We start from the raw sequence: 56,801 nt of genomic DNA on the forward strand, positions 1-56,801 counted from the left end.
ACACTGACGGCTTATCTCGAAGCGCCGAAGAAAGTGGTGCCCGGCACCCGGATGATTTTCTGGGGCCTCAGCGATGCGGAGAAGATCGAAGATGTGCTGGCGTACTTGCAGACGTTTCAGCCGCAGTAGCCCATCAATCCGTCACGCACAAATCCCCGGTGGCGCGGATCAGTGCCTGACCATGCAGGCCATCCTTGAACAGCGCGGATCGCTGTTTGGCCAGCCAATGGGGGACTGATTGATTTGTCCACGAAAAAGCCCGGCGAGTCAGGCCGGGCTTTTTGTTGAGTACCGCGGTAAGGCTATTCATTCATGCGACGCGGTTTTCGATCAGGCGGTCGGAACCACCTTCAGCCACACGACTCTCGATCAAACGATCCGAACCACCCTCAGCCACACGACTTTCAATCAGACGATCCGAGCCGCCTTCAGCGACAACCGGGTGAGCAGAGGAAGCGGCAAAAGCGTTAACTGCAAAGACCGAGAAAGCGATGCTGAGGAAGATTTGGCGTTTCATGAGGGTGTGCTCCGGGGTGTAGTTGTTGGGTATGGAGGCGATGTTACGCCGCGGATTTTTTAAGAGAACTGCATTGAGTTGATGGTGACTATCGACGTTGGCAATGGTCCTAGGATTCCAACAGCGCCCACCTGTCGTCGGCTGTACCGCCCAGCCGGAACCGCCGGGGTATGCTGGATCCCTTGAGCGATCGACGGTCTCCAGGAAATCAGACTGTGGCAAGGCGTTTCCTGCGAGGTTCCAGGCTCTGATCGAGAGGGTAAACCGATGCACGACTATTACGATTTGGGCACCTACAGCCGCCCCGTAACGACCTGTTCGCCACAGGCTCAGCTTTGGTTCGACCGTGGATTGTTATGGTGCTACGGCTACAACCACGATGAATCCATCCGCTGTTTCCGCAAGGCGATCGAACACGATCACGATTGCGCGATGGCCTACTGGGGAATCGCCTATGCCTTGGGCCCCAACTACAACAAGCGCTGGGACGCGTTCATCGAGCAGGAGTTGAAAGACGCCGTCGCCCAGGCCCGACTGGCGACGCGCACCGCGCTGGCGCATAGCGACGGGGCAAAACCGGTGGAACAGGCGCTGATCCGGGCGCTGCAGCAACGCTATCAGGCCGACGAGGCCATCAGCGTTGAACAACTTTTCGACTGGAACGATGCCTACGCGGCGTCGATGCGCGATGTCTATAAAGCCTTTCCCGACGATCCGGATGTTGCGGCGCTGTTTGCCGAAGCCTTGATTGATCGCACACCCTGGCTGCTGTGGGATCTGAAAACCGGTGAACCCGCGCCGGGCGCCGACACCCTGGAAGCGCTGGCGGTGCTGGAGCAGGCGCTGCGCCGGGTGGGGCAGCACGGCGATGCGCCGCACCCCGGCGTGCTGCACATGTACGTCCACACCCTGGAAATGTCGCCCCATCCCGAGCGAGCGTTGCCCGCCGCTGATGTCCTGCGCGACCTGGTGCCGGACGCCGGACATTTGCGCCATATGCCGTCGCACATCGACGTGCTCTGCGGCGATTACCGTGGGGCCATGATCACCAATAGCCTGGCGATCCTGGCCGACAGCAAATTCCTGGAGCGGGAAGGGCCGCTCAACTTCTACACCCTGTATCGATGCCACAACTACCACTTCAAACTCTACTCGGCGATGTTCCTCGGGCAATACCAACCGGCGCTGGACGCTGCCGACGAACTGATGTCGACCATCAAGGAAGAACTGCTGCGCGTCGAGCAACCGCCCATGGCCGACTGGCTGGAAAGCTTCGTGTCAATGAAAGTCCACGTGCAGATCCGCTTCGGCAAATGGCAGGACATCCTCGCCACTGCGCTGCCGAATGATCAGGCGCTGTATTGCGTGACCACGGCGATGCTGCATTACGCCAGAGGCGTGGCGCACGCGGCCAGCGGGCATATCGCCGCCGCGGAGGCCGAACAACGGCTGTTCATCAATGCACTGACGTGCGTGCCGCAAACGCGTTACCTCTTCAACAATAAATGCACCGATATCCTGGCGGTGGCCGGCGCCATGCTGCGCGGAGAAATCGAGTACCGCAAAGGCAACTACGACAGCGCATTCGCTCACCTGCGCGAGGCGCTGTCACTGGACGACAACTTGCCCTACGACGAGCCTTGGGGCTGGATGCAGCCGGTGCGGCATGCGTTGGGGGCGCTGCTGCTGGAACAGGGCCGGGTGGAAGAAGCCTTGCAGGCCTATCGCGCCGATTTGGGGCTGGACAACACGTTGAGCCGTGCGTCCTGGCATCTGGACAATGTCTGGAGCCTGCATGGTTATGTGGAATGCCTGAAACGACTGGGCCGGGACGCCGAAGCCGCGGCTGCCGGGATCCGCCTCGACCTGGCCATGGCACGGGCCGATGTGGAAATCAGCGCCTCCTGTTTTTGCCGTGTCGGGGCGCGGTGCTGTCAGGGCTGAGCCCTCCGGAAACGGGCGCTACGACGCCCGTTTTCAGGCATCGAGAAACGCGCCGCTTCGTGTCTATCCGGCTCGAAGCATGATGGCGGGTGGATATCTGGGCAAAGGTGATTATGCTTCAGGAACCTTGCAGCGATGTAAGGCGGTCAGCCTGTTGCCAGGCTTTATGCATTCCGTAGTCCGATGACTTCAGCCCAGGGCCTGGGTGCGACAGTGGTAGTGAGGTGCTCTGGCCTACAACAAGAGCAAGACGGAGAAGACTCATGGCCGCAATCGACAACACCACCACGGGCAATGTGCCCAACCACGGGATCACCAGGGAGGAGCGCAAGGTCATCTTCGCCTCGTCCCTGGGCACCGTGTTCGAATGGTACGACTTCTACCTTTACGGCTCCCTCGCTGCGATCATCGCCAAGCACTTCTTCGCCGGCGTCAACGAGACCACGGCCTTTATCTTTGCGTTGCTCGCATTTGCCGCGGGGTTTGCCGTACGGCCCTTTGGCGCCATCGTGTTTGGGCGTTTGGGCGACATGATCGGGCGCAAGCACACCTTCCTCATCACCATTGTCATCATGGGTATCTCCACCGCCATCGTCGGTTTTTTACCCGGCTACGCGACCATCGGCGTGGCGGCACCGGTCATTCTTATCATCCTGCGCCTGCTGCAAGGCCTGGCCCTGGGCGGGGAGTACGGCGGGGCGGCGACCTACGTGGCGGAGCACGCGCCGAAAGGCAGACGCGGCTTTTTCACCTCGTGGATTCAAACCACCGCGACCCTCGGTCTGTTCCTGTCGCTGCTGGTGATCCTCGCCTGCCGCACGATCCTCGGCACTGAAGCCTTCGAGGCCTGGGGTTGGCGGATCCCGTTCCTGCTGTCGATCCTGTTGCTGATCGTCTCGGTGTACATCCGTCTGCAACTCAGCGAGTCGCCGGTGTTCTTGAAGATGAAGGCTGAGGGCAAATCTTCCAAGGCGCCGCTGACTGAATCCTTCGCCCGTTGGGACAATCTCAAAATCGTGATCATGGCCCTGCTCGGAGGCACTGCCGGCCAGGCCGTTGTTTGGTACACCGGGCAGTTCTACGCGCTGTTCTTCCTCCTGCAAATGCTCAAGATCGACCCGCAGACTGCCAACCTGTTGATTGCCGGTTCGCTGCTGATCGGTACGCCGTTTTTCGTGATATTCGGCAGCCTGTCCGATCGTATCGGCCGCAAGGGGATCATCATGGCCGGTTGCATCCTTGCGGCCGTGACTTACTTCCCGATCTTCAAAGCGCTGACTCAGTACGGTAACCCTGACGTATTCGCGGCGCAGGCGAAGAATCCGGTCACAGTGGTCGCCGACCCCGACCAGTGCTCGTTCCAGTTCGACCCGGTGGGCAAAGCCAAATTCATCAGTTCTTGCGACCTCGCCAAGACGGTGCTGGCGAAGAAGGCCATTCCCTATAAAAACGAGGAAGCCGCGCCTGGCACTGTCGCGCAGGTGCGTATCGGCGACAAAGTGATCGCGAGTTTCGAGGGCACCGGCATGCCGGCTGCCGACTTCAAGACTCGCAACGACGCCTTCACCGCCACCCTCGGCACCGCCCTCAAGGACGCCGGCTACCCCGAGAAGGCTGACCCCGCCAAGACCAATTACCCGATGGTATTGTTACTGCTGACCATCCTGGTGATCTACGTGACCATGGTCTACGGCCCGATCGCCGCCTGGCTGGTGGAACTGTTCCCGGCGCGCATCCGCTACACCTCGATGTCGCTGCCGTACCACATCGGCAATGGCTGGTTCGGCGGCTTCCTGCCGACGGTGGCATTTGCGATGGTCGCGGCCACGGGGGATATCTACTACGGGCTGTGGTATCCAATCGTTATCGCGGTGATGACGGCTATTCTCGGCACGTTCTTCCTGCCGGAAACCAAGGATCGGGAAATTCATCACACATAAAGTGGGCGTTGGCCCTCTCTGGTGGAGGAGAGGGCACGGTTTTTATCGCAGGCGTGGGCTGGCCCAGTACTGGCTGACCGCGCCTTCCTCACCTTGCACCGGATCGCGCTCGGGAAACGGCAGCGTGTCGATGCTCGCCTGTTGCGCAGCGCTCGGCGCCTCGCGGCAAATATCGGCGTGCTGCCCCGGCGGGTAGGCACCGACCACCAGAAAGTCGTTGCTGGAGTCCAGGTTGCAATGGCCGGTGCCCGCCGGCAGCAGCAACACATCACCCGCACTCACCTCCAGCACATGACCTTTCGGACCGCCCAGCAACAGACTTGCATGACCGCTGGCAACGCCAAGCACTTCATGGCCTTCGGTGTGATAGTGGTGAAAGTCGTAGATCCCGTAACGCCATTGTGGCGGCCAGCCATTGGCCTTGAACGTTTTTTCGAACAGCGCCGCCGGGTCGTTGCCCTCAACGGCAATCGCCTTGGCGTAAATGAGCACTGGCAGGCGCGGGTTGTTTGGGACCCAGGTGTTGGGTTCGAGCAGCAGTGGCTTTGCTGGAGCGGTGACGGTTTGCAAGTTGGCCATGGGTCGATTTCCGGAGTGAATGAACGCTGATTCCGGTTCGACCGAAGCCCGGGTGATGAATTCGAGTGGGCTGACGAACTGCTTGAAAGCCAGCGAAGCGCCTGCTCCCAGCCTGTCCGTGGCAGGGCACAATTTTTCTGAACGACGTGATCCCTGTGGGAGCGGGCTTGCTCGCGAAGGCGGTGTGTCAGGCAACATCTCTGTTAAATTTGCCGCCGCTCCCACAGGGATCGGCGGCGTATGGATGATTGGGGACGAATGAAACAGCCCCGCCACGGTGAGGGAACGAGGGCTTTTCTATGTGCGTTGTGCCTGCGCCTTTACTGGCAATTATTCTTTAGATTCGGTCTTTGTCGGAGCAGGTCGCTGTAGAACCTTCGCTGCGTCATCAACCACTGCCTTGCTCATCGCCGTCAGATAATGCGCGGCCCAGATGTGTCGGTCAGTATCACGGTTAAAGGCCGCCTCTCTGGTCAGCTCTTTGGCCAGGAACAGAAAATCAGAGGCCATGGCGAGCGGGTCACCGAGGGGAACGTCTCGGCTGACACGAAACAGCGCCTGGTTTGAGCAGTAGATGAAGGGGGTGAAGCCGATGGTTTTCAGTTCTGAGGGTTCGGACTGTTTGGTTTGTGTCATGGTTTTTCTCCTGGGTTTTAGGAGCTGCCACTTTCGTTACCACACGAATGGGAGGCAGCTATGCGCAGGGTGGTAAACCGGTAACCAAGCAAACCCGGCACGCCCGAGGGCGTCCCACGCACAGCCGCCATAACGCGAGACCGCAGACATAAAAAAGTCTGCGTTCGGGATGAAGGCGCTGTTGCGCTGGTTTTGCCGGGTTACCACACCCAGTCGCTGAATGGTCAGCGACATCCGGAGAGTATCCCGTCAAAGAAAAGCGCAACAAGGCATCAAAGTGCCCAAACGCGAGATTCAGAGTTTGCCTACAAGGCTTGTAAGAGTCATCCGAAATTCCGGTGTCTTGGCTAAACAAGCACTAAACGCGGCACGAAAAAGCCCGGCTGATGAGGCCGGACTTTTTGTTGAGGACAAAAACACTGTAGGAGAGAGCTTGCTCGCGATGGTCGTGAACGATAATGCGTAAAAACAGATGCCCCGTGGCGAAATTGGGTTTTTCGCGAGCAAGCTCGCTCCTACAAAATGAAATGCGGTGTAAACCAATTTCAGGACTAGAAAGACTGCGGTAGAGACATTCATTCATACAGCGCGGCTTTCGATCAGACGGTCGGAACCACCTTCAGCAACACGGTTTTCGATCAGGCGATCAGAGCCGTCAGCGGCGACGCGGTTTTCAATCAGGTGATCAGAGCCGTCAGCGGCGACGCGGTTTTCAATCAGGCGGTCAGAGCCGTCAGCGGCGACGCGGTTTTCGATCAGGCGGTCGGAACCGCCTTCGGCAATGCGGTTTTCGATCAGACGATCAGAACCACCTTCAGCCACACGATTCTCGATCAAACGATCCGAACCACCCTCAGCCACACGACTTTCAATCAGACGATCCGCGCCGCCTTCAGCGACAACCGGGTGAGCAGAGGAAGCGGCAAAAGCGTTACCTGCAAAAACCGAGAAAGCGATGCTGAGGAAGAGTTGGCGTTTCATGAGGGTGTGCTCCGGGGTGTCGTTGTTGGGTATGGAGGCGATGTTACGCCGCAGAATTTTTAAGAGAACTTCATTGAATTAATGGTGACTATTGACGGAACCAATGGATGGATGAAGTCCCATGTTGTCCGAGTGATGGCATCTGGCTACGCGTTGCTTGATTGGATCCACGGTGGCACCCTCAGCGCCCGTTGCACCAAGGAGCCAGGTGATCAAGGAATGAGTGGATACGTACCCAACCCCCCGAAAAACTTCCGATACGACGAAGCCAAACCCGTCGACATCCACGCCAAACGCTGGGCCGAGTATGAGAATTACGGCAAGGCACCGGCGGCTGCGAAGGAGAAAGTCAGCGTCGCGTTGCGCATTGGTGTGTTCTTTGACGGGACACTGAACAATGCGAGCAACTCGGCGTCAGGATTGCTGTGTGGCGCCCATCACCCGATTCGCCCGGAAGACGTCGATGCGAGCTGCAAGCCGTATATGGCGGATCCGGAGGGGAGTTACGGGAATGATGTGAGTAATGTCTCTAAGCTGTTTGATCTCTATCCATCAGCCAAAGATGTCGAGGGTGAAGGCTCCGTAAGACTCTCTCTTCGCAGCCTCTACATTGATGGGATTGGTACGACCGGAGGAGCAGAAGACAAGTTGCTTAATGCCGCCACCGGTCGTGGCGATACCGGTGTCGCGGCCAAAGTTCTGCAGGCGTTTACCGACCTGAACGATTCGATAAAAGAGCTTATTGATAAGAGTCCCGGTTGTGAAATCACTTCGCTAACCTTCGACACGTTCGGTTTCAGTCGAGGTGCCGCAGCGGCCCGGCATTTTGCGAATGAGATAGTGCGTTGCAGGCAGGGACCTCTAGGGGAAGTGCTTCGCAGCAACCCTAAAGGGTTTAGTTCCAGTTTCGGCAACCAGTTCAACAGCGATGTCATCATGGGCTTTGTCGGCTTGTTCGATACTGTACCTTCCGTGGCAGGCGTGACAAATTTCGGAAATATCCAAAGCCCGGTCGCTCCTGGGATCAAGCTCTATCTGGATCGTCGATTCTTTTCCGATGTTGTCCAACTTGTTGCACGTGACGAGCGCCGTGCGAATTTCGCATTGAGTACGGTTGTGCCTGCACACCGGGAAATATCGCTGCCCGGTGTGCACTCCGATCTCGGAGGTGGCTACCGCGAAGTCGTCGAGGAGTGCGTGCTGGTTAATCCAATGCAGGCACTGACGGTCCCGCAGGGTACCGATATCCAGGCCACTTCTATCTATCTGAATGCCCAGCAGCAGAAAGCACGAATGGTGGCAGATGGTTGGCCGGAATCGATGCTGGACATCGTCACTCCGACGCCTAGCGTGGCACCTGACTGGGAGCAGGAAAAGACAGGGCCGAAAAAACTTCGGGTGTATGCAGGTTTGCAACTAAAACGGTCGGTCAGTGGCAAATTGGCTGTGGTTTATCTGCGCTTGATGCATAAATCGGCCAAAGAGAAAGGCGTGCAGTTTAGAGATGTACCTGATACTCCAGAATACGCCGTACCTACAGAGTTACAGCCGTTTTGCGATAGAGTCCTCGCGGGAAACTACAAGCCAGAGCCATCGGAGGAAGAGCTGCTGAAACTCAAATATATCCATACATCTGCCAATTGGAATAACCCTATAGGCGGAAGTCGTGAGCAGGGCGCAACTCTTCGCTATACCAATGCGCCGACTGACGACGGTATTCGGGTGCGTCATCCTCATGTCGCTGACTCTTCGTGGAGAACATTTTGATGCGGGCACTCATTATTGTGCTGGGGCTGTTTTTAGTCGCGGGGTGTCAGGCAGTCGAACCACTAACCGGGAAAAACGACCCGAAGAATCCTTGGTGGAGCCTCAGCTTCGTTGAACCGTTCTACATGACGGTATGGGTTGAAGATACTGCGGTTGAAGACATCAATGGCAACGTATTCCACCGCACGGGCGGTGGTACGGCGGCAGGAGGCGAGCCAGAAAATGGGACTGAATCTGCCCGCGGTTGGAGCGACAAAATCAGCAGTAGCACTCGGGGTGTTGTAGGCGCAGATTTGCCGAAAAGGATTTATGTTCGCTGGCAGTCGATCGTCGAGCCACAAACCTACCGTGCATGGGTCGACATACCTGAAGAGGCTCGGCGAATTTTGCATGCCTCAGTAAATGAGCGTTGCCCTGCTAGACCTGAGGACACCGCCAACTACAGGGCAAAAGTTTATCTCGGGCTCGCCCCTGGTGGCATCGTGCAGGTGTGGGTTCTAGACAACTGCATGAAGTCTATCAAGGTCGCTCGGGCTCAGGCAGAGATAGAGCCTTTGGGGCCGAGTCAGGGTAAAAACGAAGGGCGTTATGCTTATCCGGTCAGCCCAGAATCGAAGCGCTACATCGAACAATTCGGCATCCCATACGGCAGCTGGTAACCAGTCCGCACGAAACCAATTCCCGAGCAGACGAACAGCATTTGATAAGGTCCGGAGTCCCCGAATCAACCGGACGACAACCTGCCCCGACAATTGTTGAGCGCCGCACAGCCTTATTCGCAAACAACCGTCCCGGACCGGGTGCCATCGAAGGTTCGAATCCAGGGCAGTAACTTTTTTCTTCAGCATGATAGTAACGGTGGTGAGGCGTATGTGCTGTTGCGCAATAACTGAGTAGCGCTTTTAGTCTACGCACGAACGAGTCCGGTTTTTCAGGGCTGATCTTTACCTAAGTAAACAGCGTCAACCTGTTGCGCCGCACTCACTCGGGCAATCCAGCCAGTCGCAGTCCATCGGCGAAGCGCGCGAGGTCCTCGGGCCGCTCGATGGGCAGCCAGTCTTTCAAGTTGGAGATGCGCAACGAGGGATCCAGTTCGTGAAGGCGCTGCATCGCCTGTGTCGCCTTGTCCATTCGTCCGCTGAGCGCATGACTGGCAGCCACGAGAGCAACCGCAGGCAGCAGGATGGGCAGGTTCCTCAATGCCTTTTCCGCCCAGTCCGTCGCACAGTCGAAGCGCCCGGCAAAGAAATGCGCGAGCGCCATTCCCACCTGCATCCTGAACATTTCCGGATCCAGCGGACTCAAGCGAACGGCATGGGTCAGATTCTCGATGGCGGCGTCTGTTTCACCGCGCAGTGCACGCAGGATACCGCCAAGGTACCAGGCGGGGGCGAGGTTGGGATTGAGCAGGCGCGCCCTGTCGAGTAGGGCAATGCCGCCATCGACGTCGCCGGTGAGATGGGCCAGCGCATGTCCGCTTCGCGTCAACGCCACCGCATCGTCCCGACCGAGCGCCATGGCCAGACGCGCAAGCCGCGCGCCTTCGGCGATTTCTCGAGGTCGATCAGTCATCCAGCCATTCAACTTGCGCCAGAAGTGACACCACGCCGCCATGCCATAGGCCGATGCAAACTCCGGGTCGAGCTCGATGGCCTTGTAGAACAACGACAGTGCCTCTTCGATGGCTTCCCGTGTGCCGCTGTGCAGTTTCGCCATTCCGCGCAGGTAGTAGTCGTAGGCGCAAAGGCTTTCCGTCGGCTTGTGCTTGGCCCGCTCGATTTCCGCCCGCTCGAGCTGCGGGGCAATAGCGCCGACGACGCTCTCAGCGATCTGATCCTGTAACTCGAAAATGTCGTCGAGAGTGCCTTCGAAGCGCTCCGCCCAAAGATGCGTCCCCGTCGTTGCATCAATCAGTTGCCCAGTGATGCGTACCTTGTCACCGGACTTGCGCACGCTGCCTTCCAGCACGTAGCGCACGCCGAGCTCCTGGCCGACGCCCTTGATGTCCACCGCCCGGCCTTTGTAAGTGAAGCTCGAATTGCGTGCGATGACGAACAGCCAACGTATACGCGACAGGGCGGCGATGATGTCCTCAACCACGCCGTCGGCGAAATAATCCTGTTCCGGATCACCGCTCAGGTTCTGGAACGGCAGGACGGTTATCGAGGGTTTGTCCGGAAGCGGGAGGGGATAGGGCGCCGGTTCATTCTGGTCGGCGGGCACGCGTGCGCCGATACCGTGTCCGTCAAATGGTTGCGCATCTGCGGTATCGCCAACCTCGACCAGGCCAACGAAGCGGTAACCCTTGCGGGCGACTGTGCGAACCAGGCGCTGTTCCTCGCCGGTATCGCCAATGGCTTTGCGCACCGCATTGATGTGACTGGTGATCGTTGATTCCGAAACAACCCGGCCGCTCCATACCGCCTTGAGCAGGTCGTCCTTGCTGATGACGCGGTCGCGGTGGCTGACGAGCTGCAGCAATAAATCGAAGACCTGTGGCCCGATGGGCACGACTTGCCCGCGCAAGGTGAGTTCCCGGCGCTCCTGATCGAGCACATAGTCTTCAAACACGAATGGCAAGGTGAGTATCCCCTGGTCGAGCGCCCTCGACTCCGTGTCCGAGCGGGTAATGGGTACGAGAAGTCGATAATACGGCAGCTCGTAACCGGCTGCACCGTCGAGCAAGGATGACATTCAAACGCCGGCTTCTTTGGACGAAAAACCAAGCTTGGCCGAAGGCAAATTCAAGGCCGGCGCAAGGACTTCCCTCCCGCGCGCGGGCACTCTTACTCCACATCGACAGCAATAGTTGCCGTCGTGAAGCGGAGAGAGCCCATGAAGATTGTCGTCATTGGAGGCACCGGCCTCATCGGATCGAAACTTGTGAACAACCTTCGCGAGCGCGGCCATGACGTGCTCGCAGCCGCCCCTAGTACGGGCGTAAACAGCATCACCCGCGAAGGCCTGGCCGAAGCGATGGATGGCGCCGATATTGTCGTCGACGTGGCGAACGCGCCGTCGTGGGAAGACCAGGCCGTCCTCGACTTCTTCGAAACGTCGGGCCGCAACCTGCTGGCTGCCGAAGCGGCCGCCGGGGTTCGCCATCACGTCGCCCTGTCGATCGTCGGTAGCGAACGGCTTCCGGAGAATGGCTATTTCCGGGCCAAGGTCGCCCAGGAAAACCTCATCAAGGCGTCCGGCATTCCTTACACCATCCTGCGTGCCACACAGTTCTTCGAGTTTGTCGGCGGTATCGCGCAGTCGGCCACTGTCGGCGAGGAAATTTGCGTGTCGCCCGCGCTGATCCAGCCAATGGCGTCCGACGACGTAGTGGCGGCGCTGACGGTTGTCGCGCTGGCAACACCGGTCAACGGCACGGTCGAAGTCGCGGGACCCGAGGCCATGCCGCTTGACGAACTGGTCAGGCGCTTTCTGCGGGCAACCGGGGACACCCGCAAAGTCGTACCGGACGTGCACGCACGCTACTTCGGCGCAGTGCTCGACGATCAATCGCTGACCCCCGGCAAAAACCCGCACCTGGGCACGATCCGCTTCGAGGACTGGCTCGCTCAGTCCTGACGCCGGGTTGCGCCCTCATCAAACAGACACATAGGAGATTGCCATGTTTACCCGATTGCTTCTGGCCGCTGCTTTCGCAGCGGTCTCGATCACCGCGTCGGCCGGCGACAAGCCCGGAGGCAAGGTGACGGTGGTGTTCGACCGCCCCATTCCCAACATCCCTGGCAAGAGCATGAAGGGCGTGCTCGTCGAGTATGGGCCGGGCGCCGCGTCGCCCTCTCACACCCATCCGAAAACGGCCTTCATTTATGCAACGGTCCTGGAGGGCTCGTTTCGCATCAAAGTCAAAGGCGAGCCGGAAAAGATCTACAACCTCGGCGAAAACTTCGTAGAGGAGCCGGGCTCCGTGCACGAAGTCAGCGCCAACGCCAGCGATACCCAACCGGCACGCTTGCTGGCGGTGTTCGTCCTCGATTCCGATGAAAAAGTGCTCGTCACGCCCATCGGGAAGTGAGCTGCTCGACTCGCGACGTCCGGGCGGCAGGCCACTGCCGCCCATTGGCTGCTGTAGGTTCTTGGCATTGAACAGGTAATGAGAATAATGAACTCGCTCCAGGACAAGGCCGCCACTGCCACCGGTGCAAGCGCCGAAATCCCTGTCGTCGTGACGCGGCCCGGCAAGAGAAAAATGATCGGCCGATTGCTGTGCGTCGCCGCCGTTCTGGTCCTCGCTGCCGGATGGGCCCTGGCTGTTTTCAGCGGCGCGACATCCACCGATAACGCTTATGTGCGCGGCGATGTCACCTCGCTCGCCGCAAAAGTTGCCGGGTACATCACGTCGGTAGAGGTCGAGGACAACCAGACCGTCCGGGCGGGAGATGTCCTGTTTCGCATTGATGATCGCGACTACCGCGCACGGCTGGCGCAAGCCGTGGCGAATGTCAGTGCGGCCCAGGCTCGCCTGAGTCATGTCGATGCCCAGACTCAGCTTCAGCGTGCCCTGATTCGACAGGCCGAAGCCCAGAGACGCTCGGCCGCGGCCGAGATGAATCTGGCGACCAAGACCCATGATCGCAACCGCAAACTGGTCGTCAGCAACGCGGTTAGCCACGCCTTGGTCGATGAAACCGCCGCGGCACGATCCAGAGCCGAGGCGACGGTATCGGCAGCATCGGCATCGGTAGAAGCGCAACAGCAACACATCGCCGTGTTGGTCACCGAGCGAGAAGCGGCCGTTGCTGCGGTGAATCAGGCGCAGGCTGCGCGTGATCTGGCCCAGATCGATTTCGATAGCACCGTAGTACGCGCGCCTGTCGATGGTGTGATCGGTAACCGCCAGGTCCGTGTCGGTCGGTTTGTGACGACAGGCGTTTCCTTGCTCGATATCGTGCCGGTCCATGACGTGTGGATCGTGGCTAACTTCAAGGAAACCCAACTCGAGCATATCCGCCCCGGTCAACGCGTGCGCATCACGGTTGACGGCTACCCGGACGAGGTACTTGAAGGCGTGGTCGACAGCTTTGCACCGGGCAGCGGTTCGGCGTTCAGTCTGCTCCCCACGGACAATGCGACCGGAAACTTTGTTCGTGTCGTTCAGAGGGTTTCGGTGAAAATCCTGTTGGCCCACAACCCGTTGCCGGGGCGCATTGTGCCTGGCCTGTCCGCGCGGGTCGAGGTTGCGCAAGGGGATGGCGCATGAGCACGGTGGTCACCGCCACGCCGGGCAATGCCAGTGCGACGAACGGCCTCCTGCTCGTGGCGGGCATCATGCTCGCCGCGCTGACGGAAGCGATCGCCGGCACCGTCCTGTCGCTTGGACGCAGCGACATCATCGGCGATACCTATGCAACACCTGATGAGTTTGCCTGGCTGGATATCGGCTACACCGCGCTCAAGCTGATCGGGTTCATGACAGCCCCTTGGCTGATGAACCGTTTCTGTCCGCGTCAGGTCCTCATCGGCGCGACGCTGGTCATGGGCCTGGCATGCGCCATTGCCGCCATCACGGCTCGACTGGACCTGCAGGTAGCGCTTCGAATTATTCAGGGCTTCGCCGGCGGCGCTCTGCTGGTCGGGGGCCAGGTAATCATCTTTCGCGCCTGGCCCCGATCTCATCAACCCATCCTTCAGGCGCTGTTCGCCATGGGTGCTGTTGTTGCGCCCGCAACGCTCGCGCCGGTCCTTCAAGGGTGGTTGATCGATAGCCAATCCTGGCCATGGATTTTCTTTAGCGTTGTTCCGCTTGCCTTGGCGGCCAGTGGACTTCTGCTGGTCGCCGACGGCCCAATGCCGGCCAAGGCACGGCCTCGTCCGTTCGACGGGGTCGGCTTCTTCCTGATCTGCGTCACCCTGTTCTGTTTTACCTATGTTCTCAGCCAAGGCAGCCGATGGGACTGGTTCGAGGAACCACGCATCCTGTGGCTGACCGTGATGGGCGCCGCCGCGCTGCTGGCATTTCTCGGCCAGCAAGTGTTGACCAAAGGCCAGGGTGTGCTCGATTTCACCCTGTTCAGATCGAGCGATTTTACCTTTGCCTTTATCGTCAGTTTCGTCGCCGGTGCGGCCTTGTTCGGGAGCGCGTTCCTGATTCCGGCGTTCGCCCTGTCGGTCCTCGCGTTCACACCCACCGATGCCGGCCAGCTCCTGTTGCCCAGTGGCGCATTTTTTATCGGTGCGCTGCTCATTTCGGCCTGGCTCATGCAGGCTCGCAGGGTTCCGCCGTTCGCCACCGTGCCCTTCGGCATCCTGATGATCATGGTTGCGATGTGGATGCTGTCCGGTTCCACCAGTGAAAGCGGCACCGACGACATGATGGCGGCCATCCTGTTGCGCGGATTGGGTCTTGGTTTTCTGTTTCTGTCGATCACCCTGATCGCTTTCAGTGACCTCCACAGGCGCAACCTTGCCAGCGGCATAGGCCTCTTCAATACGGGGCGTCAGTTGGGTGGCCTGATGGGAGTCGCAGGGCTTCAGACGCTGATCGAGCATAACGTTGTCGCCAATGCGGTGGTCCTTGGCGCCAGCGTCACCCCGGGTGGGGGCGCCGTCATCGAGCGACTGACCACCACGACAACCATGTTGTCGGCCAAGGGAATGGATGCCGTGGCCGCCGGCCGGGCGGCGACGAGTCTGCTGGGACGTGTCGTCGCAGGTCAGTCCACTGTGATTGCCTTCGACACTGCATTTATGGCAGTGGCCCTGCTTTTTGCAATAGCCGCACCCCTCCTGGTTGGCATCAAGATAGGGCTGGCGCGATACGCGAAGATGCGTGGTGCGGCTTCAGCTCAATGAAGCAAACTCATTTTATTTGGCGCACGAAAAAGCCCGGCTGATGAGGCCGGGCTCTTTGATGACAACTGCGATAAAGACATTCATTCATACGGCGCGGCTTTCGATCAGACGGTCGGAACCGCCTTCGGCGACGCGGTTTTCGATCAGGCGATCCGAGCCGTCAGCGGCAACCCGGTTTTCGATCAGGCGATCCGAACCATCAGCAGCAACGCGGTTTTCGATCAGGCGATCCGAACCATCAGCGGCAACGCGGTTTTCGATCAGGCGATCCGAACCATCAGCAGCGACGCGATTCTCGATCAAACGATCCGAACCACCCTCAGCCACACGACTTTCAATCAGACGATCCGCGCCGCCTTCAGCGACAACCGGGTGAGCAGAGGAAGCGGCAAAAGCGTTACCTGCAAAAACCGAGAAAGCGATGCTGAGGAAGAGTTGGCGTTTCATGAGGGTGTGCTCCGGGGTGTCGTTGTTGGGTATGGAGGCGATGTTACGCCGCAGAATTTTTAAGAGAACTTCATTGAATTAATGGTGACTATTGACGGAACCAATGGATGGATGAAGTCCCATGTTGTCCGAGTGATGGCATCTGGCTACGCGTTGCTTGATTGGATCCACGGTGGCACCCTCAGCGCCCGTTGCACCAAGGAGCCAGGTGATCAAGGAATGAGTGGATACGTACCCAACCCCCCGAAAAACTTCCGATACGACGAAGCCAAACCCGTCGACATCCACGCCAAACGCTGGGCCGAGTATGAGAATTACGGCAAGGCACCGGCGGCTGCGAAGGAGAAGGTCAGAGTCGCATTGCGCATTGGCGTGTTCTTCGACGGGACACTGAACAATGCGAGCAACTCTGCGTCAGGATTGCTGTGTGGCGCCCATCACCCGATTCGCCCGGAAGACGTCGATGCGAGCTGCAAGCCTTATATGGCGGATCCGGAGGGGAGTTATGGGAATAATTTGAGTAATGTTTTCAGACTGTATGAACTGTATCCGGCCAACAAAGACGTGAAGGGGGATGGTTGGGCCTCACTGGCATTGCGAAGCCTGTACGTCGACGGAATCGGTACGGAAAGCGCGAGCAAAGACAGTTTCGGTAATGCCGCAACTGGACGCGGTGAAACGGGTGTAGCGAGCAAGGTCCAAAACGCATTTTCTCGACTCAAAGTCCTGATCAAACAAGTGATTGACCAAAACCCCGGCGGCGAAATTACTTCACTGACCTTCGATACGTTTGGTTTCAGTCGGGGTGCTGCAGCGGCCAGGCATTTTGCTAATGAGGTCGTGCGCTGTAAGCAGGGGCCACTGGGAGAGGTGTTACGTAGCAATCCCAATGTCTTCAGCGCCAGCTTTACTGGTCAGTACAACAGCGAAATTCTGATGGGTTTTCATCGGTCTTTTCGATACCGTTCCCTCTGTCGCGGGATTCACCAACCTGGGGAATATCCAAAGTCCAGTCGCGCCCGGAATCAAGCTGTACCTGGACCGTAAATACTTTACCGATGTGGTTCAAATTACCGCCCGTGATGAACGCCGTGCCAATTTTGCGTTGAGCACAGTGATTCCTGCGCATCCTGAAATTTCGCTACCTGGAGTGCACTCCGACATTGGCGGTGGGTACCGTGAGGAAGTGGAAGAGTGCGTTCTGGTCAGTCCTATGCAGGCACTCACGGTGCCCAATGGCACCGATGTTAGAACTACCTCCATCTACCGGGAAGCGATGCAGCAAAAGGCAAAAATGGTTGCCGACGGTTGGCCCGAGAGGATGCTGGAGGTTGTAACTCCAAAACCGATATTGTTGTCCGATGACGTGCAGGGAAATTTGGCTTCGAAAGCTCTGCGGATCTACGCAGGCCTGCAACTCAAACGAACGGTAAACGGCAAACTATCGTTGGTGTATTTGCGGTTGATGCACAAATTAGCAACGGAGAAAGGTGTGCAGTTAAACGATGTCCCGGATACTCCGGAGTATGCTGTACCTGCAGAACTCCAACCATTTTGCGACAGGGTCTTGGCGGGTAGTTACAAAACGGAATCTGCTGAAGAGAGCCTGTTGCAATTTAAGTACATTCACATGTCTGCAAATTGGAGCAACCCGATTGGTGCAAGCCGTGAGCTTGGTCTAACTATCCGTTACACAAACGCACCGACAGGTGACGGTGTGCGTGTACGGCACCCTCACGTACCTGACTCTAACTGGAGAACTTTCTAATGCGCTCGATCCTCATTTTACTGGGCGCATTTTTATTAGCAGGATGTCAGGCAGCCGACCCGCTTTCCGGAGAAAACGACCCGAAAGACCATTGGTGGAGCCTCAGCTTCGTCGAACCTGCCAACATGAAGGTATGGGTGGAAGACTCTGCCGTAGAAGACATCAACGGCCAACTATTCAATCGCACCGGTGGAGGCACAGCTGGTAGCCAGGACTCCGGAGACGGCACCGAAGCTGCTCGGGGGTGGAGTAAAAATATCAGCAGTGGCATTCGTGGCGTAGTCGGAGCAGATCTGCCTAAGCGCATTTATGTTCGTTGGCAGTCGATAGTCGAGTCGAAAACCTATCGTGCATGGGTCGATATACCAGAAGAGGCGCGACAACTCATGCACGCGTCGGTGAATCAACGTTGCCCGGCAACACCGCAGGAGCCTGCCAATTTCATAACGATGGTTTACCTCGGACTTGCCCCAGGTGGCATCGTGCAGGTGTGGGTGACTGACAAATGCTTGAAATCGGTCAAAGTTGCACGCGCCCACGCAGAGATAGAACCGTTGGGGCCTAGCCAAGGTAAGAGTGACGGACGCTACGCTTATCCAGTCAGCCCAGAATCGAAGCGCTACATCGAGCAATTCGGCATCCCATACGGTAGCTGGTAACCATCCACTCTGACCAGGATGTCTACAAAGCTCCCGTGTTTTGACCGACTGACCCATTGGCATGACATTAACTTCGGGAAAGCTTACGAGTTGTTGCGCAGCCACTTGGGTCGCTCTTTTATTTTTTGTACGAAAAAGCCCGGCTGATGAGGCCGGGCTTTTTGTTGAGAGCTGCGGTAGAGACATTCAGTCATACAGCGCGACTTTCGATCAGACGGTCGGAACCACCTTCGGCAACGCGGTTTTCCATCAGGCGGTCGGAGCCGTCAGCGGCAACGCGGTTCTCGATCAAACGATCCGAACCACCCTCAGCGACACGACTTTCAATCAGACGATCCGAGCCGCCTTCAGCGACAACCGGGTGAGCAGAAGAAGCGGCGAAAGCGTTAGCTGCGAAAACCGAGAAAGCGATGCTGAGGAAGATTTGGCGTTTCATGATGGTGTGCTCCGGGGTGTAGTTGGTTGGTATGGAGGCGATGTTACGCCGCGCAATTTTTAAGAGAACTTCATTGAGTTGATGGTGACTATCGACGTCAGCAATGAATGGGATGAAACGCTATATCGCGTGAGTGATGGCATCTGGCTACGCGTTGCTTGATCGGATCCGCAGTGGCACCCTCAGCGCCCGTTGCACCAAGGAGCAGGTGATCAAGGAATGAGTGGATACGTACCCCCCCCGAAAAACTTCCGCTACGAGGAAGCCCAACCCGTCGACATCCACGCCAAACGCTGGGCCGAGTATGAGAAACACGGCAAGGCACCAGCGGCTGCGAAGGAGAAGGTCAGAGTCGCATTGCGCATTGGCGTGTTCTTCGACGGGACACGGAACAATGCGAGCAACTCTGCGTCAGGATTGCTGTGTGGCGCCCATCACCCGATTCGCGGGGCCAACTTCGCATTAAGCACCGTCATTCCCGCGCACACGGAAATACCCGTTCCGGGTGTGCATTCGGATATCGGTGGAGGTTATCGGGAAGAAGTGGAAGAGTGCGTGCTGATCAGCCCTATGCAGGCCCTTACGGTGCAACAGGGCACCGACATCCGCACCACTTCGATTTATCGTGACGCCCAGCAGCAGAAAGCGAGTTGGGTCGCCAATGGCTGGCCGGAAACAATGCTGGAAATCGTGACCCCGAAGCCGAGTCCATTGTCGAACGAAGCGCAGACAGTAGGGTTCAAACAGGTGCGGGCGTATGCAGGTTTACAGCTCAAGCGCTGGGTCAGTGGAAAACTGTCGGTGGTGTATTTGCATTTGATGCATAAGTTGGCGAAGGAGAAGGGCGTGCAGTTTGATGTGATCGATGAAAGCGATCCTGCTTACAGCGTACCCTCGGAGCTACAACCTTTTTGCAATAGGGTTTTCGCCGGAAACTACGAGCCAACGGCAGAAGAAGAAAAGTTGCTGAAACTCAAATACATCCACATGTCTGCAAACTGGAGTAATCCGGTAGGCGCGAGTCGAGAGAGAGGTGTGAACATTCGCTACACCAACGCGCCGACTGAAAGTGGTGTACGTGCGCGCCATCCACATCTGCCGGACTCTAACTGGAGAGTGTTCTGATGCGTGCGTTGGTTTTATTTCTTGGGGTTTGGTTGGTGGCTGGGTGTCAGGCGTCAGACACCCTCTCAAAACGCGAGCTCACCAGAAAATGGTGGAGCCTCAGCTTCAACCAGCCGAACTACATGAAAGTTTGGGTTGAGGACAGTCAAGTCGAAGACATCAACGGCAAATTATTGCGCCGAACAAGCGGCGGGGCGGCGGCGGGAAACGAGCCTGAAGACGGCACGGAGTCCGCTCGGGGTTGGGGGCAAATCACAGGGGGTATTCGGGAAGTCGTGGGTGCCGATTTGCCAAAACGTATCTACGTTCGCTGGCAGTCCGTGGTCGAATCCAAAACTTATCGGGTCTGGATCGATATACCCGAAGAGGCTCGGAGAATCATGCTGGCGGCAGTGAATGAGCCTTGCCCTACGACACCGGAAGAGCCTGCCGGTACGATTGCGTTGGTCTACGTCGGCCTCGCGCCCGGAGGGATCGCGCAGGTTTGGGTTTCGGACAAATGCATGAAGGCCGTAAAAATAGCGCGTGCCCAAGCAGAGGTGGAACCCTTGGGGCCGCACCTTGGAAAATCTAGCGGCAATTATTATCCGCAATCCGAAAAGTCCAAGCGTTATGTCGAGAAGTACGGCATCCCCTACGGCAGCTGGTAAACATCACCGAAAAAAAACGGGCGCCTATCAAGGCGCCCGTTTCATTTCCGCAAAACGCACTCAAGCCTCACTAATCTGACTCACACTCGTCACCTGCCCATTCCAGACCATTTCGAAATGCGCCGCCTGAATCACCGATAAAACCGGCTTCGGCGTCATCAACGCCCAGCAATAACTGCCGTGCATTCGCACCGAGTTGTAACGAAGCCCAGGACAACCCGCCTCTTTGATCAACTTCCCTAAACGACGGGAGTCCGTGTAATCGTCCGGATCATAAACAGGATCCGTCATCGAAAGGGATGTCGCATCTTTCATCCCTGCATCCTTAAAAGTGCAGGCCAACCCCCGGAAAACAAACCGCTCATAGTTGAGGCTCGGCACGTTCGACCAGTACAGACTCTGGTGATGCTTCACTTCAGCCAATGCCGTTTCCATTGTGTCCGCCAGATACAGCACCCCAAAACGGCCATCGCTGAACCGCGAACCCGCCGGGTTGACGTGGGTGAAGGGCGCTGTCGCGTAAGAGCAGCCCGCAATACCGAACGGGATTTCACTGCGGCGAATCAGCTCAAGGCGACCCACTTCATTTTTCAACCTGGGGTTGGTGAGTTCCTGTATCTGATACAGCACCTCGAACTCGTCCGCGTCGGCAACGTCATCAAATAACGCCACCGGTGGGAACTTGGAATTGACCAATCGATAGGCCTGCATGGGCTCACCGGCAAGTTCTGCCAGTTCGCTCAGCTTCACCATTGCGCACCACGCAGCACGTCGATGCGCCGAAAGGTTTCATACAGCGAGATCATATCGCCCTGAGCCATGATCTCGAGCGGCGAGCGGCCGTTGAAGAATTCGTTGTCGTTGGCCATCGACGGGAAGCCGTAGACGTTCTCCGGGTTATCGAATACCAGGCGCAGTGCGGCGTGGATATTGAGCACAAAACTGATGCGTTGCATTTGGTCGGAGTCCAGCGCCACCGCCCAGTCGGGATCGTGTTGGCGGGCGCGGGTGTAGGTGCTGCGGGAAATGCGCAGGATATGGCAGGCCTGATCGCTGGACGCCCGCCATTTTTCAAGGATGCCGACAGCGGCTCGCAGGCCCGTTACGCACTGGCTCTTGCTAAAGGCTTGTTGCTGGAGGGCAACGGCCATGTTCAATACCTCCTTTTGAATCCATAGACCCAAAAATAGGTAAAAAGCATCTATAGAGCAAGTTCGTGCCGACCAGTGGGGCTGCTATCGTTATAAATCTTCCGACCGCATGAATGAGACGAGGCGCAGCATGGAACGATTTACCGGCGGTTGCCTGTGCGGCAACGTTCGAATTGAAGCGTCGGGACATCCCTACCGGGTTGGTCTGTGTCACTGTCTCGACTGCCGCAAGCATCATGGCGCGCTGTTTCACGCTTCCGCGATATTTCCTCAGGAGGCGGTGACGATCACCGGCGACACGCGCGACTACGCCGGGCGGTTTTTCTGTCCGCGCTGCGGCTCTTCGGTTTTCGCCCGCACCGACGACGAAATCGAAGTGAACCTGGGATCCCTGGATGCTCCTGACCAACTGACGCCGACCTACGAAAGCTGGACAGTCCGTCGCGAGTCCTGGCTGCCGCCGTTTCCGCTTAGGAGACGATACGAGCGCGACCGTGAGGGCCCGGGGCGTTTGGAGTAGTAGGGCGCCTCACGCGATTCGCGCGCTCAAGCTTAGTGACATTCACCTATCCCGATCGGGCGGCGGCCAAGCGTGCATTCGACGCGATGATGGCGATGGGGAAAATCGATATTGCGGCGATTGAGGCGGCGCTTGGACGATAGCCCGCCGTTGCACTCACCCTCGCGGTTCAGCCACCAACAATAACGATTGCGGCACGGGACTTTGCGGGTGTTGTGGCTCCTGCAAGCTCGCCAGCCGCAAACCCGCCATGTCCAGCGCATTGAGCCAACTTGACAAGGTGCGCGAATACCATGGCATCGGATGCCACTGCCCCTTGAACCCGGCGAAGGTCTCTTCCCGCCAGCCATCCTGATAGTCGCCCGCCGCCGTCGTCCACGGATGCAGCGTCTGGATGACCAGCGCGCCACCCGGGGCGAGCAGGGCGTTCATGGCGGCGAGCAGAGGAATGATGTCCTGATGCAGCAGCGCGAAGTTGGCGCAGATCAAGTCGTAGTCGCGGCCGATGTGCACTTTAGCTTCCGCCAGTTCTTCATAGCTCGCCAAATGCACCTGCGAAGTGCCCGCTGCCCGCGCCGCCTCGACCAGCGTCGCATCGCCATCCACACCGACCGCCGTGATGCCTCGTTCAGCCAGCGCACGCAACAGCCAGCCCTCGCCACACCCCAGATCGAGCACGCGCGCGGGCTGGCGGGCTGCCACCGCCGTCAACATGGCCTGGTCGGTGACCTTGAGGCGGCTTTCGATGGTGCCACTGCGGATGGCTTCGATCCAGGAGTGGGCGTTGTGGTGCCAGCTTTGGAGGAGGGCGGATTCGGGGGCGGGCATTTCGATGTCCGGAATGAGGGTTGGATTCAAGCATAGGACAAGTGCGGGTGGCGCGGACCGACCGGTTTGGTTGATAGCGGCCGGTTGCAAAGGGCAGCAATCGATCCGGAGCGAATCTCCCCGCACCGATACGCTGCCCAAAATCAACGACTGGTTTGCCGCGTCACGACAGGCGCGATTCGCGTGCCGCACTGCTCAAGTGCCCGGCCGCTGCACCGATGCGCGAGAACACCAGCCACGCAAACAGCAGCACACTGCAGCCAATGAGGATAGAGGCGACGGCAATCAATGGTTCGACCGACGGGAAGCCCTTGAGGCGCAGCGTCAGTGCGCCGAGCATCACCGGGACGCCCACGTTGTACGTCCAAAACTGTGCTGCCGCGACGCGCCCTTCGGAAATTGACGGGTGCGCGGTGCCGATGATTCCGAACAGCGCCATCGACACCCATCCCAACAGATTGACATGGGCATGCACCGCGAACAGCGAGTGGTCGCCGGAAGCGCCCATCGCCACGCCCAACACCACGCCAATAGCAAAGTAGATAGCCGCGAGCCGAAACCAGGTCCGCGAACGGGGGTTGTGATTCATGGCATTCACCTCATGCGCCCTGAGGCGCGCTCAGTTGCTGAAACATAATGGCCGACCCTTGCAGGTGGGTTGCCGTGTGTCTATTATGAGACTTGTGTCTCATGACAAGACAGAGTCTCATATATTTCATGTCGATTCCGAAGTCAAGTCCTTCGAACCTCGAAGGCGATCCGCAAGGCCGCGCCAACCAGAAGCTGCGAACGCGGCAGGCGCTGATCGATGCCGCCAACGCCTTGCGCGAAGAGGGCCAACACCCGACTGTCGCGCAAGTGGCCGAGCGCGCGATGGTGTCGCGCGCCACGGCGTATCGCTACTTTCCTTCGCTTGAAGCGTTGATCAGCGAGACGGCGGCCGATCGTGACATGAAGCCGCTGGAGAGCTTCTGGCAGCCGGGAGACGATCCGGTGAAAGGCATTGGATTGGCGGCGAACGCGTTGAATAAACTCTTGATCGACGACGAGATCGGTCTGCATGTGATGGAGCGTTCGTTCATGTCGGTGTGGCTCGAAAGTGATACCCACGAGCCCCTGCGGCCGGGTCGACGCATGAGCTACATTGAGCCGATCGTCGACTCGCTAAAGGGCGTGCTCTCACCCCAGGCGCGCAAACGACTGAAGCAGGCGCTGTCGATCGTCATCGGCACCGAGGCGTTGATCGCCGTGCGCGATATCAGTGGCGCGAGCGTTGACGAATCACTCGATACAGCGGCCTGGGCGGCGAGGGCGCTGGTTCGTCAGGCGTTGGAGGAGGAGCAGGCGCGGCGCAAGCGCAACTGATCTTCATTGCAAATATGGCCTCTCGCTTTCCTGCATGAGTGGGCGCCTGTATCTCATAAATGCGGGGCATCTGTGTCTATCGAAAGGATCATTGGATGGGTACGGTCCACAGACACTTTTTCATTGATGAGGCAACCATGGACCTGACGGCTGTTCCCTTTGGTACGACCGATTGGTCGACTGTCGAACCTGTTCAGTATGCTGGACAAACGGGGACCGCCCTTTGGCGAACCTGCCAGTTTGGTTCGACGCGTGTGCGAATGGTTGAATACAGTCCCGGCTATCTGGCCGATCACTGGTGCTGGAGAGGTCATATCCTGTTGTGCCTGGAAGGCGAATTGCACACGGAGCTGGAGGATGGTCGCCAGTTCACGCTCACCGCCGGAATGAGCTATCAGGTGGGCAGCAGCGCTGAGGGGCATCGATCTTTAGCACCACGGGTGCCAAGTTGTTCGTTGTGGATTGACGCCGGGGCTCACCGTAGTCGATTGCCGGGATGGTGAAAATCCCCCGCCCTCTATTCAAGGCAGATTTCGGCAGGCGAGCAGCGTTCCATGCTGCTGCGAAGTCTGAAAGTAGCGACTAAATTTCGTGGTGAATCTCCAATATCCTGAACGTCACTTTTCCACCTTCGGTGGGATAGCCGGTGTTGTCCTGCACATACGCACCCGCTTTAAAATACAGGGGTTCGGTCTTCCAGCTCGGATCGAGGGTGGTTCTCCAGTTGTATCCTGCTGCGCTGATGCCTAACGCTCCCTTCGGGCTCAAATGGATTTGGTAGGAAAAGTTCTGGTTCAGCGACACACCTGTCGCAATTGTAATGACTTGGCCCGATTCATCGTCTGGACGGGTGCGCACCTTGGCGACAATGTTTCCGGTCGAGCTAGAGGTTTTGTACTGGTATTCCAGCTTCACCATGGGGCTGTTGCTGTTCTTGTTGTGGATCTGACCTATCACGATCTTGCCGGTGCTGGGTACCTGGTTGACGGCCAGACTGGCCCGCAGTTTGTTATCCGCCGCTGGATACTGCCAGTTGCGTACAGTTCCATCGCTATAGGTTTCTCTCAATTCGCAACGTGGATAAAGAGCGTTGGCCGTCCTGGAGCCGGTCACAGGTGCCCAGAAGGAAAGGTTGCCGGTTTCAGAATTGAAATACTTGTCGTTGAACCCTTGCGCCAGTCGAGGCGTTTCTATGGTGGCCGGTGGGCTGCCTTCAGGGATGCTTAAGTTCCAAGTGGCGAGGTCGATCATGTCGAGGATCCTTTATACGAGGATGTATGCGGCGGCCACAGTGGTGCTCTGACCTGCGCGATTGAGCTGTGCCAATCGGTCGGGGCGTAGCGTTAAATTCGTGCGGCGGTTGATTGACGTCAAATGTTCGTCGAGAGTGCTTCTGCAGGGTTTGTGCCCAAGGTGGGGACCGTTAGTCGGCTATTTTGGACATTGATTGAACTTTGGCGCGTTGAGCGCGTCTGGCAGAGGAGCCAAATTTGGAGGGGGAACAGTATCTGTCCGCTTCACTATGCAAAACGGACGGGTGTCCTTATAGCGAGCACGGTTGTAGCGCTCAATACTCCCAAGCAAAGGGCGGTTTGCAACGTAGATGCCGGACAGGCGCTGCCATGCGGCCGAGAGATTTTTCCTCGATTCTCAGCAAATACATCGCGGAGCGGTCGCGGTAGAGACGGCAGTTGCCTGCCCCCTCGCACAGATTCTTTGCGTGCCTGTCATCGATTGTGTATCCGCCTGCACGGCGCGCGACTATTGCTAGAAGCAATAGTCACCATCAAGAAACGCAAGTTCTACTTTGTTGCCAATACCCGGAAAATCGCCTGCATCGAAGACGCGGCTCAAGAAATTTGGGCGATGAACCCAACCGTTTATTTTCAGGAAGAGATCGATGCGCCCTTCATTTGTGCGTGCCATGGCGTTCAGTTCTTTGTTGCTCGCCGGTTGTGCCTCCGCACCGAACGACCCGACCTTGACCTTGCAGACCAGCAAGACCCCTGCGCAGTACGCCGACTGCGTCGTACCGAAACTGCAGGGCAGCGCGTTGAACCCGACCGTCTCGCAAACCCAGCGCAGTTACCGGATCGTGGTGCCGAGCAGAGTCTCGGCGGACAACGTGCTGGAAGCCTATAAGGCCGGGAACGGCGGCAAGGTGTTCATCTACGAGCGGCACTTGCTGGCCTCGAACTTACTGCCTTCGAGTTTTGAACGCGCCGCACAGGAATGCATCTGACCCGGTCCGAAAAGTTTTTCTACAGAGCTCCTTTGGTTGGCCGCAACCAACCAATTTCTTTGCCCCGCACCCCATTGGGTGGCGGGGCTTTTTTTGTCTGCGAAATGGACAACAGCTTGCCGTGGATTCAAATTGAAGAGGGCGTGATGGTTCGATCCACGCCCTGAATCTTGGGTCGTTTCTGACACTCGTATAGACCCGTCATTCACTTGTTTGAATAGACAGACGAAACCGATATTCCTGGTCTGTCCCTTCTTGACCAGAGATATGCTGGATCAAAAAGCCACAGCGTTTGAGTACTTTTGCCGAGCCGATATTTCAGCGTATACGTTGGCAACCAGTTGTTTAAGCTTCCAATGCAACTGTGCGTTTTGAATCAGATGCCTCACCGCCAGCGTTGCCAGTCCCTGCCCGCAAGCATATTGAGCGATCCGATAGCCGATTTCTGCCGACCGCTCGGAGGTGTCGATGTTTTTCAGGTTCGCTCGCCCCACTATTTTTCCACCAGAGTCTTCGATGACAAAGGGGTGCCAGGTGCCGGCGGCATAATCAGCTAAATAAGTCCTGATGTGCTCAACCACACCCTGCACCGAGTAAAACGCTGCACCACGCGCATCAATGTGGCGTTCGAACCACTCGCGATTGTCCAATTCAAACGTCAGCAACGCCTCAGCATCGGTGCTTGCAGGGTACGGATTGTGACGGGCTTCATAAGGACGCTCACCTCTGATGGATGTCTACTAAAGCGGGGATTCGCAGGAAACAGTCTTTCGTTTCCTGCGATTGTTTTGGGGGCGCTTGGTTCGGGTCTACGCTAAATCCATGCGGGTCGATCAGTTGTTACCACCTGTTCGCGCTACGTCCGTCCATGGAGCGCCAATGTTGCCCATCACCACGCGCCTGGTAGCGCTGTTTGTTCTGTACCTGACTCCTGTAGCGCCAGCCCAGACCAGCGACTGCCAGGTTGGCGAACAACAAGTGTGCCTGGAGGGCTGCATCTGCGTGCCAGACCTGGGACAGGTGCTCGGCCCCCTGCCTGATGGCATCTACCAGATCGCGGCACCTGCCCTGGCGCTGTGGCTGACCCAAGCCCGCGCTGAAGCAGCCAACGCTGGCATCCAACCCATTCCGCCGCACATCCGGGAGCAACTGCTGCGCTGGTACGACCCCAGCGTCCTCGATATCGCGCACTATAAAGTAAGCGACAACGGCCAATTCAGCGCCGCCACGACCATGCTGCAAAACCCCGATGTCGGTGCCGTGACGCTGATCGACATCATCCTCTTCCGGGACGCTCAAAGCGCAGAACAGAACATCGCGCTCTGGGCTCACGAACTAAAGCATGTGCAGCAGTTTCAGGAATGGGGGGTAGAAGGATTTGCCCAGCGGTATACACAAGATTTCAATGCTGTAGAGGCGCCGGCTTATGCCATACAGGCGGAGGTCAGACGGTGGGTGCGGGAAGGGACTCACTGAAGGGTAGCGAAGCTGCGTAAAAGGTGGATTCCGCCAAGTGGGGAGAAGCCGGACGTATCGTTGCGCTGTCGTAATATTTTTACACTTTCTTTACGCTAGGCGTTTGTGCCCGCAACGATACTGGCCGCGATTTTTTGGATCATCCGGTGCCTTGATTTCCGATGGCCCTGGAAAAATGTATTGCCCAAGGATGGCGTGCACTGACCCCCGCTAATTGAGAGATGCGCCCCTTGAGTGAGACAGCGACCGTTGCAAACGAAAACTCCCCATCCAAAACGTCAGGAGTGGGCTTGCTCGTCGCTGCTGTCGGGGTGGTTTACGGGGACATCGGTACCAGCCCCCTTTACACGCTGAAAGAAGTATTTTCCGGCCATTATGGCGTTCAGGTAAATCACGACGGCGTTCTGGGCATTCTGTCGTTGATCTTCTGGTCACTGATCTGGGTAGTCTCGATCAAATACGTGCTGTTTATCCTGCGTGCCAGTAACCAGGGTGAGGGCGGCATCATGGCGTTGACGGCGTTAGCCCGCCGCGCGGCAGCACCTTATCCACACATGAGCAAGGTACTGGTTCTGCTCGGTCTGTTCGGTGCGGCACTTTTTTACGGGGACAGCATGATTACCCCGGCGATCTCGGTGCTTTCCGCGGTTGAAGGACTACAGCTGGCGTTTGACGGCATAGAGCACTGGGTGGTGCCTTTGTCAGTGATCGTGCTGGTGGCGCTGTTCCTGATACAGAAACATGGCACGGCTCGAATCGGCATTCTGTTCGGCCCGGTCATGGTGCTGTGGTTTGTGGTGTTGGGTGCGCTCGGCATCTACGGCATTTTGCAGCGCCCCGAAGTGCTGCAAGCGCTCAACCCTGTCTGGGCTGTGCAGTTCTTCCTGGTTCATCCGGGAATGGGTGTGGCAATTCTGGGTGCTGTCGTGTTGGCGCTGACCGGTGCTGAAGCACTGTATGCCGACATGGGCCATTTTGGTCGTAAGCCGATTTCCCGTGCATGGTTTATTTTGGTGTTGCCGGGGCTGGTACTCAATTATTTTGGTCAGGGTGCGTTGATCCTGGAAAATCCAGAGGCCGTGCGTAATCCGTTCTATTTGCTTGCGCCTGGCTGGGCACTGCTGCCGATGGTCGCGCTCTCCACCCTGGCCACCATCATCGCTTCTCAAGCAGTGATTTCCGGTGCTTTCTCTCTGACGCGCCAGGCGATCCAGTTAGGGTACGTCCCTCGCATGTTTATCCAGCACACCTCCAGCCATGAACAGGGCCAAATTTACATCGGTACGGTCAACTGGGCGTTGATGGTCGGTGTCGTGCTGCTGGTGATCGGCTTCGAATCATCCAGTGCCTTGGCCGCTGCGTATGGGGTCGCTGTGACGGGCACGATGTTGATTACCACCTTGTTGTCTTCGGCTGTCGTCCTGCTGCTCTGGAAAACGCCGCGCTGGCTGGCAATCCCGATGCTGCTCGGCTTTCTGCTGGTGGACGGCCTGTACTTCGCCGCCAACGCGCCGAAAATTTTTCAAGGCGGTGCGTTCCCCGTGATTGCCGGCATTGGCCTGTTCATCTTGATGACCACATGGAAGCGGGGGCGAAAAATCATCGTCGAGCGGCTGGACGAGACCGTGCTTCCTCTGCCGCTGTTCATCAGTAGTATCCGTTCGCAGCCGCCCCATCGTGTTCAAGGTACAGCGGTTTTCCTGACGGCCAGGGCCGATGCTGTTCCGCATGCACTCCTGCACAATTTGCTGCATAACCAGGTTTTGCATGAGCAAGTGGTGCTGCTCACCATAGTGTCCGAAGACAGCCCTCGGGTGACTGCTGACCGACGATTTGAAGTTGAAGCGTATGGCGAAGGGTTCTTCCGGGTCAGTCTGCACTTTGGTTTCATGGAAGAGCCCGACGTACCCTTGGCCTTAAGTCTTTGTCACTTGAGCGAGTTGAATTTCAGCCCGATGCGCACGACCTACTTCCTCAGTCGCGAGACCGTCATCCCCACCAAACGCATCGGGATGGCACGCTGGCGAGAGAGTCTGTTCGCGTTTCTGCTCAAGAACGCCAACAGCAATCTGAAATATTTCAAATTGCCGCTGAATAGAGTGATTGAACTGGGGACGCAGGTGGAGATGTAGTGGCAAACACCGCTAACGCAAAGGCTTGAACGCTGTGCGTAGTTCTTCAGTAAAGAGTTGCGGCTGTTCCCAGGCCGCAAAGTGCCCGCCTTTGTCGGCTTGATGGAAGTAGGTCAGATTACTGTAGGCGCGTCGGGCCCAGCTTTGCGGAGGATAGTAGACGTCATCTGGAAACACGGTGACCGCCACCGGCAGGGAAATTTCAGTCGTCTTCTGTGCGGCGGAGGAAAGAGGGCTTCGTCCCATGTTTTCCCAATACAACCGTCCTGCCGAAGCGGCGCTGTTCGTCAACCAGTACAGCGTGAAGTTATCCAGAACTTGATCCCTTGTCGGCAGCTGTTGAGTGTCGGCGCCGTACATCCATTTGCCAAAGCCCGGGTGGACGAGCATGAGCGCGGCAAGAAAGGTCGGTGAGTCCGCCACGCCGTAGCCCATCATCTGCGGTCTGGCGGCCATCATTGCGCTGTACGCCAGGTTCCCCTGCTTAATCAGTGTGGCAACGGTGTCGAAGGTTGTGCGTTCCTGCTCGGAGAAGTTCGCCGGTGCCGGCCCACCGACAGCGAGTGCCGCAGTCGCTTCCGGCGGTAGCGTTGCCGGCAGGTTGAGGTGAATGCCGAGCAATCCCGCTGGTGCCTGGCGCGCCATCGCGCTGGTGATCGGGGCACCCCAGTCGCCACCCTGGGCAACGTAGCGCGTGTACTCCAGACGTTTCATCAACTGCGCCCAGACCCGCGCAATTTTCTCCGGATCCCAACCAATACCTGTCGGTTTGCCGGAGAAGCCGTAGCCGGGGATGGACGGAATCACCACATCAAATGCATCCTCGGCGTTGCCCCCGTGAGAAGTGGGGTCAGAGAGCGGGCCGACGACATCAATAAACTCGAGTACGGATCCCGGCCAACCGTGGGTCATGATCAACGGCAACGCGTTCGGACGGGGAGAGCGCACCCAGATGAAATGGATATCGACCCCATCGATAGTCGTAACGTACTGCGGCAAGGCGTTGAGCCGGGCCTCCACCTTGCGCCAGTCGTAACTCGTGCCCCAGTAGTGAACCAGCTCCTTCAATTGTTCCAGTTGAGCGCCTTGGGACCGATCGGAAACTGTCTCTTTGTCCGGCCAGCGGGTTGCGGCAATGCGGTCGCGCAGATCCGCAAGATCGCTGTCAGGAACGTGGATCTGGAAGGGCCGGATGGCTTCGGTATCTTTGGTGGAAACTGAATGGGCGGGAAGCGATGAAAAGAGCATGACGGCGACCGCGGCAGCGACGATTGCGAGTTTCATTTTCACTTCCTCTGATGAGGGGATGCCGGGCATCATTACAAATTGAAGGGTAGCAGTTCAGCACCGTGTGATTCGGGTTCGAGTCTCGTTCTTGTCTGAGCGCAGGCTACGGGGGTGAGCCAAAGCGAATAAATCTGTTGAACAAAAACTCTAAAAGCTTTAAATGGGAGGCTCACAGGCGCATTGCTAGCGACAGTAAGTGAGTATTGCCAGTTTCTGGCTCAGGGAGCGCTGATGAGTTTTCGTCCATTGACCGATTTCTCGTGCCAATCGAACGATTGCGACGTCGTCGCATCTCTGCTTGAAGTGAATTCGGATACTGTCGGCATGGCCCACGCTGGCAACGAGGACACGATCGAACAATTGCTGGACTCAGCGCGCAGCTGGGGGCACACCACCGCGTGGGTCATTTACCGTGCCGGTGAACAAATGCATTTAGTCGGGCAGGGCGACCCACGGGCGCAGTGGCCCTCAAGCGTTGCAAATGATGAATTCGAAGCCTTTTGCCTGACCTGGCACTTCCACCGCTGGCCGACCGGCAGGGGCGAAAGTGTGCTGGGTTGGCTACTCGCGCCTGTGGACGATGCCGCGGAACCGGCACTCGCCGAGTTTGCCCGGTGCCTGGGCATTCAGGTGCAGACCAGCACCCTTGCCCGTGCGCAGATTACCCAGCGTGTGCTGTACGAAATTACCTACCTCGCCAGTTCGACCCGCGACCGGTCAGTGTTTCTGGTGGGGGTGCATCGGCTGCTGGCTAGCCTGATCGACGCAGAAAACTTCTATCTCGCGTTGTATGACCCGCACAGTGGCAAGATTGACTACCCGTATTACGTCGACATCATCGACGTTGATGCCGTGGAGTCCCAGCACTACGAGTACCTTGACCTTTCGCACCTGTCGTTGACTGGCCAGGTATTGACCACTGGCCAGCCGTTGCTGATTGACGCCGCCGGCATTCTCGCGGCTCAGGCCGAGGAGCGTTTTTACTGCGTGGGCGATCGTCCCGAATTCTGGATGGGCGCACCGTTGAAAAATGCCTCGGATGACGTCTTCGGCATGCTCGCCATGCAGGTCTACGACGTTTCCCGAACCTACAGCGCAGAGGACCGCGCGCTGTTTCTGGTGGTGGCCCGCCACGTGGCCATGGCGCTGGACCGGATTCTGCACCGAGAGGATCTGGAAGCGACGGTGATGCGTCGCACCCTGGAGCTTTCGGCACTCAACGCCGCATTGAGGCAGGAAGTGGCGGACCGAGAGCGCGCCGAGCATCTGCAGAGCGCGCTGTTCCAGATCGCTGAGCTCTCGAGCCAGCCTGGCGACATGGCTGAGTTGTTCCAGACCTTGCATGGCATCGTCGGTGATCTGCTGTTCGCGCGTAACTTCTACATTGCGCTATTCGACGACGCGACCAGTGAAGTGACCTTTCCGTATTTCGTCGATGAGCGGCAGACGACTTGCCCAGTGCCACGGCGAGGTCGCCGGGGCTTGACTGAGTACGTTATCCGTCAGCGTCGACCTTGCCTGATTGACGCCGACGAGGCTGAGCGATTGTCTGTGCACGGCGAAATCGAATTGGACGAGGAGTATGTCCGATCCTATTCCTGGTTGGGCATTCCCTTGTTTGATGGCGATGTGGTGCGCGGCGTGCTTGCGGTGCAAAGCTATACCCCGCAGGTGCGGTATACCCTGCGTGACCAGGAACTGCTGACGTTCGTGTCGCGGCACATTGACACGGCGTTGTCGCGACGCACGGCCGCCGAAGCGATCCATGCCGCCAACCTCAAGCTGGAAGCCCGGGTGCAGAACCGCACCCGCGAGCTCGATCACGCCAATGCGAAGTTGAAGCACGAGAACACCCACGATGCGCTGACCGGGCTACCGAATCGTACCTGCCTGCAACAGCGCCTCAATCTGGCCTGGTCACAGTTCGGCATCGAAGGCGGGCACCTGGCGGTGATGTTCATCGACCTCGACCGTTTCAAATTGGTCAACGACAGCCTCGGCCACCATTTTGGTGACTTGTTGTTGATGCAGGCCGCCCACCGTTTGAGCGGTTGCCTGCGCGACACCGACATGCTCGCGCGTCTGGGGGGCGATGAGTTTTCCGTGCTTGCTCCCGAGGCGCCACTGGACGTGGTGATCGAAATCGCCGAACGGATCCTGGTGGCGTTTGACCTGCCGTTTTTAATCAATGGCTATGAAGTTTTTTCGTCCTGCAGTATCGGTATCGTCAGCGCCGACAGTCAGTTCCATCACGAGCCGGCCGACTTGCTGCGCGATGCCGATGTGGCGATGTACCGGGTCAAGAGTGCCGGGCGCGATAGCTACGCGGTGTTCAACCAAGAGGTGCGCCGCGAAGTCTCGGACCAGGTTGAGCGTGAAGGGGCATTGCGCAACGCACTCAAACGCACCGACGAGCTGCTGCCGTATTTCCAGCCGATTGTCAGCATCGACAGCGGCGAACTGTTGGCCCTTGAAGCGCTGGTCCGCTGGCGTCAGCCGGACGGCCGGATAGTCGCGCCGGGCGAGTTTTTACCGGATGTCGAGGGTTTGCGCCTGATCGGTCGACTGGACCTGTACATGCTGACCAGCGTCGCCGTCATTCTCGCCCAACCCGAGCACGCCAATTGGCCCCCGGTCCACGTCAACTGCTCCAGCTACAGCATGACGCGTCCGGACTTCGCCACTGATGTGCTTGCACTGTTGGCGCGGCACCGGGTCGAGCCGTCGCGGATCTGCCTGGAGTTGACCGAAGGTGCGCTGGTCGCTGAGCCGGCGATTGCCCGCCTGACCATGCAGCAACTGGCCGACAACGGCATGTCGGTGGTGCTCGATGATTTCGGTGCAGGGTTTTCATCCCTGAGTTACGTGCATCAATACCGCTTCAGCGGCTTGAAGATCGACAAGTCGTTCATCTTCGAACTGACCACCAGTGCTCGCAGTCGCGCGATTGTCCGGGCGATTGTGCGGATGGCCGAATCGCTCGACCTGAGTGTGGTGGCCGAAGGTGTCGAGGACGAAGCGACGCTGGACTTGCTGCGCGAAATGGGCGCAGGGCAGGCCCAGGGTTATTATTTTGCCAAGCCGATGGGGTTGGAGGCTTTGTTGGCGAGTTCGCTGATGGGGCGTTAGGGCGGTAGCAGTTCGGCAACCTCACGCTTTTCAAAGCGACTCACCGTCATCCAGTTTGGCGAGCAGTGTCTGGCCACGTTGCCAGAGCGCTCGCTGCTTGGGTTCCGGCATGCGATCGAGGTTCTTGTAAATCATGCCCATGCGTTGATTGCTGCGCAGAAGGTCTGCATGGCGCATCAGGAAATGCCAATAGAGCGCGTTGAAGGGGCATGCGTTGTCGGTAGTACTTTCAGTCACCTTGTACGCACAGCCACGGCAGTAATCCGACATGCGCTTGATGTACTGCCCACTGGCGCAGTACGGTTTGGATCCCAGGTAACCACCATCCGCGTGCATGACCATGCCTAGTGTATTGGGCAGTTCGACCCAGTCGAAGGCATCCATGTAGATCGCCAGGTACCACTCGCATATCTGGCTCGGGGCGATGCCGGCGATCAGGGCAAAATTGCCGGTGACCATCAGCCTTTGGATGTGATGGGCATAGGCATGTTCCAGGCTCTGGCCGATGGCTTGACGCATGCAGTTCATCTGCGTTTTGCCTGTCCAGTAGAATTCCGGAAGTGGCCTGTTGTTACCGAATACATTGCCGTTTGCGTAGTCGGGCATCTTCAGCCAATAGACGCCACGAACGTATTCCCGCCAACCGATCAATTGGCGGATAAAGCCCTCGGCGGCATTCAGCGCAACCCTGCCCGCCCAATAGGCCGACTCCACATCGCTGCACAACTGACGGACATCCAGCAGGCCAATATTGAGCGCCGCGCTGATGCGGGCATGAAACAGAAAGGGTTCGTCGCTGGCCATCGCATCCTGATAATCGCCGAATCCGGCCAGGCCAAAATCCAGAAAGTGTTCCCACAGCGCCTGGGCATCAGCGTGGGTCACTGGATAGTCGAACGAGTCCAGAGAGCCGTAGTGGCTGGCGAAGCGCTTCCTCACCAGCGCAATCACTTCCTGGGTGGTTGAGTCTACGGAAAAACGGGCCGGGTAGGGGGCTTTCACACCCTTGGGCAACGCTTTGCGGTTGTCGGCATCAAAGTTCCAGGCGCCTCCGACCGGGCTGCCGTCGCCATTGAGCAACAGTCCATTTTTGCGACGCATCTCACGATAAAAGAACTCCATGCGCAGCTGCTTTTTGCCTTCGGCCCAAGCAGAGAACTCGGCGCGGGTGCACAAAAATCGAGTATCAGCATGCCACTGCATCGGTAAGCCGCAATCGTTGATCGACTGCTCCAAACGCCAGTCACCGCACTCGGTCAGGTGCAGTTCGTCCGGCTCTATCACAGCGTGCCAGCGCTGCAACTCGCCCGGTACCGAACCGGTATTTTGCGGATCATCGAGGGTCACGTATTGCACCCGAATGCCGCGCTGCTGCAACGCCTGTGAAAAATGGCGCATGGCACTGAAAATCAGCGCGATTTTTTGTGGATGATGGGGCACGTGGGTAGCTTCCTCCATCACCTCGACCAGCAGCACCGTATCGCGCTCGGCATCCAGGTCACGCAAAGAGGCAAGGTCAAAAGATAACTGGTCGCCCAGGACCAGGCACAGCCGGCGATTTGTAGTCATCAGACAGAATCCAGTGAAGGAGGTAGGCGTAGAGACTTCCAAGCCTCTGTGGCCATGACCCGCATTTCCTAACCGCGGCGCGGCGCTCAATATGTCATAAGAACTTGCACAAGATTAATCTGATGTACAAGTTTCTTTGAGCTGACTGGTCACTCAGGATGATCAACAGTACTTATTTTCCATAGGAGGATCCCATCATGCCTAAATGCACCTTGGAGTATCTGTTCAACGGCGAGCGCCGCACCCAGGTAATCGAATTGGAGCAGTCGCCGCTGGCTGTTCATGAGGCCGCGATGCACTTGCTACAGCTGCATTATGGTGATGCTGAAAACAGCCTGATAATGCCCACGGCGGACGCGACGCCGGCGGAGATTTTAGAACAGGCTGAGCGGGTAGGGCTGACGCAGATTGAGGTCGTCGAGTGCACCGATTGAGGCGACGTGCAGCGACCATCGACGCGTGCCTAGGCAGATATGAAGGACTGCTCTTCGCCGATTTCTGCCTTTCGTGAGCGGCTGAAAACGACCCAAAGCTGCCGGTCGCGAGAGCTTTCAATCTGTCCCATTCTGGCCGATTTCTGCCTGTCACGACTGACAGCTATGGGTCGACTTCAGCCAGCCGTATGAGCGCACAAGCTAACCAAATTGGCCGGTCTTACCGTCATCGGTTCAGGGCTGATTCAGGGTTTTATCCCCGATAATCGCAGCTATAGAGACCGGTCATACTGATAGAGTCAGACCGTTTGCACATAACACCTTTCTGAGAAATTGCATGAACGAAGAACTAACTGAAGAAGAGATGCGCCGAGCACTGTTCGGCGGTGCTGAACACCTAGCGCAGACTAGTGCCTTACCTGTGCAAGACACCCTCTCGGATATCGCGATCATACAGCCGACAAAGGCTGCGGAGAAAAAGACGGTCGTCAAAGCGTTCACGTCCAGGTTGAGGGTAACGCTGCGGGTGGGCAATGAATTTGAGGGCAAGATGCACGAAATGTTCCATGAGGCGGATACGCTGAGTACCCTTCTAGCAGAGCAAGAAGCTACCAAGGCGGCCAAGAAGAAATTCAGGTTTGTGGAAGTGGTTTCGGTAAAGCCTATGTAGGGGGCTTCACAAGGCTCGCGGGCCAGGCATTGAATCGCCTCCGATTTCACCACTCACCCGCGCACGCTCAAGCTGACGCTTGTGGATGGCAACTCCAGGAGTAGCTGCAGATGAGTGCCTTTACACTTCAACTCAACTTGGTCAACCCACAGCTAGTGCCTACTCGCCAGCGACACACGAGCGGCTGACCTCAGTGAGGCCGTAGTTTTGTTTGAGCGAGTGATTCACTTTCGATTAGAAATAGAACTTTGACCCACACATCGCCGATATAAGTTTTGAGCTATTTTATACCTTATCTTCTTCTGCTAAGAACAAACTCTGCAAATCACCAGATAGTGATTTTTTATCGTCACCATACGTGAGCGAGAACTCATCACTTTCATAATTTATTACGCTAACTCCGTCGATAACCCCTAGAATATTGGAGGTTGTATCCACCATTGTCTGTCTAATCACCTCAAAGAAAATTTCTCGTTGCTCGGCAGGTAATGAGTTGAATAGGGTTAATGCACGTTTCCAGTACTCGTTGGTCACATCCTTGATGGAGGTGCTAGAAAATAGATCTTTGTAAATAGAAAGATTCTCTTCTACGACTGTCGTTTTGATCCCAATTACAAAGCCTTTCGAGTTCATTTGGTATTTGCTCACTTGGAACGTCGTCTGAATACTCTGAGCCCATCACATCTCGAAGAGCAGACGGTTCCCAAACGGTGTTTGTCGTCTAAATAGAAACTATTTTTTCGAGCTGATTTTTTGTTTCGTCAATATTTTAGTCCTGAAGGAAGGGCCAAAATTGGACAGAATTATTTTCGTTGCGGAAATCAGAAAATAAACCTGTCCCCTTTCACCATAAGCTGTTCGCGAAAGCTTCTTCAGGGGTTGCGCATAATTCATGATGTTTTTTCATAGCTTCATGAAGCTGTCGCGATCATTATAATGTTTAATGGCTTTTAGTATTTCCTCATTTGTAGCAGATGCTTTTTGCTTTAGTGCGTTGAATGTAACATCCTCCAAGAGTTCATCGGTAAACCAAAACTCGAGATTGTTTTGAGTGATGTACTTTGGAAAGATTTCTTCGTCGTCATCGGTGATCTCCGAATATTCATCAATCACGCAGTCGGTTTCCAGCGTCGCTTGGTCCGATGATCCTTTCCCATAAACACAATAGGTCAGGTTTTTATTCTGCATCTTCAAGAAATCGATTAAATCAGTTATTTTGATAGTTTTGTTATATTGCACCATTAATACTCCAATTATTCTGTTTTGATTTTACCTTCTCGCCCTTCTCTGCCTCCACCCCATATATCTCGTCCACCTTTTCCAGTCGGGTGGTATACAGAGTGTTCGCCTGCATGGTCCGCTCTATGGACAAGCTGCAACAGTCCGGGTTTTTCGTTGTGGTGCCAAGTGTAACCTGTGGGGCTAGAGCCCATGTTTCGCTTTGGATCGTCGACCCAAGTTTTGAGCTCGGGGTTTCGGCGATACATATTCTTTCGAAACGCTGGGTCGTCATTCAGTTTGTTTATCAAGTCTTTGTTAGCCCTGTTGAACTGTACCTTATCACTCTTCAAGTACAGGTTTTCAGGCACTTTGTAGTCATGGAAAGAATTAAATTGATGAGCTTTCCTACCGGCTTCAGGAACCTCAGGTTTACCCTCGTCGACAGCCGCTTTCGCTGTTGAGTTTTCAACCCCAATTTCTGGCTTGCACCCGTCCGCTCCCGGACAATTATCCAGCCCCAACGGATCTACCCACCCCGTAGGGTTAGGCACGTATTGATAGTTGTTCAACCCCCCAGCCAGCTTGATCGGATCCGGTGTCAAAAACCGCCCAGTGCCCGGATTGTAGTAGCGATGCCGGTTGTAATGTAAGCCCGTTTCCGCATCGAAGTACTGACCCTGGAAGCGCAGCGGGTTGTCGATTTCCGCAACGTCGAGAGTGGCGAGGTTGCCATACGCGCGGTATTTCGCCGACCACATGATTTCGCCGCTGTAGTCGGTGAGTTCCTGTGGGGTGCCGAGGTGGTCGAGTTGGTAGTAGAACGGCTCGGCTTTGAGTGGTCCTTCACCGTCGAGCATCGCCAAAGGCCGGAAGGAGCCCGGCTCGTAGATGTAGCTGCGATAGCGGTTATTGGCGCTTTCTGCAATGAGGCGTTCGCCTTGCCACAGGAACTCTGTGGTTTGGCCGTTGACGGTTTTGGCGATACGGCGGCCGAAGGCGTCGTACTTGTAGCTTGCGATGCTGCCGCTCGGGAGGCTGACACCGATGAGGCGGTGTTGGCAGTCGTAGCGGTATTCGGTGACGAGCTTTTGCCCGGTGCCGCGGCGCTCACGGCTCAAATTGCCATAGGCGTCGTAGTCGTAATGTCGATCACCCTGCATCAGCAGGCGGTTACCTTTGACGTTGGCCAGGCTCGCAGCCTGCTGATCACCTTGGCCGAGCAGGTTGCCTGCCGGGTCATGGGCGAAACTTTCCGGCGTGGTGCCACGAACGTTGATCAGCCGGTCGAGCGGGTCGTAATGATAGCTACGATTGCCTTTTCGGCTGTCATCGATGCCGGCGAGGTTACCGTTGGCATCGTAAGCGTAGCGACGCTGGAACAGGTTGCGATCCTGCTGGTTGACGCTGTGAGCTTGCAGGCGGCATTGTTCATCGTATTGGTATTGGCTGAGCAACAGACCCTGTTGACGCTGCTGTTCGCGACCTGCGCTGAACTGGTGAGTGGTCAGGCGTGAACCGTTGAGGTCGATGCTGCTCAGTTGACCGCCTCGTTGATGGCGATAATCAAGCTTGCTGCCGTCCGGGAGGCGACAGTGGCTCAGTTGGCCTACGGTGTCGTACTCGTAACGCAGGGTTCCCCAACCTTGGTGCTCGGTGATCAGGCGGTCTTGCAGGTCGTATTCGTAGGCCAGCGGCCAGTTTCCATCATCAACGTTCACCAGGCGCCCGAGGGCGTCGTAGCTGTAGTGAATTTCCTCGCCATCGGCCAGGGTTTTCACCAGCAAGCGGCCAGCGGCATCGCGCTGATATCCGGTAATCAGTTCGCTACCGTCATCACCGAATTCGGTTTTCTTGAGCAATTGGCCGTTGAGGTCGTACTCGTAGGCAGTACGGCGACCATCAAAGCCGGTTTCCTGCTGGATCAGGCCGTTCGGGTAGTAATCGAGGTGGTAGTGCTCGCCACGTTGGTTTTCGATCTCGCTGAGCAGCAGACGTGCGTTGTCGTAGCGATAGCGCAGTTGGCTGCCATCCGGGTTGATGCGGCGGCTGACCAGGTGCAGGTTATCGGCATATTCGTAGCGGGTGACTCGGCCCAACTCATCGCGCTCGGCGGTGACGCGGCCGTATGGGTTGTAAGTGAACGCGCGCGTAGCGCCACCGGGCAGGGTGATTTGCGCGAGCCGGTTGGCAGCATCCCATTGGTATTGGGTGATCGCGCCGCTTTCGTCCTGACGGGTGATCTGCCGGCCCAACGCGTCGTAGCGGTACTTGCGTTGGCCACCATCGGGCAACTGTTCTTCGAGCAGTTGACCGAGATTGTTCCAGCCCAGTTGATGACGACTGCCGTCGGGGTGGCGGATTTCTAGAAGACGGCCCTGGCGGTCATAGTTGTAGTGGGTTGAATTGCCGTCCGGGTCGATTTGTTCGGTGATATCGCCTTGGTCGTTGCGCCAATATATCCACTTCGCCGGGCCACGATTCAGCACACGGACGTAGCCGTGGTAATACTCATAAGAGGTCGGGGTGTCTTCGGGTGGAATGACCGCGATCAGTCGACCTGCTTCGTTGTATTGGTATTCGGTGACGGCGCCGAGTGGATCTTTTTCGGCGATCAGGCGGCCTTTGTCGTCGTAGGCCTTGAGGTGCTCCGCACCGTCCGGATCAACCTTGGCGACCAGTCGAGCCTTATCGTCGTGGGTGTAGACCTCTTCGCTGCCGTCAGCATTGGTAACCGTGACGCTGCCTTTGTCATCCCAGGTGTAACGCGCGTCCATTTGCGAGAAACTGGCCCAGTGATGGATGCATCGTGCCGACTTGCCTTCTTTCTCCCATTCCCAGTAGAAGCTGGCGCCACCAGCCAGTTGCCGCTCGAGAATGACGTTTTGGTCGTTATAGTCATAACGTTCGGCTTCACCGGCGGCGTTTTTGGCTTCGATCAGACGGTGCTGGGCATCGTAGCCATAGGTGACCAACGTCTGGATGGTGCTCCAGGCATCTTCCAGATTGTCTGCCGGGCTGAACTGCTGATAGTCGATGGCGACGATGTGCTTTCGATCGTAACGCACGAGGAGGGCGCGACCGGCACCGTTATCGACACGTTTGATTCGACCGTGGATGTCGCGGGTGATGTGGAGGCGATTACCGTAGTTGTCGCTGATGGCGATCAGCGTGGCGCCTTTGCTGTTGTAGCGGAAGTGGTAGAACTGGGTGCGTTCGCCGGCTTGGGTGAGGATCAACTCGGACGGATCGTCACCAAGGAAAATCGCCGCTTCCGACAGGCTGTTGGTGATCGTTGGGCGCTGCACAGTTGGCAACGGGAACGTGGTGATACGGTTTTCGTGGTCGGTCCAGACCACCTCGTCTCCCTTTACATCCACCCGTTGTGCCAAGGCATGACTCCAGCCGTAACCGAGGCCGCAGTCAATTTCCGCAGCGCTGGTGCGGTAGAGGCGAGTCCACTCGAAAGGTAGAAGCCCGTCGAGTTGGCCATCGGTCAGCGTTAGTAGCTCTTCACCAGTGACCATGGAAACCGGGCAGTTGTTGGTGCAGGTTTTCTTGGCGCAGGTTGTGCTTTTTTCGTCGGGTGTTTTTGACTGGGCCGGAGCGTCGCTGACCTTCTCCTTTGGCTCCAGAACGAATTGTTTTTCTGCTTTCTTACGAGCAAATACAGAGGCGTTTTTCTCCAGCAGGGTAGGCGTGTCGCTGGTGATCGGCACTGGACCTTTGGCGGTTGCCTTAGTCGCTTGTTCAATTTTCAGCGCGGCCTTTTTGGCGGCATTCATCGGTACGCCTTGCGCGCTCGCAACAAGGGGTTTCACGGTTTCACCGTGAGCCTTCAAAGCGTGTCCCTTACTCACTGCCAAGAGTTTTTCGGCGAGTTCTTCCAGCATTTTTACTGCTGTGCCGGATTTGACTTTAGCCAGGGTTTGAGTGCCGACACGAACCGCTAACCCGACACCGCCAGAAAGACAGATCCCTAGTACCACGTTGATCAGAAAGGAGCTGCTGATGGCGGTAATCACTTCCACACAGACTTGCGGTGGCAACATGCCGACCCACGCGACAATCGCCGAGAGATAGATGAACATCAGCGGTTCGTCGCTGAGAATCAGCAGCCCGGTAGCGATGGCCTCTTTCGACGCTGAATAGAGTTTTTTTACCTCATCTTCGGTCAGGTACTGGGCAAGTTGTTTGGCATATTTAAGGGGATCGGCTAGCAGTTCAAACAGGCTCTTGATGTCATCCCATAAACCTAAAAGCGCTTTCTCGAGACTATCGAGTGCTGACTTCACCAGGATGACCGAACGACCCATGCGATCGGCTGCCGTGTAGCTCGCCCATTGCGGCTGGAACTTGCTCGACCACTCGCTTTTCAACCAGCCGTCAAGATTTCCGATAACACCCTGGTACGAGGCATACAGCGCCTTGACGTTGCTTTCAGACACGTTCGGGAAAAAAGTAATGCGGTACATCTGACCCGGCTTGCAGCCTTTGATGACTTCAATACCGCTCGGACCGATATTTGCGGGAATCACCGGGCCAACAACGTCGTATCCGCCCAACATCGCCTTTTTTACGGGTTCGAGCTTGACCGGTGTATTGCCAATAGGCACGTACCGAGCGCTCTCAAACATATGGATCAGTGTGAAATCACCCATCAGAGGACAGGTGGCAAAGGTTTCAACCGGCCCTGTCTTGGTCTTGCGCTCAGTGACGCTGACTTCGTTGCCCACCTTGAACTTCTGGTCGACATCCATTGCCCAGCCAGTCCAGAAGCCATCGGCCCAGGTCTTGTATTCGGTTAGGCAATTATTGAAGTCCTTGAGAATGACATTCACGTCTGGGGTCTTGGCGTCGAGTACTCGAATAACCAAATTACCGATTGGATCAATCATGACGTGACTTCCTTTGTCAGCTCAGCAGCAAGACGCTCTGCCATATCTTCTGTATTGGATTGTTGGCGCACGAAGCGCTCGACCTTGTGACGCAGGTTACTTTCGGGGAAGGCAAAGAACAGTTCCGGGCAATCCTCTCCCAACCACTGCATCAAGTTGTCGACGACGGTGGTGTGGTCTTTCTCTGCCAGGGTGTCGACTAACGCCTGCGGAACCTCCCACCACGGCCAGGCCTTCGCCGGTGGCACGCCCCTCGGTCCCACGTCCAGTTTCTGGCCATTGATCAGGTAGCGGTCGAACACTGGCAAAACCTCACCAGCCCCGGCACCGAGGCCCTCAAGGATCGGAAGAATATGGCGTCCATCCCAGAACCGAAAAAACACCTCGGTTCCGTCAGGCATGAACACCTGAGTCAAGCTGCGAAGGTGTTCGAACACTACGTCCGGAGTGCTGGTAGACACTGCCAGCCAACCCCAATCCTGGGCATCGGTTTCAGCAATCCACTGAAGAAAACCGGCGTTGGGTTTTAATTCGGCGAGATAGGGCATGACGGGCTGCCAATCGGCGTATGGCGTGCCGCTCCAGATTGGGATGAGTTCTGGTGCCATGTCTTGCTGATAGAAGGGCTTGAGTGGCTCTGCATCGCTCGCAGCACTAACAATCAAATAAAGCCGCTCACCCGCCTGCAACGGCCGCTCAGCCAACCACGCCTGCGGAGTCAAAAGATCAGATCGCACAAGCACCTGCCTTGCATTTCTCACACTCTTCACAGAACGGCGCATTACGTTTCAGCGTATTGATCTGCGCCGGGGTCAGCACTGCGCCAGCCTTGTCCGCGTCCGCCTGTTTCAACACACCCGGCATCAGAGGTGCCGCGTCAGTGCCATTGCCGGGACTACCCCCGGAGTTCATGTTGATCACCGGCCCGCTCAGCGTGACACCGCTGCCGTCGATCTTGATGAAGCTGCCGCCGCCCTTGAGGGTCAGTTCGCTGCCGGCTTCGAGCACGACTTTCATGCCGCTGCTCAGGTGGATTTCCTGGCCGGCTTCGATGAATTGGCCGGTGCCGACTTTGATGTGCTGGTTGACGCCCACGGTCAGGTGGTCGTTGGCGCGTGTTTCGACTTTGCGGTCGGCGTAGACGGTGTGGTGTTCTTCGGCCTTGAATTCGCTGTAGCTGTTTTGCTCGACGGTGTCGTGGCGTTCGTTGCCGACGCGGATTTTCTGGTCGTGTTCGACGTTTTCGTCCCAGTCGCGCTGGGCGTGCAGGAAGATTTGTTCCTGGCCTTTTTTGTCTTCGATGCGCAGTTCGTTGTAACCGCCGCCACCGGGGGAGCTCAGGGTCTTGAAGGTGCTGCGGGTTTTGTTCGCCGGCAGGTCGTAGGGGACGACGTTTTCCTTGTGGTAGAGGCAGCCGCTGATCAGCGGTTGATCCGGGTCGCCTTCAAGGAAGCTGACCAGCACTTCCATGCCGATTCGTGGGATGGCGATGCCGCCGTAGTGGGCGCCGGCCCAGGCGGAGGAGACGCGCAGCCAGCAGCTGGTTTTGTCGTCGGCCTGGCCTTCGCGGTCCCAGTGAAATTGCACTTTGACGCGGCCATATTGGTCGCAGTGGATCTCTTCACCTTTGGGCCCGGTGACCACGGCGCTCTGGCTGCCGAGGATCCGTGGCTTGGGGTGGTTCAGCGGCGGGCGGTTCGGTACGTCCCAGGGCGTTGCCTGGAAACGGTTGCGATAGCCTTGATGGAAGTCATCTTTCAACGCCGTGGTATTGCTGGTGACCGACTCTTCCAGCACTTGCGGCTGTTTGCCTTCGTGCAGGATTTCGGTCAGCAGCCAGAGGTCATTCCACTTGGCTTTCGGGTGCTCGGTGAGGGCCAGAAAATGGCCGCTGACGAGGATCGGCTGATCGCTTCTGCCTTCGGCCAACTGGAAGTCGCTGCGGTGACGTTCGAGGGCACGTTTGGCCAGGTGCTTGCCGCGTTCGCGGTCGATGAAACGACCGGGGTAGTCGTAGTCTTCGAGATCGGGCAGGGCGTCGCCACGGTTTTCCGCTTCGAGGGTCAGGCGCGGCTTTTCGAAGTCGTAGTCGCGGCGGGTGGTGCGGCTGGTGCGGGTTTCCAGGCGCAGGTCGAAGCGCTTGATCACTGGGTTGGTCGCGACCATGCCGGAGTCTTGCTGGTAGGCCACGGGGGCGAGTTTCGGGAACACCGTCTGGTCATCGCCGAACACCAGTTTGTGGGCCGTGGCGCTGTGCTGGAAGTGGTAGTGAATACCTTCTTCCTCGCACAGGCGCTGGATGAACTGCAGGTCCGATTCATCGTACTGAACGCAGTAGATGCGCTCGGGATAAATCGCCCCGACTTTGAATTCGTAGGCGTTGCTTTGGATGCCGTGTTCTTCGAGGACCAGGCCGATAATTTTCGGCACCGTCAGGTTCTGGAAGATGCGCTGGTTGATGCGATGCGCGAGGTAGGACAGTTGCGGACGCAGGGTCACCGCGTAGCGGGTCAGGCGTTTGCCGGAATCACCCTGGGCGGCGCGATAGATCTGGCCATGGATGCCGCTGCCATCAGGCGAGAGCTGCAAAAAGGCCGGTTTGTGCAAGAGCGTTTCGAGGTCCAGGGACGGCTGTTCACTGACCAGATCCACCTCAAACACAAAAGGCTGGCTGATGGCTTCCCGACCTTGCAGGGCAAGGACCTGGAGATCGTTATCCAGACCTTCGATAGTCAGGGCAAAGTGAGTCTGATTGGCCGGCGCGAACATCCCTTGTTCCTCGTGCAGTGCAGCGGCGTTCGCCAAAAGCCCCAGGAAACGGGGTCAGCAGACGCAAAATTCTGGAAAGGCGTAAACAACATCGACCAGCAGAGCTGGCCGATGCGTGAAGCGGTCAGCCGCGATTAAGCGACTGGCTGACGCCAGTCATCGGAACCCGAAGTACCGGATACTTCGTGGGTCCAGGTGATTTTGCGGTAGGTGAATTGCACTTCTTCCAGGTGCGTGAAGTGCGAGTTCGACGGGTCCTGGCAGTTGTGCATTTTGTTGTTGATGGCGACGATGATCGCGTCTTCCAGTTTGGTGGTGTAGTAGTGCTCTTGGGTCCCTTGAGCCGAAGTGCGGTACCACTGGATAACGATTTCGCTCATGCGCTCGCCGGAAGTCAGCGCCGCTTGCAGCAGTGGCGAAGCCTTGTCGTAGACCTTGGTGATCACGACTGGCTTGTGCACGCGCTGACCGGTTGGCTGGCCGGACTGCGGGTCACGCGGGATGATCACGTCGTGGCTGAACGCCTGAACCATGACCTGGTCTTCGTGACCTTCCTGGTAGGTATTGCCAACCGAGTCGGCGGTGAAGGCGCCGGCAGTGATCAGACCTTGTTTTTCGCCAGTGACGGACATGTACGCTGGTGTAGCCATGGATGTGCTCCTTGCTAAAAATTTAGGGTGCCCGGGAGGCGATATCGCCCGGTGGGTGCCTGACTGTTATCAAGGTCCGTGCCAGAAAAGTTGAGGGCCAAGTAAACCGGGGGGATGGCCGAGGTTTTTCAATCGCTTGGGTGCGCTTGGAGGGAAATCACCTCCGAAGGTGCGCAAGAAGTTGCGCAGTACTGCGCAACTTCTTGCACACTCGGCTGGAGGCCACGGCGGGCTTGGCGCTTAGCGATATTGGAGGCTGTTTTTGAAAAATTAGTGCGCAACTTCTTGCGCAACAAGGCCATACGCCATCACTCAGAAGGCTGAAGCCGATCTGCTCGACGAATTGAGCAAAGTCGGTAGCTGTTTTTCCCGAGTAAGTGCGCAACTTCTTGCGCATAATGGCATTGCAACACCAAGTGCGTCTCCCGAAAAAGTGCCAGTAGTTGTAAGCAACTGATAGCTGATATTCGTTTCTGGCTGGAAACTTAACCACGCCCTAAAAAAAAGGGCTGACCGTCCGCTTTTGGCCAATTGCTGTCTCTCGTCAAGGAGCAGCTATCGCTCCATCAAAACAATGATCTCTTGGCCCTATAGCTTGATCCTGACAAAGACCGACTGCCAAGCCGACTCAATACATGACGGGGTTAATAGTCATTTTTTTCCTATCTTCTCTCGCCTCGGGTTTCCCCAAGTATCCTCGCGGCATCTCGTGCCGGCGGTAAGCCAAATACCCGTGCGTAATCGCGGCTGAACTGGGTAGCGCTTTCATAGCCGACCTCAAAGGCCGCGTTAGTAACACTTTTGGCGTTGGCCACCAGCAACGTACGAGCCTGAAGTAGTCGAACCCTTTTTTGATATTGCAACGGGCTAAGCGCGGTGACGGCTTTGAAGTGACGGTGAAAGGCTGACACGCTCATCGCAGCGCGTTGTGCCAGTGTCTCCACCCGGATGGACTCGGCAAACTCCCGGCGAATGTACTGAATGGCCAAGCTGACCCGAGCCATGGCGCTATCGGGTGCCGCGATGTCCCGCAGCATCCAGCCGTGTGGGCCTTGTAAAACACGGTACAAAATCTCCCGTTCGTATACAGGCGCCAGGGCCGCAATTTCTTCAGGCCGGGTCATCAATCGAAGCATGCGCACCCAGGCATCCATCAAGTCGGGCGTCACGGCGGCTACCGAAAAGCCTGCATCCTTGTCGTATTGCCCGATGGGCTTTGGCAGGTCGGACAGTAGAGTCGCCAGGACCGTCGGGTCGAGTGTCAGGCTGACCGCCAGGTAACGCTCGCCGGAAGAGGCAGGGTGTACTTGACCGACCGCAGGTAACTCGATGGACATGACGAAATAAGTCGCCGGGTCATAGCGAAGCGTGCGGTCGCCGATGGTCATTGATTTACTGCCTTGCAGGATCAGGTTGATCATCGGGTCGTAAACGGCGGCCAGCAGGTGTTCAGGGATTTCGCCCTGGACCATGGCTACACGTGGGATGCCCGTCTCCGTGCGGCGGTTTTCGGCACGGGAAGCCAGCGAGCGAAGTTCATTCAGTTGGTTTGTCATGGGGAACATCTGAACCCAGGCTGATACGCCCAGGCAAGCAAAAAGCAGAAACAGGCAGGATTCGAGTAGGAACGGCTGCGCTCGTTGCGAAGGCGATGGTTACTGTGGTGACTCATCTCAGTGACATTGGAGCAGCGCATGAGCGTTATCGTCATCACCGGTGGCAGCCGGGGCATCGGCGCCAGCACGGCCGAACATTGTGCTCGACGCGGCATGGGGGTCATCCTCACCTACAAAAGCCATGCTGATTCGGCAACCGCTGTTGTCCAGCGTATCCAGACATCGGGCGGCAAGGCCGTGGCGCTTGAACTGGACGTTGCTGATGTGAGCAGCTTCGAGCACTTCCGAGAAACGGTGGTGCTCACCTTACAGACAACCTGGGGTGTGGCAACGCTCGGCGGTCTGGTGAACAACGCGGGCCATGGCTTGTTCCATCCCCTGGAATCGGTCACCGAGGCGCAGTTTGACGGCTTGTTGAACGTTCACCTCAAAGGCCCGTTTTTCCTGACTCAAGCCTTGCTGCCGCTGATGGAAGAGGGCGCCAGCATCGTCAACCTGACCAGCGCCACGACCCGAGTGGCCACGGCAGGCGTCGCGCCTTATGCGGCTTTCAAGGGCGGACTCGACGTGTTGACTCGTTACATGGCCAAGGAGTTCGGCTCTCGGCGCATCCGTGCCAACTCCGTCTCGCCGGGGGCGATCCGCACCGAACTCGGTGGCGGCTTGAATGACGAATTCGAAGCTTTACTCGCATCGCAAACCGCCCTTGGCCGGGTGGGCGAGCCGGAGGACGTAGCTCGCGTTATCGCCATGCTGCTGTCCGAAGAAGGAAGCTGGATCAATGCCCAGACTATCGAAGTCGCGGGCGGGTATTTCATCTAAATCAGCATCTGAAAAGCGAGGCAATCGCAATGCTTGATCATATTTTTATCTCGGTAAGCGACGTTGATCGTTCCATCCGTTTCTACACGGCGACACTGACCCCGCTTGGCATTACCGGCAGGCTTGATTACGACGGCAAGGACGGTCCGCCAGGCCACCCGGACCTCAAGGGCTTCGGTGCCAATGGGCGGGTGTTTTTCTGGTTGCGCGAGGGTGTTGTGGAGGGGCGGGCGGTTCATGTTGGCTTCGTGGCGAACAGCAAGGCCGAGGTCAACGCAGCTTACGCGGCGGCTATGGAGAATGGCGCTGTAGGCAACGGTGCACCTGGCGCACGTCTGTATTACGACCCGAATTATTACGCCGCCAATGTCCTTGACCCGGACGGTTACAGCCTCGAATTCGTCTACAAAAACTGGCAGCACGCCCAATGAATCAATTAATGATCTACGGGGCGACCGGCTATACCGGTCGCATGGCTGCCGAGCATGCCAAAGCGCTGGGGCTGGACATTGTGATCTCTGGTCGCAATGGAGAAAGGCTGGAGTCACTCGCTGCGCAACTGGGCGTGCCTTATCGAGTGTTCACCCCTGATGCCCAAGCAGCCGAATCCCTGCATGGCATCGGCGCGCTGCTGAATTTCGCAGGGCCTTTTGCTCAGACGGCGGACGCCTTGATGCAGGCCTGTATCAAGGCCGGGGTCGACTATCTGGACATAACGGCCGAGATCAATGTCTATCGGCTGGCAGAACGGCTTGGCGCTCAGGCTACCGAGGCGGGTGTCATGCTGCTGCCCGGAGTCGGCTGGGACGTGGTGCCGACAGACTGCCTGTCGATGCATGTCGCTCGCCGTGTGCAAGATCCGCAGGCCCTGAAGGTAGCGCTACAGGTCGCAGGCTCCATGTCACGGGGATCAGCGTTGAGTGTCAGCGAGATCATTGGCGCGGGCCTTTTGGCACGAGTGGACGGACTGCTGGTCGCCACCCCGGATACGAAGCCGCAGCACTTCGATTTTGGCGACGGCCCGGCACTGTGCGCGCCACTGTCTTTCGGTGACCTGGTCACCGGCTGGCACTCCACCGGCATTCCCAACATTTCCATGTTCGTGCACATCACCGGCGATGCCTTTCCTGAAGGCGATCTCTCACAACTTCCCGATGGCCCAAGCGCGGAGCAGCGTGACGCCCACCGCGCCCGAGCCGTGGCTGAAGTCATTGGCGCTGACGGCACAAGTGCGCGCTCAGTGATCGAGACCGTCAACGGCTACACCTACACACCGTTGGCCGCTGTGGAGGCTGCACGCCGGGTGCTGGGCGGTGAGCGACGATCAGGCTTTGAAACGCCTGCGCGGGTGTTTGGCGTCGGATTCGCCGAAACGATTTCAGGGACGACAATCACAGATTTTTAGGGCGCGACAACACCTCTGCCACCAAGGGCGCGGTCGATACGTTGACGTTCGCCTTGGCCAGAGAGCTTGGGCCGCGCGGTATCAGGGTCAACTCGATCTTGGCCGGCCACACCAACACCCCAGCGACTGATGGCAACTTCGCCGGTGAGTTTGGCGAAAAACTTATAGCGGGCACGCCGCTAGGCCGATTCGGCGAACCAGAAGACATTGCACCGCTGGCCGTCTTCCTGGCGTCCGAGGACTCGCATTGGGTAACAGGCGAATCCATTCGGGCTTCGGGTGGCATACGAGGCGTTGGTTACTAAGCACCATTGATTAATGCTGTCGGCGCACGGTGACGTGCGCCTGTAGGGCTCCAGGTTTCAGATAATGACGCAAGCCTCGGTCGCAGCAGATTCACACACCACCTCATACTGCACTTTCACTCCTTCTCCAGCCCCCGCTTGATGGAGCGCGGTAGCTGCCATTGGTGTGGGGCGTTCGCTCCGTCATACGCCCAATTTGGTAGATGCGCTGCCAATTTCCCTAAATAATGCGGAGGACCGCTTTTGGCCGCTTTCTGCCTGTCACAACCGAACGAAATTGCCCCATAGCTTTCTGTCAGGCTGAATCCATATTCGCGACTAAAATTTCACTGCCGACTCTTCTGAAGCCAGGTCAGATTCCAACGGTGCAACGTGAGGTTTCGAGCATTATTTCAGTCTCAGGAAACTGGTATGGCCAATCCGCAAAATAAAGCCGAATCCGAAGAGGACTTAGCTCAGATGGTAATAGGGCGAGGGCCTTGCACCTATCTATTGCTGCTCTTACTAGGATTGATCCTCCTATTTCCCTTTCTTGAGGAAGGAATATTAGCCCGCACGTTGCTTGGCATTCTGTTTTCAATCGTGCTGCTCGTGGGCGCTTTTGCCACCAGGCAGACTCGGCGGGGGTTTATCCTCAAACTGGGCGTGGCGTTGCTAGGGGTTGGCCTTCAATGGGCGGCGTTGTGGGCTGGGAGTATCGCGATTCTTGAACTTGCCGGGATATCTTATGCGGTTTCTCTTGCAGTCTCGTTTAGCGGAGTGCTTCGCTATATTCTCAAGCGCGGGCCAATTACCGCCGACAAGCTGCATGGCGCGCTTGCGGGTTACATCATGCTGGCCTTTGTTTGGTCCTTCGTCTATGCCCTGGTCGAGATATCCGCCGCTGGCTCATTCGGCCCTGGCCACCTCGACTTCGGACAGCCCGGCACTTTCTTTAAACTGATCTATTTTAGCCTCACGACGCTCACGACCACCGGTTATGGCGATGTTATCCCATTGACCAACCACGCCCGCTCACTTGTGATGGTCGAAGAATTTTCAGGCGTTTTTTACGTTGGTGTTGTGATAGCACGGCTTGCCGGTTTTATCCGTCGAATCAGACTGGATGACTCTCGATTTGCCTGAGGCAGCTACGGGCATTAGTGATTAAGTCTTCCCTGATTTAGTAGACACCTTCGACCGACTGCTAATGTAATGGCCGATTGCTGCCTGATCAGACACGCTGAAAGGTTGCAGAGCCGTCGTTCGCTTTCACCGCAATAAACCCCAATCTGATGGTTTGCGGACGATCACCTCTCTGCGAGGCAAACATAAAAAACTGCGACAGCAATAGTGTCGTGAGTCGATGGGAAGGGCGCGCTATTTGATCTGCACAATGACCGAACCTTCCGTTACGATCGGCGGGTTCGCGTGGATGTTTGGTGCATTTTTCTGAATCCAGTCACGTGCGACTTTCAAGCTCGCATCGCTGCCGGCCTTGTCCGTGCAAACCGTCACCGACGTACCACCATCACCCGTATTCAGCAGTGTGTAGCTTACGAGGGCAGGCACTGTCCGCAGGGTAGCTTCGACGTCGGTTTTGCGCTCTTCTAAAAGCTCGAAAAGCTGCTTTGCGCCAGGACCTGAGTAGGTTCTTATGACCGCGTACATAGTCCGTCTCCTTTGCGAGTTACCGTCTTGATACCCATCCGGATCCATAGCCGCCATCAGTTGGGTTTCAGTTCGTACTAATTTTTCAGCTTAGTCAAACGCCGGTGACAAGCGAAATGCAACGACCAGCGGCTGCTTTTGGCCATTGATCTATGATGCAGTGATCAGCCTCGTGCAGCATCATAGTTGTCGCGTAATCTTCGCTGGAGCTTCAAGGCGGGGTTTAATGGTCGCATTGCTGGCGTTTATGAGCGACCAGGCCGAAGCGCTCAACGGCGGAACAGTCGACTTGGACGAGCGCAAGGACGGAGCGAAGATAACGCGCAAGATCTGGTTCTGAATGATTGGCGCGCCGCGCCATAAAGACGGGAGACCGCTCGTGAGCGACCGAAGCAATTTTGCGCTGTTGAGATTTGATCCGGCGTTTGCGTCGTTGCGCGATGGCCTTTCGGTCGCTGAGCAGATTGACGACACACTTTGGGTGGCCAACGACGAAACCACGAGCCTGGAACGCCTGAAAATCCAGGATGCTGCGCCCGGCGATGTCGTAAGGTGCGATGAGCACCAATCGTTTCAGCTCCTGGAGTATCTGGATTTGCCCCTACCGAAACAAGACGCCGAGATTGATATCGAGGGGTTGGCCTATGTCCATGACAGTGGTTACCTCTGGGTGGTGGGCTCCCATAGTCTGAAGCGAAAGAAGGCCGAGGCCGGCACTCCTGCACAGAAAAATATCAAGCGCCTGTCGACGGTAGAGGCGGACGGCAATCGCTTTCTGCTGGCCCGTATCCCTGTGGTACAGCAGAACGACGGCTATGCACTCGCCAGGAAGGTGGACGCCGATGGACGTACTGCGGCGCAGCTACGGGGCAACGAAGTCGGTAACGACCTGACTTCGGCCATTGCTGAAGATCCTCAGCTACGCGACTTCCTGCGTATCCCGGGTAAGGACAACGGCTTTGATATCGAAGGGTTGGCGGTCATCGGCCCGCGCCTACTGCTGGGGCTGCGTGGACCAGTCCTTCGGGGCTGGGCTGTGTTACTGGAGATTGAACCTGAGCTGTACGACGCCTCGACTGACACGCTGGTGCTGAAGAAGATCGGTCCGGATGGGCGCCGTTACCGCAAGCACTTCTTCGCGCTCAATGGCCTGGGCTTGCGTGACCTGTGCGCCCACGGTGACGATCTGCTGATCCTGGCGGGCCCCACCATGGAGCAGGACGGTCCGGTAACGGTCTTCCGCTGGCGCGGCGGCTTCGCGTCCGACGAGGAAAGCGTGGTCTTTACCGATCAATTGGAGAAGGTGCTGGAGGTGCCTTTCGGGCAAGGCAACGATCACGCTGAGGGCATGTGTCTGTTCCAATCGGGCGAGCAGCCTGGGGAGGTTCTGCTGATCGTCTACGACTCTGCGGCGGAGAGTCGTAAACACGGCGATGCGGATGTGGAAGGGGACCTGTTCATCCTGAATTAGCCACGCACCTCGACGTCATCGTGGCCTGTAGGTCAGCGCCTTGCCGGTGCCTTTTCCAGGGTCACTGTATTGTTTTCCCTGCTCGTCCAGTGCGAATATTCCGCTTTGCGTACCAAGACAACATGGAGGCTTCGCACGTGAGCGCTACTTCGTCGATCTGGTTTTTTGTCGTGCCATTCGCGATTGCAGCAGCAATCCCCGGACCCGCTCAGGGAGCGCTACTAGGGCAAGTCGTGTCGCGCGGCGCACGGTCTACGATACCCTTCATTGCCGGCATGGTTCTGGGCAATGCTGCCTGGCTGCTGGTCGCCACCCTCGGTCTTGCAGCATTGGCCCTACAGTTTGAGCCTGTTTTCATCGCGGTGAAATGGCTCGGCGTTGCCTTTATCCTGTTCATCGCCTTGAGCTTATGGTCGAAGAACACCGAACAAATGCAGGCACCTCCAAAGCGCTCGGTAGGCCGAGGACTTCTTGCCGGAGCCGTGCTGACTCTGAGTAATCCAAAAGCTGTCGTGTTTTTCGGCGCGGTGTTGCCCCATGCATTTGATCTGACAGCTCTGTCCTGGTCAGAAGTCATCTACATCACCGCACTCGGCATCGGGATCGATCTCACCGTTCAATTGGCTTACCTCGTTACCGCATCGCGAATCAAACGCGCCATCCAGTCACCGAAGGCAATGAAGCGTCTGAATAGAACGTCAGCTGGCGTAATGACGTGTTGTGCCGGTTGGATGGCTGTTTCGCGCTGATATCCTCGGCGGCAGGCCTTTGCAAGACTGCAAAGCCTTTACTGTTCGCCGTTGATTGGCTACGCCACCCGATCTGATCTTCAATGAGGAAACTGAAAAAACTCTCAATTCAATGAAATACATGGGCGTTCTGACGAGGATGAATCATGCGGATGTGGATAGGGGCGGCGGCTCGGCCCATCAGTCAATTGCTCATTGCAGCGGGTGTCAGCCTTATCGCAGTCGTTACCGATGCGCAGGCTCAAACCACACCTCAAGTCTCTCTAGAGATAAAGGGCTTGCTGGACTTTGTCGAGCACAGTGCGTGTCTGTTTGTCCGTAACGGGAGCGAGTTCCCGGGTCCCCGGGCTCGGGTGCATCTGGAAGAGAAGCTGAATTATCTCGAAGGCAGGAACATGGTGGGCAGCGCAGAAGACTTCATTAATCTAGCTGCCACCAAAAGTAGTATGAGTGGCCGCGCCTATGAAGTGCGATGTCCGGAGGGCGTGCAACCGGCAAGCATTTGGCTGAAGAGGGAACTACAGCGACAACGGCAGCTTCATTGAGTTTGTCTCAAGTCGAATAACGCTCTGGAGGGCGTTCGGCGCCGATGAGTACGGATGAAACGATGAGTAGCGAATGTTCAAACACCAAAGCCAAGCCGTTTCGTATTCCGCGCACGATCTGGGCTCTTGGCTTTGTCAGTCTATTCATGGATCTATCGTCCGAGCTGGTACACAGTTTACTTCCTGTATTTTTGGTCACTACATTGGGTGCGAGTGCATTGGTCGTCGGAGTGATCGAGGGTATTGCCGAGTCGACCGCCATGCTCGTCAAGATATTTTCTGGCGCTATCAGCGACTTTATTGGGCGGCGCAAAGGATTGTTGTTGCTTGGATATGGTTTGGCCGCGCTGAGCAAACCACTGTTTCCTTTAGCTCATTCGGTGGAGGTGGTCGTTACAGCACGGTTGCTGGACCGCATTGGCAAAGGCATTCGAGGGGCGCCACGAGATGCTCTGGTCGCCGATGTGTCGCCACCGCAAATCCGTGGCGCCTGCTTTGGGCTGCGGCAGTCGATGGATACCGTAGGGGCTGTGCTTGGCCCTGCTCTGGCCATATTGCTTATGTTATGGCTCGCAGAAATACAGCTTGTCCTGTGGTTTGCAGTGATCCCGGCAGCAGTGGCTGTGGCTCTCATTGTCACGGGAGTGAAAGAGCCCACACACCCCGCCAGCGAACACAAGTTTCGATCTCCCATTCATTGGAAAGTCCTTCACGAATTTTCCTCGGGGTATTGGTGGATCGTCATCATTGGAGGGGTGTTTACGCTTGCTCGTTTCAGCGAGGCGTTTCTGCTATTACGAGCACAACAGATAGGCCTGTCGATCACCTGGACTCCACTGGTGATGGTGGTAATGGCACTTTTTTATGCGCTGTCTGCTTATCCTGCTGGCTGGCTATCTGATCGCATCCCTCGCACGAAATTGCTCTGCGTAGGGATGGGGATACTCGTTCTGGCCGATCTGGTGCTCGCTCAATCCAGTTCTATCATTACGATGATGCTGGGCGTTGCCTTGTGGGGGCTTCATATGGGATTTAGCCAAGGCATTCTGGCCTCGCTGGTCGCTGATAAAGCTCCCACAGAACTCAAGGGCACGGCCTTCGGCACTTTCAATCTTGTCAGTGGTATATGCATGCTGATCGCCAGCGTTCTTGCGGGCTGGCTTTGGCAAAGCATTGGGTCAGACAGCACTTTCCTCACGGGGGCACTGCTTGCCACAACAGCTCTGTTGTTACTCTTGTTCAAGAAGCAGTAAGCGCAACCAAAAAGCGAAATAAAGAGCTCTGACCGAACAGCTCACTGAGTGAGGCGCCACCCGATGTCAAACGTCATCACGCCAGTTCACTTTCCAGGACAAGAACAAAACCAGGAGTCATTGATGCAACCGATCCGTCTCGGTCTGGTGGGCTACGGCAAGATTGCCCAGGATCAACACGTTCCAGCGATCAACGCCAACCCTGCATTCCAGTTGGTAGCTGTCGCGACGCAAGGGCAACCTTGCGCCGGGGTAGAAAACTTTCAGTCACTGAGTGAGCTGCTCGAAAATGGCCCTCAGGTGGATGCGATTGCGTTTTGCACACCGCCGCAAGGTCGATTCGCTCTGGTGCAACAAGCGCTGGTCGCAGGCAAGCACGTGCTGGTCG

Annotated in this window: 49 protein-coding genes and 10 pseudogenes (2 of these 59 only partly in view); 34 read left to right on the forward strand and 25 right to left on the reverse strand. The window is 57.1% G+C overall.

The window, feature by feature from the left end; all coding sequences use genetic code 11:
- Positions 1–129 carry the end of a c-type cytochrome gene (locus ACYZT9_RS11175; protein WP_462010199.1) on the forward strand. Its footprint begins 258 nt before the window's first position, so the window shows 129 of its 387 coding nt (coding positions 259–387); its start codon lies off the left edge, out of view; its stop codon occupies positions 127–129.
- 4 nt (positions 130–133) lie between these two features.
- On the opposite strand, the pseudogene ACYZT9_RS11180 reads toward ACYZT9_RS11175, so the two are convergent.
- A pseudogene (locus ACYZT9_RS11180) lies at positions 134–229 on the reverse strand (chorismate mutase); the annotation flags it as partial.
- A gap of 84 nt (positions 230–313) precedes the next feature.
- A pseudogene (locus ACYZT9_RS11185) lies at positions 314–517 on the reverse strand (phage infection protein); the annotation flags it as partial.
- A 267-nt stretch (positions 518–784) separates the two neighbouring features.
- On the opposite strand from ACYZT9_RS11185, the gene ACYZT9_RS11190 reads away from it, so the two are divergent.
- Both ACYZT9_RS11190 and ACYZT9_RS11195 read left to right on the forward strand, forming a co-directional pair.
- Positions 785–2,461: a tetratricopeptide repeat protein gene (locus ACYZT9_RS11190; protein ID WP_462009832.1), complete on the forward strand. Its 1,677-nt coding sequence runs from the start codon at positions 785–787 to the stop codon at positions 2,459–2,461.
- A gap of 263 nt (positions 2,462–2,724) precedes the next feature.
- Positions 2,725–4,401, forward strand: a complete 1,677-nt coding sequence (locus tag ACYZT9_RS11195; protein ID WP_462009833.1) for an MFS transporter — start codon at positions 2,725–2,727, stop codon at positions 4,399–4,401.
- A 42-nt stretch (positions 4,402–4,443) separates the two neighbouring features.
- Here the strand turns inward: ACYZT9_RS11195 and ACYZT9_RS11200 are convergent, their stop codons facing one another.
- The gene (locus ACYZT9_RS11200) at positions 4,444–4,980 is read right to left on the reverse strand and encodes a cupin (RefSeq protein ID WP_462009834.1); all 537 of its coding nucleotides are present in this window, start codon (positions 4,978–4,980) and stop codon (positions 4,444–4,446) included.
- A gap of 19 nt (positions 4,981–4,999) precedes the next feature.
- Between ACYZT9_RS11200 and ACYZT9_RS11205 the strand changes: the two genes are divergently transcribed.
- Complete coding sequence (locus ACYZT9_RS11205; RefSeq protein WP_462009835.1) at positions 5,000–5,242, forward strand: hypothetical protein; 243 nt, start codon at positions 5,000–5,002, stop codon at positions 5,240–5,242.
- 68 nt (positions 5,243–5,310) lie between these two features.
- Here the strand turns inward: ACYZT9_RS11205 and ACYZT9_RS11210 are convergent, their stop codons facing one another.
- Both ACYZT9_RS11210 and ACYZT9_RS11215 read right to left on the reverse strand, forming a co-directional pair.
- Positions 5,311–5,616 carry a DUF3077 domain-containing protein gene (locus tag ACYZT9_RS11210; RefSeq protein ID WP_462009836.1) on the reverse strand — a complete coding sequence of 102 codons (306 nt, stop codon included), beginning with the start codon at positions 5,614–5,616 and terminating at the stop codon, positions 5,311–5,313.
- A 579-nt stretch (positions 5,617–6,195) separates the two neighbouring features.
- A complete protein-coding gene (locus ACYZT9_RS11215) occupies positions 6,196–6,597 on the reverse strand; it encodes a hypothetical protein (RefSeq protein ID WP_462009837.1) in 402 nt (133 codons plus the stop codon).
- 219 nt (positions 6,598–6,816) lie between these two features.
- Here ACYZT9_RS11215 and ACYZT9_RS11220 point away from each other — a divergent pair, with 219 nt between their 5' ends.
- Together ACYZT9_RS11220 and ACYZT9_RS11225 are read left to right on the forward strand one after the other, a co-directional pair.
- Positions 6,817–8,364 carry a phospholipase effector Tle1 domain-containing protein gene (locus ACYZT9_RS11220; RefSeq protein ID WP_462009838.1) on the forward strand — a complete coding sequence of 516 codons (1,548 nt, stop codon included), beginning with the start codon at positions 6,817–6,819 and terminating at the stop codon, positions 8,362–8,364.
- Entirely contained in the window at positions 8,364–9,023 is a 660-nt protein-coding gene (locus tag ACYZT9_RS11225) for a DUF2931 family protein (RefSeq protein WP_462009839.1), read from the forward strand. The genes ACYZT9_RS11220 and ACYZT9_RS11225 overlap by 1 nt, the downstream gene beginning before the upstream one ends.
- A 322-nt stretch (positions 9,024–9,345) precedes the next feature.
- Here the strand turns inward: ACYZT9_RS11225 and ACYZT9_RS11230 are convergent, their stop codons facing one another.
- Positions 9,346–10,944 (reverse strand): winged helix-turn-helix domain-containing protein, encoded by a 1,599-nt coding sequence (locus ACYZT9_RS11230; protein WP_462010200.1) that lies wholly within the window; start codon positions 10,942–10,944, stop codon positions 9,346–9,348.
- A gap of 255 nt (positions 10,945–11,199) precedes the next feature.
- Between ACYZT9_RS11230 and ACYZT9_RS11235 the strand changes: the two genes are divergently transcribed.
- From ACYZT9_RS11235 to ACYZT9_RS11250, 4 genes are all read left to right on the forward strand, one after another.
- Positions 11,200–11,943 (forward strand): SDR family oxidoreductase, encoded by a 744-nt coding sequence (locus tag ACYZT9_RS11235; protein ID WP_462009840.1) that lies wholly within the window; start codon positions 11,200–11,202, stop codon positions 11,941–11,943.
- 43 nt (positions 11,944–11,986) lie between these two features.
- The gene (locus tag ACYZT9_RS11240) at positions 11,987–12,397 is read left to right on the forward strand and encodes a cupin domain-containing protein (RefSeq protein WP_462009841.1); all 411 of its coding nucleotides are present in this window, start codon (positions 11,987–11,989) and stop codon (positions 12,395–12,397) included.
- A gap of 87 nt (positions 12,398–12,484) precedes the next feature.
- Complete coding sequence (locus ACYZT9_RS11245) at positions 12,485–13,582, forward strand: HlyD family secretion protein (RefSeq protein ID WP_462009842.1); 1,098 nt, start codon at positions 12,485–12,487, stop codon at positions 13,580–13,582.
- The gene (locus tag ACYZT9_RS11250) at positions 13,579–15,174 is read left to right on the forward strand and encodes an MFS transporter (RefSeq protein WP_462009843.1); all 1,596 of its coding nucleotides are present in this window, start codon (positions 13,579–13,581) and stop codon (positions 15,172–15,174) included. The genes ACYZT9_RS11245 and ACYZT9_RS11250 overlap by 4 nt, the downstream gene beginning before the upstream one ends.
- Positions 15,175–15,258: 84 nt before the next feature.
- On the opposite strand, the gene ACYZT9_RS11255 is transcribed toward ACYZT9_RS11250, so the two are convergent.
- Positions 15,259–15,621 carry a hypothetical protein gene (locus ACYZT9_RS11255; RefSeq protein ID WP_462009844.1) on the reverse strand — a complete coding sequence of 121 codons (363 nt, stop codon included), beginning with the start codon at positions 15,619–15,621 and terminating at the stop codon, positions 15,259–15,261.
- A 219-nt stretch (positions 15,622–15,840) separates the two neighbouring features.
- On the opposite strand from ACYZT9_RS11255, the pseudogene ACYZT9_RS11260 reads away from it, so the two are divergent.
- Positions 15,841–17,389 (forward strand): annotated as a pseudogene (locus ACYZT9_RS11260) (T6SS phospholipase effector Tle1-like catalytic domain-containing protein).
- Complete coding sequence (locus tag ACYZT9_RS11265) at positions 17,389–18,048, forward strand: DUF2931 family protein (protein WP_462009845.1); 660 nt, start codon at positions 17,389–17,391, stop codon at positions 18,046–18,048. Before ACYZT9_RS11260 ends, ACYZT9_RS11265 begins: the two are co-directional and overlap by 1 nt.
- Positions 18,049–18,247: 199 nt before the next feature.
- Here ACYZT9_RS11265 and ACYZT9_RS11270 read toward each other — a convergent pair.
- Positions 18,248–18,484 (reverse strand): annotated as a pseudogene (locus tag ACYZT9_RS11270) (phage infection protein); the annotation flags it as partial.
- Between the two features lie 219 nt (positions 18,485–18,703).
- On the opposite strand from ACYZT9_RS11270, the gene ACYZT9_RS11275 reads away from it, so the two are divergent.
- Positions 18,704–19,609, forward strand: coding sequence for a hypothetical protein (locus ACYZT9_RS11275; RefSeq protein WP_462009846.1), 906 nt, complete (start codon positions 18,704–18,706; stop codon positions 19,607–19,609).
- Positions 19,609–20,259: a DUF2931 family protein gene (locus ACYZT9_RS11280; RefSeq protein ID WP_462009847.1), complete on the forward strand. Its 651-nt coding sequence runs from the start codon at positions 19,609–19,611 to the stop codon at positions 20,257–20,259. The genes ACYZT9_RS11275 and ACYZT9_RS11280 overlap by 1 nt, the downstream gene beginning before the upstream one ends.
- Before the next feature lie 60 nt (positions 20,260–20,319).
- Here ACYZT9_RS11280 and ACYZT9_RS11285 read toward each other — a convergent pair whose 3' ends face one another.
- Together ACYZT9_RS11285 and ACYZT9_RS11290 are read right to left on the reverse strand one after the other, a co-directional pair.
- Complete coding sequence (locus ACYZT9_RS11285) at positions 20,320–21,012, reverse strand: RES family NAD+ phosphorylase (RefSeq protein WP_462009848.1); 693 nt, start codon at positions 21,010–21,012, stop codon at positions 20,320–20,322.
- Complete coding sequence (locus tag ACYZT9_RS11290; protein ID WP_462009849.1) at positions 21,006–21,410, reverse strand: antitoxin Xre-like helix-turn-helix domain-containing protein; 405 nt, start codon at positions 21,408–21,410, stop codon at positions 21,006–21,008. Before ACYZT9_RS11290 ends, ACYZT9_RS11285 begins: the two co-directional genes overlap by 7 nt.
- A 130-nt stretch (positions 21,411–21,540) precedes the next feature.
- Between ACYZT9_RS11290 and ACYZT9_RS11295 the strand changes: the two genes are divergently transcribed.
- Positions 21,541–21,930: a GFA family protein gene (locus ACYZT9_RS11295; protein ID WP_462009850.1), complete on the forward strand. Its 390-nt coding sequence runs from the start codon at positions 21,541–21,543 to the stop codon at positions 21,928–21,930.
- A 50-nt stretch (positions 21,931–21,980) separates the two neighbouring features.
- Positions 21,981–22,073: pseudogene (locus ACYZT9_RS11300) on the forward strand (VOC family protein); the annotation flags it as partial.
- Between the two features lie 13 nt (positions 22,074–22,086).
- Here the strand turns inward: ACYZT9_RS11300 and ACYZT9_RS11305 are convergent.
- Positions 22,087–22,758, reverse strand: a complete 672-nt coding sequence (locus ACYZT9_RS11305) for a class I SAM-dependent methyltransferase (protein WP_462010201.1) — start codon at positions 22,756–22,758, stop codon at positions 22,087–22,089.
- 163 nt (positions 22,759–22,921) lie between these two features.
- Positions 22,922–23,347 carry a hypothetical protein gene (locus tag ACYZT9_RS11310; RefSeq protein ID WP_462009851.1) on the reverse strand — a complete coding sequence of 142 codons (426 nt, stop codon included), beginning with the start codon at positions 23,345–23,347 and terminating at the stop codon, positions 22,922–22,924.
- A 128-nt stretch (positions 23,348–23,475) separates the two neighbouring features.
- On the opposite strand from ACYZT9_RS11310, the gene ACYZT9_RS11315 reads away from it, so the two are divergent.
- Positions 23,476–24,123, forward strand: coding sequence for a TetR/AcrR family transcriptional regulator (locus tag ACYZT9_RS11315; RefSeq protein WP_462009852.1), 648 nt, complete (start codon positions 23,476–23,478; stop codon positions 24,121–24,123).
- A gap of 137 nt (positions 24,124–24,260) precedes the next feature.
- Positions 24,261–24,589: pseudogene (locus ACYZT9_RS11320) on the forward strand (DHCW motif cupin fold protein).
- A gap of 116 nt (positions 24,590–24,705) precedes the next feature.
- Here the strand turns inward: ACYZT9_RS11320 and ACYZT9_RS11325 are convergent.
- Both ACYZT9_RS11325 and ACYZT9_RS11330 read right to left on the reverse strand, forming a co-directional pair.
- Positions 24,706–25,374, reverse strand: coding sequence for a polysaccharide lyase family 7 protein (locus ACYZT9_RS11325; RefSeq protein ID WP_462009853.1), 669 nt, complete (start codon positions 25,372–25,374; stop codon positions 24,706–24,708).
- 303 nt (positions 25,375–25,677) lie between these two features.
- Positions 25,678–25,789, reverse strand: a pseudogene (locus tag ACYZT9_RS11330) (DNA adenine methylase); the annotation flags it as partial.
- 234 nt (positions 25,790–26,023) lie between these two features.
- Between ACYZT9_RS11330 and ACYZT9_RS11335 the strand changes: the two are divergent.
- A complete protein-coding gene (locus tag ACYZT9_RS11335) occupies positions 26,024–26,365 on the forward strand; it encodes a hypothetical protein (RefSeq protein WP_462009854.1) in 342 nt (113 codons plus the stop codon).
- 201 nt (positions 26,366–26,566) lie between these two features.
- Here ACYZT9_RS11335 and ACYZT9_RS11340 read toward each other — a convergent pair.
- Positions 26,567–27,077, reverse strand: a pseudogene (locus ACYZT9_RS11340) (GNAT family N-acetyltransferase).
- A gap of 167 nt (positions 27,078–27,244) precedes the next feature.
- Between ACYZT9_RS11340 and ACYZT9_RS11345 the strand changes: the two are divergent.
- Together ACYZT9_RS11345 and ACYZT9_RS11350 are read left to right on the forward strand one after the other, a co-directional pair.
- A complete protein-coding gene (locus tag ACYZT9_RS11345) occupies positions 27,245–27,841 on the forward strand; it encodes an eCIS core domain-containing protein (RefSeq protein WP_462009855.1) in 597 nt (198 codons plus the stop codon).
- Positions 27,842–28,071: 230 nt separating this feature from the next.
- Positions 28,072–29,973 (forward strand): potassium transporter Kup, encoded by a 1,902-nt coding sequence (locus tag ACYZT9_RS11350; RefSeq protein WP_462009856.1) that lies wholly within the window; start codon positions 28,072–28,074, stop codon positions 29,971–29,973.
- A 12-nt stretch (positions 29,974–29,985) separates the two neighbouring features.
- On the opposite strand, the gene ACYZT9_RS11355 is transcribed toward ACYZT9_RS11350, so the two are convergent.
- Positions 29,986–31,257: an epoxide hydrolase family protein gene (locus tag ACYZT9_RS11355; protein WP_462009857.1), complete on the reverse strand. Its 1,272-nt coding sequence runs from the start codon at positions 31,255–31,257 to the stop codon at positions 29,986–29,988.
- A gap of 234 nt (positions 31,258–31,491) precedes the next feature.
- On the opposite strand from ACYZT9_RS11355, the gene ACYZT9_RS11360 reads away from it, so the two are divergent.
- Positions 31,492–34,389, forward strand: a complete 2,898-nt coding sequence (locus ACYZT9_RS11360; RefSeq protein ID WP_462009858.1) for an EAL domain-containing protein — start codon at positions 31,492–31,494, stop codon at positions 34,387–34,389.
- A gap of 30 nt (positions 34,390–34,419) precedes the next feature.
- Here ACYZT9_RS11360 and ACYZT9_RS11365 read toward each other — a convergent pair whose 3' ends face one another.
- Positions 34,420–35,958 (reverse strand): cryptochrome/photolyase family protein, encoded by a 1,539-nt coding sequence (locus ACYZT9_RS11365; RefSeq protein WP_462009859.1) that lies wholly within the window; start codon positions 35,956–35,958, stop codon positions 34,420–34,422.
- A 197-nt stretch (positions 35,959–36,155) separates the two neighbouring features.
- On the opposite strand from ACYZT9_RS11365, the gene ACYZT9_RS11370 reads away from it, so the two are divergent.
- Entirely contained in the window at positions 36,156–36,392 is a 237-nt protein-coding gene (locus tag ACYZT9_RS11370; protein WP_462009860.1) for a hypothetical protein, read from the forward strand.
- Positions 36,393–36,729: 337 nt separating this feature from the next.
- Entirely contained in the window at positions 36,730–37,062 is a 333-nt protein-coding gene (locus tag ACYZT9_RS11375; protein ID WP_462009861.1) for a hypothetical protein, read from the forward strand.
- A gap of 285 nt (positions 37,063–37,347) precedes the next feature.
- Here the strand turns inward: ACYZT9_RS11375 and ACYZT9_RS11380 are convergent, their stop codons facing one another.
- The 7 genes from ACYZT9_RS11380 to ACYZT9_RS11410 form a co-directional block, all read right to left on the reverse strand.
- Positions 37,348–37,710: a hypothetical protein gene (locus ACYZT9_RS11380; RefSeq protein WP_462009862.1), complete on the reverse strand. Its 363-nt coding sequence runs from the start codon at positions 37,708–37,710 to the stop codon at positions 37,348–37,350.
- Between the two features lie 255 nt (positions 37,711–37,965).
- On the reverse strand, positions 37,966–38,304 hold the full coding sequence (locus ACYZT9_RS11385; RefSeq protein WP_462009863.1) for a DUF7716 domain-containing protein: 339 nt from the start codon (positions 38,302–38,304) through the stop codon (positions 37,966–37,968).
- 11 nt (positions 38,305–38,315) lie between these two features.
- A complete protein-coding gene (locus tag ACYZT9_RS11390; protein ID WP_462009864.1) occupies positions 38,316–43,178 on the reverse strand; it encodes an RHS repeat-associated core domain-containing protein in 4,863 nt (1,620 codons plus the stop codon).
- Positions 43,175–43,915 (reverse strand): DUF4123 domain-containing protein, encoded by a 741-nt coding sequence (locus tag ACYZT9_RS11395; RefSeq protein ID WP_462009865.1) that lies wholly within the window; start codon positions 43,913–43,915, stop codon positions 43,175–43,177. The genes ACYZT9_RS11390 and ACYZT9_RS11395 overlap by 4 nt, the downstream gene beginning before the upstream one ends.
- A complete protein-coding gene (locus ACYZT9_RS11400) occupies positions 43,905–45,947 on the reverse strand; it encodes a type VI secretion system Vgr family protein (RefSeq protein ID WP_462009866.1) in 2,043 nt (680 codons plus the stop codon). The genes ACYZT9_RS11395 and ACYZT9_RS11400 overlap by 11 nt, the downstream gene beginning before the upstream one ends.
- A 134-nt stretch (positions 45,948–46,081) precedes the next feature.
- Entirely contained in the window at positions 46,082–46,597 is a 516-nt protein-coding gene (locus ACYZT9_RS11405; protein WP_054051032.1) for an Hcp family type VI secretion system effector, read from the reverse strand.
- 662 nt (positions 46,598–47,259) lie between these two features.
- Positions 47,260–48,153, reverse strand: a complete 894-nt coding sequence (locus ACYZT9_RS11410; RefSeq protein WP_462009867.1) for an AraC family transcriptional regulator — start codon at positions 48,151–48,153, stop codon at positions 47,260–47,262.
- A gap of 138 nt (positions 48,154–48,291) precedes the next feature.
- Here ACYZT9_RS11410 and ACYZT9_RS11415 point away from each other — a divergent pair, with 138 nt between their 5' ends.
- From ACYZT9_RS11415 to ACYZT9_RS11435, 5 genes and pseudogenes are all read left to right on the forward strand, one after another.
- Complete coding sequence (locus ACYZT9_RS11415) at positions 48,292–49,035, forward strand: SDR family NAD(P)-dependent oxidoreductase (protein ID WP_310658858.1); 744 nt, start codon at positions 48,292–48,294, stop codon at positions 49,033–49,035.
- Positions 49,036–49,064: 29 nt separating this feature from the next.
- A complete protein-coding gene (locus ACYZT9_RS11420; protein WP_462009868.1) occupies positions 49,065–49,466 on the forward strand; it encodes a VOC family protein in 402 nt (133 codons plus the stop codon).
- On the forward strand, positions 49,463–50,440 hold the full coding sequence (locus tag ACYZT9_RS11425; RefSeq protein WP_462009869.1) for a saccharopine dehydrogenase family protein: 978 nt from the start codon (positions 49,463–49,465) through the stop codon (positions 50,438–50,440). The genes ACYZT9_RS11420 and ACYZT9_RS11425 overlap by 4 nt, the downstream gene beginning before the upstream one ends.
- Positions 50,441–50,451: 11 nt before the next feature.
- A pseudogene (locus tag ACYZT9_RS11430) lies at positions 50,452–50,745 on the forward strand (SDR family NAD(P)-dependent oxidoreductase); the annotation flags it as partial.
- A gap of 411 nt (positions 50,746–51,156) precedes the next feature.
- Positions 51,157–51,854: pseudogene (locus ACYZT9_RS11435) on the forward strand (ion channel).
- 250 nt (positions 51,855–52,104) lie between these two features.
- On the opposite strand, the gene ACYZT9_RS11440 reads toward ACYZT9_RS11435, so the two are convergent.
- Positions 52,105–52,395: a hypothetical protein gene (locus tag ACYZT9_RS11440; RefSeq protein WP_462009870.1), complete on the reverse strand. Its 291-nt coding sequence runs from the start codon at positions 52,393–52,395 to the stop codon at positions 52,105–52,107.
- 379 nt (positions 52,396–52,774) lie between these two features.
- Here ACYZT9_RS11440 and ACYZT9_RS11445 point away from each other — a divergent pair, with 379 nt between their 5' ends.
- The 5 genes from ACYZT9_RS11445 to ACYZT9_RS11465 form a co-directional block, all read left to right on the forward strand.
- Entirely contained in the window at positions 52,775–53,866 is a 1,092-nt protein-coding gene (locus ACYZT9_RS11445) for a DUF3616 domain-containing protein (RefSeq protein ID WP_462009871.1), read from the forward strand.
- A 137-nt stretch (positions 53,867–54,003) separates the two neighbouring features.
- Positions 54,004–54,615 (forward strand): LysE family translocator, encoded by a 612-nt coding sequence (locus tag ACYZT9_RS11450; RefSeq protein WP_462009872.1) that lies wholly within the window; start codon positions 54,004–54,006, stop codon positions 54,613–54,615.
- A gap of 146 nt (positions 54,616–54,761) precedes the next feature.
- Positions 54,762–55,160: a YfeK family protein gene (locus ACYZT9_RS11455; RefSeq protein ID WP_462009873.1), complete on the forward strand. Its 399-nt coding sequence runs from the start codon at positions 54,762–54,764 to the stop codon at positions 55,158–55,160.
- 62 nt (positions 55,161–55,222) lie between these two features.
- Positions 55,223–56,413: an MFS transporter gene (locus ACYZT9_RS11460; RefSeq protein ID WP_462010202.1), complete on the forward strand. Its 1,191-nt coding sequence runs from the start codon at positions 55,223–55,225 to the stop codon at positions 56,411–56,413.
- A 123-nt stretch (positions 56,414–56,536) separates the two neighbouring features.
- Positions 56,537–56,801: the 5' portion of a Gfo/Idh/MocA family protein gene (locus ACYZT9_RS11465; RefSeq protein WP_462009874.1), read on the forward strand. 662 nt of this gene lie beyond the right edge of the window; only the first 265 of its 927 coding nucleotides appear in the window; the start codon lies at positions 56,537–56,539; its stop codon lies off the right edge, out of view.

The sequence above is a fragment of the Pseudomonas sp. ZT5P21 genome (assembly GCF_054897785.1).

Coding starts and splice junctions, on each gene's coding strand:
- ACYZT9_RS11280 (WP_462009847.1), top strand. CDS start 19,609: ATGCGTGCGTTGGTTTTATTTCTTGGGGTTTGGTTGGTGGCTGGGTGT.
- ACYZT9_RS11385 (WP_462009863.1), bottom strand. CDS start 38,304: ATGGTGCAATATAACAAAACTATCAAAATAACTGATTTAATCGATTTC.
- ACYZT9_RS11425 (WP_462009869.1), top strand. CDS start 49,463: ATGAATCAATTAATGATCTACGGGGCGACCGGCTATACCGGTCGCATG.
- ACYZT9_RS11365 (WP_462009859.1), bottom strand. CDS start 35,958: ATGACTACAAATCGCCGGCTGTGCCTGGTCCTGGGCGACCAGTTATCT.
- ACYZT9_RS11415 (WP_310658858.1), top strand. CDS start 48,292: ATGAGCGTTATCGTCATCACCGGTGGCAGCCGGGGCATCGGCGCCAGC.
- ACYZT9_RS11220 (WP_462009838.1), top strand. CDS start 6,817: ATGAGTGGATACGTACCCAACCCCCCGAAAAACTTCCGATACGACGAA.
- ACYZT9_RS11355 (WP_462009857.1), bottom strand. CDS start 31,257: ATGAAACTCGCAATCGTCGCTGCCGCGGTCGCCGTCATGCTCTTTTCA.
- ACYZT9_RS11375 (WP_462009861.1), top strand. CDS start 36,730: ATGAACGAAGAACTAACTGAAGAAGAGATGCGCCGAGCACTGTTCGGC.
- ACYZT9_RS11235 (WP_462009840.1), top strand. CDS start 11,200: ATGAAGATTGTCGTCATTGGAGGCACCGGCCTCATCGGATCGAAACTT.
- ACYZT9_RS11215 (WP_462009837.1), bottom strand. CDS start 6,597: ATGAAACGCCAACTCTTCCTCAGCATCGCTTTCTCGGTTTTTGCAGGT.
- ACYZT9_RS11285 (WP_462009848.1), bottom strand. CDS start 21,012: ATGGTGAAGCTGAGCGAACTGGCAGAACTTGCCGGTGAGCCCATGCAG.
- ACYZT9_RS11460 (WP_462010202.1), top strand. CDS start 55,223: ATGAGTAGCGAATGTTCAAACACCAAAGCCAAGCCGTTTCGTATTCCG.
- ACYZT9_RS11390 (WP_462009864.1), bottom strand. CDS start 43,178: ATGATTGATCCAATCGGTAATTTGGTTATTCGAGTACTCGACGCCAAG.
- ACYZT9_RS11245 (WP_462009842.1), top strand. CDS start 12,485: ATGAACTCGCTCCAGGACAAGGCCGCCACTGCCACCGGTGCAAGCGCC.
- ACYZT9_RS11295 (WP_462009850.1), top strand. CDS start 21,541: ATGGAACGATTTACCGGCGGTTGCCTGTGCGGCAACGTTCGAATTGAA.
- ACYZT9_RS11370 (WP_462009860.1), top strand. CDS start 36,156: ATGCCTAAATGCACCTTGGAGTATCTGTTCAACGGCGAGCGCCGCACC.
- ACYZT9_RS11255 (WP_462009844.1), bottom strand. CDS start 15,621: ATGAAACGCCAACTCTTCCTCAGCATCGCTTTCTCGGTTTTTGCAGGT.
- ACYZT9_RS11210 (WP_462009836.1), bottom strand. CDS start 5,616: ATGACACAAACCAAACAGTCCGAACCCTCAGAACTGAAAACCATCGGC.
- ACYZT9_RS11195 (WP_462009833.1), top strand. CDS start 2,725: ATGGCCGCAATCGACAACACCACCACGGGCAATGTGCCCAACCACGGG.
- ACYZT9_RS11405 (WP_054051032.1), bottom strand. CDS start 46,597: ATGGCTACACCAGCGTACATGTCCGTCACTGGCGAAAAACAAGGTCTG.
- ACYZT9_RS11240 (WP_462009841.1), top strand. CDS start 11,987: ATGTTTACCCGATTGCTTCTGGCCGCTGCTTTCGCAGCGGTCTCGATC.
- ACYZT9_RS11335 (WP_462009854.1), top strand. CDS start 26,024: ATGCGCCCTTCATTTGTGCGTGCCATGGCGTTCAGTTCTTTGTTGCTC.
- ACYZT9_RS11205 (WP_462009835.1), top strand. CDS start 5,000: ATGAACGCTGATTCCGGTTCGACCGAAGCCCGGGTGATGAATTCGAGT.
- ACYZT9_RS11410 (WP_462009867.1), bottom strand. CDS start 48,153: ATGACAAACCAACTGAATGAACTTCGCTCGCTGGCTTCCCGTGCCGAA.
- ACYZT9_RS11455 (WP_462009873.1), top strand. CDS start 54,762: ATGCGGATGTGGATAGGGGCGGCGGCTCGGCCCATCAGTCAATTGCTC.
- ACYZT9_RS11190 (WP_462009832.1), top strand. CDS start 785: ATGCACGACTATTACGATTTGGGCACCTACAGCCGCCCCGTAACGACC.
- ACYZT9_RS11250 (WP_462009843.1), top strand. CDS start 13,579: ATGAGCACGGTGGTCACCGCCACGCCGGGCAATGCCAGTGCGACGAAC.
- ACYZT9_RS11325 (WP_462009853.1), bottom strand. CDS start 25,374: ATGATCGACCTCGCCACTTGGAACTTAAGCATCCCTGAAGGCAGCCCA.
- ACYZT9_RS11400 (WP_462009866.1), bottom strand. CDS start 45,947: ATGTTCGCGCCGGCCAATCAGACTCACTTTGCCCTGACTATCGAAGGT.
- ACYZT9_RS11345 (WP_462009855.1), top strand. CDS start 27,245: ATGTTGCCCATCACCACGCGCCTGGTAGCGCTGTTTGTTCTGTACCTG.
- ACYZT9_RS11305 (WP_462010201.1), bottom strand. CDS start 22,758: ATGCCCGCCCCCGAATCCGCCCTCCTCCAAAGCTGGCACCACAACGCC.
- ACYZT9_RS11290 (WP_462009849.1), bottom strand. CDS start 21,410: ATGGCCGTTGCCCTCCAGCAACAAGCCTTTAGCAAGAGCCAGTGCGTA.
- ACYZT9_RS11265 (WP_462009845.1), top strand. CDS start 17,389: ATGCGCTCGATCCTCATTTTACTGGGCGCATTTTTATTAGCAGGATGT.
- ACYZT9_RS11440 (WP_462009870.1), bottom strand. CDS start 52,395: ATGTACGCGGTCATAAGAACCTACTCAGGTCCTGGCGCAAAGCAGCTT.
- ACYZT9_RS11310 (WP_462009851.1), bottom strand. CDS start 23,347: ATGAATCACAACCCCCGTTCGCGGACCTGGTTTCGGCTCGCGGCTATC.
- ACYZT9_RS11360 (WP_462009858.1), top strand. CDS start 31,492: ATGAGTTTTCGTCCATTGACCGATTTCTCGTGCCAATCGAACGATTGC.
- ACYZT9_RS11315 (WP_462009852.1), top strand. CDS start 23,476: ATGTCGATTCCGAAGTCAAGTCCTTCGAACCTCGAAGGCGATCCGCAA.
- ACYZT9_RS11225 (WP_462009839.1), top strand. CDS start 8,364: ATGCGGGCACTCATTATTGTGCTGGGGCTGTTTTTAGTCGCGGGGTGT.
- ACYZT9_RS11200 (WP_462009834.1), bottom strand. CDS start 4,980: ATGGCCAACTTGCAAACCGTCACCGCTCCAGCAAAGCCACTGCTGCTC.
- ACYZT9_RS11420 (WP_462009868.1), top strand. CDS start 49,065: ATGCTTGATCATATTTTTATCTCGGTAAGCGACGTTGATCGTTCCATC.
- ACYZT9_RS11275 (WP_462009846.1), top strand. CDS start 18,704: ATGAGTGGATACGTACCCCCCCCGAAAAACTTCCGCTACGAGGAAGCC.